Origin of the sequence: Pseudomonas cerasi, assembly GCF_900074915.1 — a bacterium.
Classification (GTDB): Bacteria; Pseudomonadota; Gammaproteobacteria; order Pseudomonadales; family Pseudomonadaceae; genus Aquipseudomonas; species Aquipseudomonas cerasi.
On sequence record NZ_LT222319.1, the window covers coordinates 640,001 to 697,671 of the forward strand.

A 57,671-nucleotide genomic window follows, 5' to 3' on the forward strand; every position below is an offset into this window, starting at 1 on the left:
TGAAAGGCTAATCAAGCTCGGAGATAGCTGGTTCTCCTCGAAAGCTATTTAGGTAGCGCCTCATGTATCACTGTAGGGGGTAGAGCACTGTTTCGGCTAGGGGGTCATCCCGACTTACCAAACCGATGCAAACTCCGAATACCTACAAGTGCCGAGCATGGGAGACACACGGCGGGTGCTAACGTCCGTCGTGAAAAGGGAAACAACCCAGACCGTCAGCTAAGGTCCCAAAGTCATGGTTAAGTGGGAAACGATGTGGGAAGGCTTAGACAGCTAGGAGGTTGGCTTAGAAGCAGCCACCCTTTAAAGAAAGCGTAATAGCTCACTAGTCGAGTCGGCCTGCGCGGAAGATGTAACGGGGCTCAAACCATGCACCGAAGCTACGGGTATCATCTTTTGATGATGCGGTAGAGGAGCGTTCTGTAAGCCTGTGAAGGTGAGTTGAGAAGCTTGCTGGAGGTATCAGAAGTGCGAATGCTGACATGAGTAACGACAATGGGTGTGAAAAACACCCACGCCGAAAGACCAAGGTTTCCTGCGCAACGTTAATCGACGCAGGGTTAGTCGGTGCCTAAGGCGAGGCTGAAAAGCGTAGTCGATGGAAAACAGGTTAATATTCCTGTACTTCTGGTTATTGCGATGGAGGGACGGAGAAGGCTAGGCCAGCCTGGCGTTGGTTGTCCAGGTTTAAGGTGGTAGGCTGAGATCTTAGGTAAATCCGGGATCTTAAGGCCGAGAGCTGATGACGAGTGTTCTTTGAACACGAAGTGGTTGATGCCATGCTTCCAAGAAAAGCTTCTAAGCTTCAGGTAACCAGGAACCGTACCCCAAACCGACACAGGTGGTTGGGTAGAGAATACCAAGGCGCTTGAGAGAACTCGGGTGAAGGAACTAGGCAAAATGGCACCGTAACTTCGGGAGAAGGTGCGCCGGTGAGGGTGAAGCATTTACTGCGTAAGCTCATGCCGGTCGAAGATACCAGGCCGCTGCGACTGTTTATTAAAAACACAGCACTCTGCAAACACGAAAGTGGACGTATAGGGTGTGACGCCTGCCCGGTGCCGGAAGGTTAATTGATGGGGTTAGCGCAAGCGAAGCTCTTGATCGAAGCCCCGGTAAACGGCGGCCGTAACTATAACGGTCCTAAGGTAGCGAAATTCCTTGTCGGGTAAGTTCCGACCTGCACGAATGGCGTAACGATGGCGGCGCTGTCTCCACCCGAGACTCAGTGAAATTGAAATCGCTGTGAAGATGCAGTGTATCCGCGGCTAGACGGAAAGACCCCGTGAACCTTTACTATAGCTTTGCACTGGACTTTGAATTTGCTTGTGTAGGATAGGTGGGAGGCTTTGAAGCGTGGACGCCAGTTCGCGTGGAGCCAACCTTGAAATACCACCCTGGCAACTTTGAGGTTCTAACTCAGGTCCGTTATCCGGATCGAGGACAGTGTATGGTGGGTAGTTTGACTGGGGCGGTCTCCTCCTAAAGAGTAACGGAGGAGTACGAAGGTGCGCTCAGACCGGTCGGAAATCGGTCGTAGAGTATAAAGGCAAAAGCGCGCTTGACTGCGAGACAGACACGTCGAGCAGGTACGAAAGTAGGTCTTAGTGATCCGGTGGTTCTGTATGGAAGGGCCATCGCTCAACGGATAAAAGGTACTCCGGGGATAACAGGCTGATACCGCCCAAGAGTTCATATCGACGGCGGTGTTTGGCACCTCGATGTCGGCTCATCACATCCTGGGGCTGAAGCCGGTCCCAAGGGTATGGCTGTTCGCCATTTAAAGTGGTACGCGAGCTGGGTTTAGAACGTCGTGAGACAGTTCGGTCCCTATCTGCCGTGGACGTTTGAGATTTGAGAGGGGCTGCTCCTAGTACGAGAGGACCGGAGTGGACGAACCTCTGGTGTTCCGGTTGTCACGCCAGTGGCATTGCCGGGTAGCTATGTTCGGAAAAGATAACCGCTGAAAGCATCTAAGCGGGAAACTTGCCTCAAGATGAGATCTCACTGGAACCTTGAGTTCCCTGAAGGGCCGTCGAAGACTACGACGTTGATAGGTTGGGTGTGTAAGCGCTGTGAGGCGTTGAGCTAACCAATACTAATTGCCCGTGAGGCTTGACCATATGACACCCAAGCAATTTGCGTCGAATGACCAGATTGCGGTGACTGTGAAGACGACACGAACCGAAAGTTTGCGTCACGAACGACACCTGAATTGACTATCACATACCCGATTTGCTGAAGCGCGCCGTACGGCACGATTCGGTACCCGAATTTCTTGACGACCATAGAGCATTGGAACCACCTGATCCCATCCCGAACTCAGTAGTGAAACGATGTATCGCCGATGGTAGTGTGGGGTTTCCCCATGTGAGAGTAGGTCATCGTCAAGATTGAATTCCAGAAACCCTCTTCGCTTACGCGTTGAGGGTTTTTGTTTGTCTGGGGTTGCAGAAACCTCTGCATCCTCCTGAGCTCATAACTCTACCTCTCCGGCAGTCATCCAGACCCACGTGCTTATGGCAATCCGGCGCGCTTGCCCTTATGGTTCGGCATCAGGTTCCACGCACCCGTCAAGGAAGCAAGCATGTCCGTTACAACCTCTCTGAGTGCAGGCTTCATGGTGGTTCAAGGCAACCGCCCGGATGAACTGCGCAGTCTGGTTGTGTCCTGGATGCGGCGATATCCATTGGCGCCCCTGGAAAACGAGATTGCTCTGGTGCAGAGCAACGGCATTGCGCAATGGTTGAAGCTGGCCTTGGCCGAAGATGCCCAGGATGAAGACAACGGTGGCTGTGGTATCGCCGCCGCCATAGACGTCCAGTTGCCCGGCAGTTTCATGTGGACGCTGTATCGCATGGTGCTGGGTGCAGATGAGATCCCCCAGACGTCCTTGCTCGACAAGACCCCTTTGACCTGGCGCTTGATGCGCTTGCTGCCGTCGCTGATCAATCAGCCGCACTTCGAACCCCTGCAGCGCTTCCTGACCGACGACACTGATCTGCGCAAGCGCTATCAACTGTCCGAGCGCCTGTCCGATCTGTTCGACCAATACCAGGTTTACCGTGCGGACTGGCTGGAAGACTGGGCCGCTGGCCGTCATCAATTGCGCGACGTACGAGGTCAGTCCAGACCATTGTCAGCTGCCAATTGCTGGCAGGCCGAACTGTGGCGTGCGTTGCTGGACGACGTCGGGGCTGAAGGGATGTCGCAGAGCCGCGCGGGCGTGCATCAGCGTTTCATCGAGCGCATCGGCAACATGACCGAAGCGCCGCCGGGCTTGCCGGCACGGGTCATCGTTTTCGGCATTTCGTCACTGCCTGCACAAGCGCTCGAGGCGTTGGCAGGGCTGGCCAGGTTCAGTCAGGTTCTGCTCTGTGTCCACAACCCGTGTCGCCACCACTGGACCGATATCGTCGCCGACAAGGACCTGCTGCGTCACCAGTACAAACGTCAGGCGCGCAAGAGCGGAATGCCGATGGTCCTCGACCCGCAGGCGCTGCATCAGCATGCTCACCCGTTGCTCGCGGCCTGGGGCAAGCAGGGACGTGATTACATCAACCTGCTGGACAGCCATGACGATCCACGCAGCTACCGTTCCTCGTTCAAGGACGAGCGCATTGATCTGTTCAGTGAAGCGCAGGCCACCACACTGCTGAACCAGTTGCAGGACGATATTCTCGAGCTGCGTCCGCTGGATGAAACCCGTGAGCTCTGGCCGCCCGTCGATCCTCTCGAGGACCGCTCGATCCGCTTCCATGTGGCTCACAGTGCGCAGCGCGAAGTGGAAGTGCTGCATGACCAGCTACTGGCGAGATTCAGCAAAGACCCTGGCCTGCGTCCGCGTGACGTGATTGTCATGGTCCCGGATATCGACAGCTATGCCCCACACATACGAGCGGTATTCGGACAGATCGAACGCGAAGACCGTCGCTTCATCCCCTTTACGCTGGCTGATCAGGGCCAGCGCGGCCGCGAGCCGTTGCTGATTGCCGTCGAGCACCTGCTCAAACTCCCGGACAGCCGTTTCCCGGTCAGCGAGATTCTTGACCTGCTGGACGTTCCAGCCTTGCGAGCACGCTTCAGGATTCAAGAGCGCGACCTGCCAACACTGCATCGCTGGATAGAAGGCGCAGGCATTCGTTGGGGGCTTAATGCTCAGCAACGGGCCGGCCTCGGGCTGCCGGATGCCCTTGAGCAGAACAGCTGGCATTTCGGCCTGCGTCGCATGTTGCTGGGTTACGCAGTGGGTGCCGGTGCGGCTTACGACGGCATCGAACCTTACGATGAGATCGGCGGGCTTGATGCGGCGTTGATCGGTCCGCTGGTCGCGTTGATTGATGCTCTTCAGGTCGCCCACACAGAGTTGTCGACACCCACCACTCCGGAGGCATGGGGTGCCCGTCTGCAATCGCTGCTGCAGTTGTTCTTCCTCGCCGACAGCGAGCATGACGACTACCTGCTTGCCCAACTGGAAACACTGCGCGAGAACTGGCTGGAAACCTGTGCAACGGTAAGGCTGACTGAAGAGCTGCCGCTGACCGTGGTGCGTGAGGCCTGGCTGGCCGGGCTCGATCAAGGGCGCCTGTCCCAGCGTTTTCTGGCGGGCTCGGTCAACTTCTGCACGCTGATGCCCATGCGCGCCATCCCGTTCAAAGTGGTCTGCCTGTTGGGCATGAACGACGGCGATTATCCGCGCGCGCAACCGCCGCTGGATTTCGATTTGATGGGCAGCGATTGCCGCCCCGGCGACCGTTCCCGGCGTGAAGACGATCGTTACCTGTTGCTGGAAGCCTTGCTCTCAGCCAGGGACCAGTTGTATGTCAGTTGGGTTGGCCACAGCATTCGTGACAACAGTGAGCGTCCAGCTTCGGTGCTCATCGGTCAGCTTCGCGATCACCTCGCCAGCGGCTGGAAGCTGGCCGGCGAGACCGATCCGGACGTTAAACAGGATGATGAGCGCTTGCTGAAGGCCCTGACTGTGAATCACCCCTTGCAACCCTTCAGCGCCAATTACTTCCACGCCGGCACGGGGTACTTCAGCTTCGCCCGCGAGTGGCGTCTGCTGCATGAAACCGACCTTCAGGTGCCCAGGCCTCAAGCGCTGCCGCCTCACGAACAGGAAGAACCGCTGTCCATTGCGCAGCTACAGGATTTCCTGAGAAACCCGGTAAAACACTTTTTCAGCCAGCGCCTGAAGATCTATTTCGAAGTTGCTGAAGCGCCGCTCGCCGATGAAGAGCCGTTCGTGCTCGATGCCCTTGAGCGCTATGGCCTGAGTGAAAGCCTGCTTGGCGCAGGTATGTCCTCGCCCGACAATATGGATGCTGCTCTACAGACTCAGGCGCTGAAACTGCAAGCCAGTGGCCTGCTGCCGCTCGCAGGTTTCGGCATCTTGATGCAGAGCGAGCTGATCGAGCCGCTGCCTGACGTACTCAGGCGCTACCACGATCTGTTGACCCTCTGGCCCGAGACCCTGAGCAGCGCTTTACCGATCAGCTTCAGCCATGCGGGTGTCAGCATCGACGGCTGGCTGGGTGGGTTGCACCGTAACGCCCGTGCCGAGCTGTTGCTGGTTACCGCCATTCCCAACAGCATCGGCTCGAAAAAGACCCGCAAGTGGCACCGGTTGATTCGGCCGTGGGTCAACCATCTGGTGGCGTGCGCTTGCGACCTGCCGTTGAGCACGGCACTGGTCGCCAGTGATGAAACCCTGATGCTGGAGCCGCTGGACAAGGCGAGTGCCGTCACCACGCTCAACCACTTGCTGACGGCCTGGCTGCACGGCATGCAGGAACCTCTGCCTGTCGCGGTCAAAACCGCCTTCGCCTGGTTGGGCCAGCCTGCCGACAAAGCCGAAGCGGCTGCCCGAAAAGCCTACGAAGGTGACGGACAGACCACCGACGGCGAGCGCCGAGAAAGCACGGCATTGGCTCGGCAGTTTCCGGACTTTGACGCACTGATGGGCAGTGAAGAATTCGCAGGCTGGTGCGAGACGCTTTACAAACCGATTTACGATGCGCCGTGGCAGTCGTTGTCCGGCGGGGAGGGTGGCGCATGAGCGAGCAATCCCTTCCTCTCGCGCTGCGCTTTCCACTGCGCGGCAGCCAGTTGATCGAGGCCAGCGCTGGCACCGGCAAGACCTTCACCATCTCCGCCCTGTACTTGCGTCTGGTGCTCGGCCACGGCACCGAGCAGTCCGGCTTTGGTCGCGAACTGCTGCCGCCGCAGATTCTTGTGGTGACCTTTACCGATGCCGCAACCAAAGAATTGCGTGACAGAATCCGTACCCGGCTGGCGGAGGCCGCTCGCTTCTTCCGTGACGAGATCGCCGCCCCCGATGGCCTGATTGCCGATCTGCGTGAGCAGTTCGAAGCGTCGCTATGGCCAGCCTGCGCCAGCCGTCTGGACATTGCCGCACAGTGGATGGACGAGGCCGCGGTCTCGACCATCCACAGTTGGTGCCAGCGCATGTTGCGCGAACACGCATTCGACAGCGGCAGTCTGTTCACCCAGACGCTGGAAACCGACCACAGCGATTTGCTCGGCGAAGTCCTGCGCGATTACTGGCGCCGCTTCTGTTACCCCATGAGCGGCGACGCATTGCTCTGGGTGCGGGAAAACCTCAGCGGTCCGGCGGCGTTGCTGCCGCGTGTGCGAGGTCTGTTCGGCCGTGATCGCAGTCCACTCAGCCAGGAACCGGCCGAACTGATTGCGGCGTCATTGCAAGAGCGCCGGGCAGCGCTTACCGCGCTGAAAGCGCCGTGGGCCGTGTGGGCCGACGAGTTATATGCGCTCTGTCAGGACGCGGTCGCTCGCAAGGCAGTCGACGGCCGCAAGATGCAGGAACGCTACTTCAAACCCTGGTTCGAAAAACTTGCTGCCTGGGCCGCTGACGACACACAGGAAGCGCTGGATCTGGGCACCGGTTTCACTCGTCTGACCCCCGACGGCATTGCCGAAGCCTGGAAGAGCGAGCCACCTGTGCACCCGGCCTTCGACGCCATGGCACAGTTGAAGGCGGCGCTCGACGGTTTGCCCAAACCCGATGCTGCTGTGTTGCAGCATGCGGCGCAGTGGGTCAGCGCGCGCTTTGAAGAAGAGAAGCGTCGCCGCGCCGAGATGGGCTTTGATGACATGCTGCTCAGGCTCGACGCGGCCCTGCATGGCGCGGGCGGCGAGCGTCTGGCCACCCTGATTCGCGAGCAATTTCCGGTGGCGTTGATCGACGAATTCCAGGACACCGACCCTGTTCAGTACCGGATCTTCGACAGCATCTATCGTCTTGAGGCCAACGATGAGCAGACCGGGCTGTTCCTGATTGGCGACCCGAAACAGGCGATCTACGCGTTTCGCGGCGCCGATATCTACACCTACCTGCGTGCCCGCCAGGCGACCGATGGCCGTTGGCATACGCTGGACACCAACTACCGCTCCAGTCATGCGATGGTCGAGTCGGTCAACCACGTCTTCACGCGGGCAGAGCAACGAGAGCAAGGTCGCGGTGCGTTCCTGTTTCGTGATGAGCACGGCAATCAGGTGCCGTTCTCCGATGCGCTGGCCCAAGGCCGCAAAGAGGCGCTGCATGTCGACGGCGCACCCCTGACGGCGCTGACGGTCTGGCACTTGCCAAGCGACCAGCCGGTGTCCGGCGTGGTTTATCGTCAGCAGTTGGCAGCCAGTTGCGCGAGCGAGATCGTGCGTCTGCTCAATGCCGGTCAGCAGGGCCGTGCCGGTTTCGTTACGCCCGACAACACTCTGCGCGGGCTGCGTCCGGCCGACATTGCGATTCTGGTCCGCGACGGCAAGGAAGCGCAGGCGGTGCGTCAGCAACTGACCGCGCGTGGTGTGCGCAGCGTGTACCTGTCCGACAAGGATTCGGTGTTCGCCGCTCAGGAAGCCCACGACCTGCTGTCCTGGCTCAAGGCCTGCGCCGAGCCGGACTCCGAACGCACACTGCGTGCCGCGCTGGCGTGTATCACGCTGGACCTGCCGCTGGCCGAGCTGGAGCGTCTGAATCAGGACGAGCTGGCGTGGGAGCGGCGCGTCATGCAGTTTCGTGGCTATCGCGCCATATGGCGCAGCCAGGGCGTGCTGCCGATGCTGTGCCGTCTGTTGCACGACTTTGCCCTGCCACAGACCTTGATGACCCGCAACGATGGCGAACGAGTACTCACCAACCTGCTGCACCTGTCTGAACTGCTGCAGCAGGCCGCCGCCGAACTGGATGGCGAGCAGGCGCTGATCCGTCATCTGGGCGACCATCTGGCACTCTCCGGCCAGGCCGGGGAAGAGCAGATCCTGCGTCTGGAAAGCGATGAGCAACTGGTCAAGGTGGTCACCATCCACAAGTCCAAGGGCTTGCAGTACCCGCTGGTGTTCCTGCCGTTCATTTGCTCCTCGAAACCGGTGGACGGCAGTCGCTTGCCTCTTCAGTTTCATGACGCCGACGGCAAATCCCAGATCAGCCTGCAGCCTACCGAGGCGCTGATTCAGCAAGCCGATGATGAGCGTCTGGCCGAAGACCTGCGTCTGCTCTACGTCGCCCTCACGCGATCGGAACATGCCTGCTGGTTGGGCGTCGCCGACCTCAAGCGTGGCAATGCCAACACCTCCATGCTGCACCGTTCCGCACTGGGTTACCTGCTGGGCGGTGGCGCAGTGCTGGCCGAGTCGGCGGAGCTGAACGTCTGGCTGCGTGATCTTGCCCAGGGGTGTGACGCGATTGCCTTGCAACCTGTGCCGGAGCCCACCGACGAGCGCTTCAGTGCGCCGCGCAACGAAGCGGCGCTGGTCAAGCTGCTGGTGCCCAAACGCCGCGCTGCCGAGAACTGGTGGATCGCGTCCTACAGTGCCCTGCGTATCGGCGACACGGTAACGGCCGGTGCCGATGAATCGCCTGACAGCCCGCAGGCACAGAAACTGTTCGACGACGAGCGTCTGGACCCTGAAGCCCCGCGCGACATCCTGACCAGCGGCGGCGATATCCATCGTTTTCCGCGTGGCCCCAATCCCGGCACCTTTCTGCACGGGCTGCTCGAGTGGGCTGGCAACGAAGGGTTTGCGATGACCGCGCACGCGCCGGAGAAACTGCAGGACGCCGTCGCCCGGCGCTGCAATCGACGCGGTTGGGCAGGCTGGATCAATACCCTGAGCGATTGGCTGCAACACATGCTGAACATGCCGTTGCGCCTGTCGCCGGACGCCGCACCGGTGGCCCTGGGCGAACTGGATCAGCCCAATCAGTACCGTGTGGAGATGGAATTCTGGTTCGCCAGCAATAACGTCAACGTCGCGCAGATGGATGCCCTCGTGCGCCGCTTCACCCACGACAACGCACCGCGTGCTGCGACCGAGACGGTCTCGCTCAACGGCATGTTCAAGGGCTTTATCGACCTGACGTTCGAACATGAGGGCCGGTATTACGTGGCGGACTACAAGTCCAACTGGTTGGGCAGTGACGACAGTGCGTACACCCAGCTGGCGATGGAAACCGCCATTCTCGACAACCGCTATGACCTGCAATACGTCCTCTACCTGCTGGCCCTTCACCGTCAGCTCAAGGCGCGGATGGCCGACTACGATTACGACCAGCACATGGGCGGCGCGCTTTACCTGTTTCTGCGCGGCAGTCGCTCGGCCTCTCAGGGAGCGTATTTCACCCGTCCGCCACGTGAACTGATCGAGAGTCTGGACCTGCTGTTTCAGGGCAAACCGATAGCGCATGACCTGCCGGGAGCATTGGCATGAGCCGCTCGTTCGATGATCTGTTGCCTACCGCGCTGGACGACATCAGCCTCGCTGAGTTGAGCCCGCTGACGCGTGTCAGCGATCTGCTGATCCTGCTCGAACGTTGGGTCGAGCGCGGCTGGTTGCGTGCTCTGGACAAAGCGTTCGTCGCGTTCCTCAGTGACCTCGATCCGCACGCCGATCCGTTGGTGCTGGTGGCTGCGGCGCTTACCAGCCATCAGCTCGGCCACGGTCACGTCTGCCTTGACCTCTACGAGACCCTCAAAGAACCGGACTTCGCCCTGTCACTGCCACCCGAAGGCGATCAGCAGAGCGCGCCGATGCTGCTGCCCTCACAACTGCTGGCAGCACTGGATGGCGCCGCCTGGTGCCAGGCGCTGGCCGGCAGCATACTGGTTGCCGAGGTGGGCGATTCAAGTGCCGAAGCGCGACAAAAACCACTGGTGCTGGCCGAGCGGCGTCTATACCTGCGTCGCTACTGGACTTACGAACGGCGTATCGCAGCAGCCTTGCGTCAGCGCCTGGCACAGCGTGAAACGCCGCCGGAGGATCTGCCGCAGCAGCTCGACGCATTGTTCGGCCCGGCCAATTCTTCGCCACAAGCTGTCATCGACTGGCAGAAACTTGCCTGCGCGCTGGCGACCCGCAAGGGCTTCAGCATCATCACCGGCGGCCCCGGCACCGGCAAAACCACCACGGTGGTGCGCCTGCTGGCCTTGTTGCAGGCCCCGGCGGTACAGAATGGCCAACCGCTGCGTATCCGTCTCGCAGCACCTACCGGCAAGGCGGCGGCACGTCTGACCGAGTCCATCAGCCAACAGGTGCAGAGCCTGGATGTCAGCGACGACGTACGACAGAAAATCCCCAGCGAGGTGACCACCGTCCACCGCTTGCTGGGCAGTCGCCCCGGTACCCGGCACTTCCGCCACCATGCGGGCAATTTACTGCCGCTGGATGTGCTGGTGGTTGATGAAGCCTCCATGATCGACCTGGAAATGATGGCCAATCTGCTCGACGCACTGCCGCCGCATGCACGCATGGTTCTGCTGGGTGACAAGGACCAGCTGGCGTCCGTGGAGGCGGGGGCGGTACTCGGGGATTTGTGCCGTGACGCCGAAGAAGGTTTCTACAGCCCCGATACCCAAGCCTGGCTGGAAGCCGTCAGCGGCGAAGACCTCGGCAAGGGCGGTTTGCGCCAGGGCGATGCGCAGCAGCATCCGTTGGCTCAGCAAGTGTTGATGCTGCGCCACTCGCGTCGCTTCGGCCAAGGCAGCGGCATCGGCCAGTTGGCCCGGCTGGTCAACCAGCAACAGGACCAACAGGCCCGCACGCTGCTTGCGGCGGGCAGTCATGACGACCTGTTCGCCCTGGCCCTCAAGGGCGAACAGGACCTCAAGTTCGAACGCCTGGTCCTCGACGGTCTTGGCAGGGGCGAGCAAGGTCCGCAGGGTTACCGGCATTACCTGAACGTACTCGCCGCCGAGCGTCCCGCCGACTATTCGGCACTGGACGACGCGTGCTGGACCCGCTGGGCGCGCTCGGTACTCAGCGCCTTCGACGCCTTTCAACTGCTGTGTGCCGTGCGCAAAGGCCCGTGGGGTGTGGAGGGTTTGAACCAGCGCATCACTCGCGCGCTGTTCAACGCGAAGCTGATCGAAAGCGAACAGCAATGGTACGAAGGTCGCCCGGTGCTGATGACCCACAACGACTATGGCCTCGGCCTGATGAACGGCGACATCGGCATCACCTTGCGCCTGCCCGAGCGCGACGGCGAGGGCAAACAGGTACTGCGCGTCGCCTTCCCCCGCAACGACGGCAGCGAAGGCGTACGCTTCGTCCTGCCCAGCCGCCTCAACGAGGTCGAAACCGTGTACGCCATGACCGTACACAAATCCCAAGGCTCGGAATTCGCCCACACCGCCCTGATCCTGCCCGAAGCGCTCAACCCGGTACTGACCAAGGAGCTCATCTACACCGGCATTACCCGCGCCAAGCACTGGTTCAGCCTGATCGAACCGCGCCAGGGCATCTTCGAAGAAGCCCTGCGCCGCAAGGTCAAACGTCTGAGTGGTTTGATGTTGGGGCTTTGATCATGTCCGTGCTGTCTGGCGATTTGCAGGTACGAAGTCGAGCTTCATAATCCCTATGCTCTTCAACCGGGTTCAAGGGGCAATTGAAAAGGCCAGGGTGTAACTGCATGACGGCGGATAAAGCGTGTGCTGTGGTTCTGCGAGACCGGGGAGTGCTGGAGATTCTGGCATTTGAGCATCCGTTGGCGGGCCTGCAATTGGTGAAGGGCAGTGTGGAACCAGGCGAGTCAACTTGCGCGGCTGCTGTGCGGGAGTTAATGGAGGAGGCCGGGATTCAAGCGACAGCAAAGCGAAACCTGGGTGAGTGGCACTCCACAATAACGGGACATATCTGGGCATTTCATGAGTGTCATGTGGCTCAGGACCTTCCCGATAACTGGGTGCATTTTGCAGAGGATGATGGAGGACACGATTTCAGATTCTTCTGGCATCCGCTGATGAGTGAGCCGTCTGACAGATGGCACCAGATTTTCAAGGATGCCTTGAGCTTTCTCAGGGATAGCCTTGCTTGAATCTGGGTATGGGGCAGCTCTTCTTAAGGTACGAAAATCCGGAGGTGTCTTCTGTGTTTACTCATTGACTGTGCCGAGTTTGACGTGGCGCTGGTAGCACGCCTCAGGGCCGGAAGGGGTCAGACTCACCCGCGCATTGCTTCAACCGGGCAATAACTTTAGGAGATGTTCTGTCGATATCGACTCTACCAGCCCTATCAAGGTAGATGTCTATCGTTGCCCAAGGCTTAGGTGAGATGTCGATGCACTTTCGTAAACCTCTGTCGGTCCACCAAAAGAACAGCATGAAGAAGTTCTCATCAGGGAATGCGTGACCAAACTCCGATGTGGCTTCCCCCGGTAGCATTCGCTGCCTTGTAATCTGGTCGTGCGTGTTCCAAATTAAATGCAGTTCGTCCGTGGCTTCTTTAGGGTAGTGGACAATTACGCCAGGAGCAGCAAAGTACCAAGCCACCAGGGGAGCTATCAATAGGAAAAGGAACAAGTAACGGACCTTAATTTTCTTTGCATTTGTGCTCAATGACACCTACTCCCCATTCCTGTGGCGTAACTGCAAGAACCTCATCCATAACCATTTTCGCTGTTATCCTACCCATGGGGTGTTGGTTAAAGAGTTTAATTCCAATACTAATAGATATCCGATCTGGGGCGTAGCCCCAGGCACGGAGGCCGTCAACGTCTTCAGCACGGTGAGGTCCCCTGTGTTTGCGTCTTTCTAACGGTTTCGTTATATCGCTGACCTTTCCCCAAGAATCCGAAACTATTTGCTCGGCTCCTGCCCCGTCTGCAAGTACACTCTCGGAAAAGCCCGCAACGCGGCCCACATAGCCATAGTGGATGTTCGACCAAATATCATAAAAATAGTCGTACTTTCCTTGTTTATGCCAAATGCCGCCAAATGCTGCACGGATTTTCTGCTTGTGGTCCCACGGGCGATTCTGACCAACACGTTCTGCCCAGATAGCAAAAGCCTTTGCTTGCATACCGGCCGCCATGCTGTAGAAATCCGGGCCGGGACCAAGGCGCAAGTAAAATGGAAGCGCCTCATACTCCTTCATCTTTGCCGCCGCATCGAAGCTATTGAGGTCTCTCATCTGACGAACTTCTGGACTATTGATGTTGGCGTTCATCTCTCCAGCAATATAAGTCGCCAGCTCTTCCATCCTGTCAGGGTGTTTGCAAACAACAGGTTCCGCTTTTGACTCAGGCTCCGCATCTGACTTCTCACCAGCGGCCTCAGGGCCTACCAAAGCGTTCGCCGCTAAGGCTTTCTCCGTGAGCTTCGGGTCAGCCAGCAAGGTCGCCATCTTCTCGTCGTCCACGGAACCGTCTGGCCGGAAGGCCCCCAGCGCCATGAAGTTAAAAAGGGTCGCGCCACCAGCGTCGCCCATGACGAAGCCGCCACCAACATTGCCTGAGCCCGTGATGATTGTCCCGCCGTGACTGGTGGGGCTTCCTAGGTGGGCCATAGGACGGCCATTCACCAGAATGGAAGGAAAGCCTGTAGTGATAACCGCACCACACCCGCAGGTATCACCCACACGTGCCGCGCCCATTGCGTTGATGTTGACGTCATCGGATGCAGAAGCGATAGACGTTGTACCGTGACCCGGCAATGGGCAGGTGTGCTTGTCGCCCAATCGGGCTGAAGAAATCATTGCATCCCGTCCCTGCGTTTTTGATACGTAGACAACCAGCGTTTAGTTGACGCGTGGGAGGCTACCGGAAGCGCAAAAAGCGGTATGTAGGGGAAATCTTAGTTTTGCGAAGGACCTTGAGAATCTGATCGAAAAGTCGGGGTGACCTCAATGGGAGCGGACCAGCATCAGTGTGACAAACCGCCAACTCCGGTCTGCCCCGCTACTATAAGGCCATCTGATCCCTCGAAAATCTGTCATTGAAGGAAGCGAATAGCGCGGTTTTCCCCCAACAGAAACCCCTTATTCAACTCCGTCACCTCCCGAATGTAATCCCACAGCAACGTGATCCGCTTGAGCTTGCGCAGGTCCTCCCGGCAATACATCCAGAATTGACGAGTGATGTTCACTTCCTCCCTCAGCACCGGCAGCAGTCCTGGGTCTTGCGCGGCGAGGAAGCATGGCAGGATGGCCAGTGCGCGGCCCTGCAGGGCGGCGGTGTATTGGGCGATGACGCTGGTGCTGCGCAGTTGTGCCTGGGCGTTGGGCAGCAGGTTGCTCATGTACAGCAGCTCGGAGCTGAACGCCAGGTCGTCGACGTAGCTGATGAAGACGTGCTCGCTCAGGTCCGCTTTGTGTTCGATGGGCGAGTGGTTGTCGAGGTAGGCCTGGGTGGCGTACAGACCCAGGCTGTAATCGCAGAGTTTGCAACACACGTAAGGACCGTGTTCGGGCCGCTCCAGGGCGATGACGATATCCGCCTCGCGCTTAGACAGGCTGATGAAGTGCGGCAGCGGCAGGATGTCCAGCGAAATGCTCGGGTAGCTGTCGAGAAAGTGGCTCAGTTGCGGGGTGATGAAGAAGCTGCCGAAGCCTTCGGTGCAGCCCATGCGCACATGCCCGGATAGCGCGACGCTGGACCCGGAAACCTGTTCGCAAGCCATGTGCAGTGTGCTTTCGATGGACTCGGCATAACCCAGCAGGCGCTGACCTTCGGCGGTCATGATGAAGCCGTTGGTGCGCGATTTCTCGAAAAGCAGTGTGCCCAGTGAGGTTTCCAGCGAGTTGATGCGCCGCGACACCGTGGTGTAGTCAACGCCCAGACGCCGGGCCGCGCTGCTGACTTTTCGGGTGCGTGCCACCTCGAGGAAAAACTTCAGGTCATCCCAGTTCAAAAGCCCCAGGGAGGTGATGTTTTTTTGCATGTTGACCCTGCTTTTATCTGCGTTCTTGTTAGAAGTTTGCACATCTATACTCCAAAGCACGCCCCCTGACCAATTCAAAAACAAGACTGCCGGGAGGCCACGCTCATCCTTCTGCACAAGCTGTGGATGCGTGGTTTGCTGAAGGGAGAATCGCTGAAATGAATGCCTCACTGAACCACACGACGACCTCGATTGCTCGCGTGAAACTGCTGATCAACGGCGAATGGACCGACTCGCAAAGCAGCGAATGGCAAGACATCGTCAATCCCGCCACTCAGGAAATCCTCGCCCAGGTGCCATTCGCCACGGCCAGTGAAGTGGACGCCGCTGTCGCAGCTGCTCACGCGGCCTATCGGACTTGGCGTGAAACACCCATTGGTGTGCGTATGCGCATCATGCTCAAGTTGCAGGCGCTGATCCGCGAGCACTCCAAGCGTATCGCGGCGGTACTCAGTGCCGAGCAGGGCAAGACGCTGGCCGATGCCGAGGGCGATATCTTTCGGGGTCTGGAAGTGGTCGAGCACGCCTGTTCGATCGGCACGCTGCAAATGGGTGAGTTTGCCGAGAACGTCGCCAGTGGCGTTGACACCTATACCCTGCGCCAGCCGATCGGCGTGTGCGCCGGGATCACGCCGTTCAACTTCCCGGCGATGATTCCGCTGTGGATGTTTCCTATGGCGATCGCCTGCGGCAATACATTCGTGCTCAAGCCTTCCGAGCAGGATCCGCTGTCGACCCTGTTGCTGGTCGAGTTGGCGATCGAGGCGGGAGTGCCGCCCGGTGTGCTCAACGTGGTGCATGGTGGCAAGGAGGTGGTGGACGCGATCTGCACGCACAAGGACATCAAGGCTGTTTCCTTCGTCGGTTCAACGGCGGTCGGCACGCATGTCTACGATCTGGCCGGTCGGCATGGCAAGCGGGTGCAGGCAATGATGGGGGCGAAGAATCATGCCGTGGTGCTACCCGATGCCAACCGTGAGCAAACCCTGAACGCGCTGGTGGGCGCAGGTTTCGGTGCGGCGGGTCAGCGGTGCATGGCGACTTCTGTGGTGGTGCTGGTCGGCGCGTCTAGACAGTGGCTGCCCGACCTCAAGGCACGGGCGCAGACTCTCAAGGTCAATGCCGGCCAGGAACCGGGCACCGACATCGGGCCGGTGATTTCACGACGGGCCAAACAACGCATTCTGGATCTGATCGAGAGCGGCGTGCGTGAAGGCGCGACGCTGGAACTGGATGGTCGGGAGGTTTCGGTTCCGGGTTACGAGAGCGGCAACTTCGTGGGGCCGACCTTGTTCTCGGGCGTCACCACCGACATGCAGATCTACACCCAGGAAATTTTCGGGCCGGTGCTGGTGGTGCTGGAAGTCGATACCCTCGATGAGGCGATCGCGCTGGTCAACGCCAACCCGTTCGGCAACGGCACCGGGCTGTTCACCCAGAGCGGTGCGGCGGCACGCAAGTTTCAAAGCGAGATTGATGTCGGGCAGGTCGGGATCAATATTCCGATTCCCGTGCCGGTGCCGTTTTTCAGTTTCACTGGCTCGCGGGGTTCCAAGCTGGGCGATCTGGGCCCGTACGGCAAACAGGTGGTGCAGTTCTACACGCAGACCAAGACCGTCACCAGTCGCTGGTTCGATGACGATAGCGTCAACGATGGCGTGAACACCACGATCAATCTGCGCTGAGCGCTGGCGGTCAATTCGCTCGGGAGAACAATAATGAACATCGCATTTATCGGTCTGGGCAATATGGGCGCGCCCATGGCCCGCAACCTGATCAGAGCCGGTCACGCCTTGCAGGTGTTCGACCTCAACAAGAGCGTACTGGCTGAGTTCGCCGAGCTGGGCGCACAGGTCAGTGACTCACCCGCACAGGCGGCTCAGGGCAGTGAGCTGGTCATCACCATGCTGCCCGCAGCGGCACATGTGCGCAGCGTGTACCTGAGCGACGACGGCGTGCTGAAAGGCATCGCACGAGGCGTCCCGGCGGTTGATTGCAGCACCATCGACCCGCAGACCATCCGCGACATCGCCGCTGTCGCTGCGCAGCAAGGCGTGGTGTTGGGCGATGCGCCGGTGTCGGGCGGCACCGGTGGGGCGCAGGCTGGGACTCTGACCTTCATGGTCGGAGGCTCTGCCGAGCACTTTGCCGTGCTCAAACCGGTGCTGGAACAGATGGGCCGCAACATCGTGCATTGTGGTGACGTGGGCACCGGCCAGATTGCCAAGATCTGCAACAACATGCTGCTGGCGATTTCCATGATCGGCGTGGCCGAGTCCATGGCGCTGGGCAATGCACTGGGTATCGACACCGAAGTGCTGGCCGGCATCATCAATACCTCGACCGGTCGTTGCTGGAGTTCGGAGGCCTACAACCCGTGGCCCGGCATCGTCGAAACCGCTCCCGCGTCGCGCGGTTACAGCGGTGGCTTTGGCGCCGAGTTGATGCTCAAGGACCTGGGCCTGGCAACCGAGGCCGCGCGCGCTGCGCATCAACCGGTCATCCTCGGCGCAGTGGCGCAACAGCTGTACCAGGCCATGAGCCTGCGCGGTGATGGCGGCAAGGACTTCTCGGCGATCATTGAGGGGTATCGCCCGAAATCCTAGGCGTCACCCGTGTCGGGATCAGTGGGGCGTTGCTGTGTATCCGGTTTTTACATTAGGAAAACGCGGCAGAACCGGCTACTTTGGGCCTTGTCAGATCAGCGCAGGGATGCTCGGTACGCTTCGACGAGAAGCGCCGCATCCTCGCCCGGAGGCTGGCGCTTCACTCATCAAACGTCCCTGGCCCAGAAAAAGAAGAGATCGACCATGAAGTTCGAACCCCTCGCCAGATCGTTGATCGCGACGGCACTGATTGTCGCGTATTCCCCCACATTCGCCGCGTCACAAGCCCCGGTCGCTGCCGAAAACGGCATGGTCGTGACGGCTCAGCACCTGGCTACCCACGTGGGTGTCGATGTACTCAAGGCTGGCGGCAATGCGGTCGATGCGGCCGTAGCGGTCGGCTACGCGCTGGCGGTGGTCTATCCCGCTGCCGGCAACCTCGGCGGCGGTGGTTTCATGACCATTCAGCTGGCCGACGGGCGCAAGACCTTCCTCGACTTCCGTGAAAAGGCACCGCTGGCCGCGACTGCCAACATGTACCTGGATAAGGACGGCAAGGTCATCCCTGATCTGAGTGCCAAGGGCCATCTGGCCGTCGGCGTGCCTGGCACCGTCTCCGGTATGGAAATGGCCCTGAGCAAGTACGGTACCCGCAAGCGTGAGGAAGTCATCGCTCCGGCGATCAAGCTCGCCGAGGAAGGTTTTGTGCTGGGTCAGGGCGATGTCGACATGCTGTCGAGCGCCACGGATGTATTCAAGGCGGACATGGCCGATTCCGGTTCGATCTTCCTCGACAAGGGCGAACCGATGCAGGTCGGTCAGAAACTGGTGCAGAAAGACCTGGCCAAGACCCTCAAGGAAGTCTCCGAGAAGGGCAGCGACGGTTTCTACAAGGGCTGGGTTGCCAAGGCGCTGGTCGATTCCAGCCAGGCCGGCAAGGGCATCATCACCCAGGCGGACCTCGACCATTACAAGACCCGCGAGCTGGCACCGGTCGAATGTGATTACCGTGGCTACCATGTGGTCTCGGCACCGCCTCCGAGCTCCGGCGGTGTGGTCATCTGCCAGATTCTGAACATCCTCGAAGGCTGCCCGATGAAAGAGCTGGGCTTCCGCTCGGCGCAGGGCATGCATTATCAGATCGAGGCCATGCGTCACGCCTACGCAGACCGCAACAGCTACCTGGGCGACCCGGACTTCGTCAAGAATCCGGTCGAGCACCTGCTGGACGTCAAGTATGCCGCCAAGCTGCGCGCAGCAATCGATCCGCAAAAGGCCGGTGACTCGAACAAGATCAAACCCGGCGTCGCGCCCCATGAAGGCAGCAACACCACCCACTATTCGATTGTCGATAAATGGGGCAATGCGGTTTCGGTGACCTACACCCTGAACAACTGGTTCGGCGCGGGCGTCATGGCCAGCAAGACCGGCGTGATCCTCAACGATGAAATGGATGACTTCACCGTCAAGGTCGGCGTACCCAACATGTACGGACTGGTGCAGGGCGAAGCCAACGCCATCGCGCCGGGCAAGACGCCGCTGTCGTCGATGAGCCCGACCATTGTCACCAAGGACGGCAAGGCTGTGATGGTCGTCGGCACGCCGGGCGGCAGCCGCATCATTACCGCCACGCTGCTGACCATGCTCAACGTCATCGACTACGGCATGAACATTCAGGAAGCGGTGGATGCGCCGCGCTTCCACCAGCAATGGCAGCCTGAGGAAACCAACATCGATACCTTCGCGGTCAGCCCTGACACGCTGAAGATACTTCAGAGCTGGGGTCAAAAGTTCGCAGGTCCGCAGCCGCTCAATCATGTGGCGGCGATTCTGGTGGGCGCGCCTTCGCTGGGTGGCAAACCGGTCGGTAACAACCGCTTCTACGGTGCCAACGACCCGCGTCGCAACACCGGGTTGTCGCTCGGCTACTGAGTCACGCTGCTAATCGCGCCACGGCCCTGAGCTTCAGGGTCGTGGCGTTTTGCGTTCTAAGGTCTGCTCAGTTACGCACCCAACGCTGCCTGCTCCAACCGCTCAAAGCGTCGACGGCCAACACCAGTATCAGCATCGCCAGAATCACGGTACTGGCCTGCGCTTCCTGAAACAGGCTGAGGCTGACATACAGCATTTGCCCCAGACCGCCCGCGCCGACAAAGCCCAGCACGCTGGCCATGCGAATGTTGTTCTCCCAGCGATACAGCGTATACGCCAGCAGCTGTGGCCAGAGGTTGGGCAGGGTGCCGTAGCTGAACGCCTGCCAGGCGCTGCCGCCCTGCAGACGAATCGCTGCAGCGGGTTGCGGCGCGGTATTTTCCAGCGCCTCGGCAAACAGACGGCCCACAACGCCCGTGGTGTGAAGTGCCAGCGCCAGCGTGCCGGCATTGGGGCCGAGCCCGGCAGCCAGCACCATCAACACGGCCCACACCAGTTCCGGAATGGCGCGCAGCGCATTGAGCAGCAGACGGCTCAGGCTGCGCAGGAACCAGCCGAAGCGTCCGGCAGCGGGCAGTGCCAGGAGCAAACCTGCAATGGCGGCCAGCAATGTGCCGAGTGCAGACATGGCGAGGGTTTCCAGGGTGCCCTGGCCGATTGCCTGCAGATGAGGGGCGCTCAGGTCCGGGCTCATGAAGCGCAGCGCGTAACGGCCCATCTGCGTCAGGTTGTCGTGGCTGCCCAAGGTGAACAGGTCGAGGCCAAGGTACACAAACGATGCGATCACTGCCGCAATCATCGTCAGCACCAGCAGCAGATTGCCTGCGCGCTTCATGTGAACTGCCTGCGCAGCAAGCGGCTGAGCTGGTCGGCGAGCAGCACCAGCAGCAGGAAGGTCAGCAGCATGCTCGCCACTTCGTCACCGGCGAACATGCGCATCGACAGGTCGATCTGCTGACCCAGTCCGCCTGCGCCGACGAAACCCATGACCACCGAAGCGCGCACGGCGCACTCCCAGCGGTACACAGTGTAGGACGTCAATTCGGCTGCCGCGTTGGGCAGGATGCCGTAAGCCAGCGCGGCCAGGCGACCGCTGCCTGCCTGGAGCAGCGCGTGGGCCGGGCGTTGGTCCACCGATTCGAAAATCTCCGCGTACACCTTGCCGAGCATGCCCGCATAGGTGATGGCGATGGCCAGCACGCCGGCCGTCGGGCCCAGGCCGACCGCGCGCACGAACAGCAGCGCCCAGACGATTTCCGGCACGCTGCGCAGGAAGATCAATACTCCGCGTGTCGGCCAGCGCAGGCATTGGCTGAGCCAGCCGGGGCGGCCGCCGTGTGAGGCGGCCGACAACGACAGCGCTTTGCTGGCGAGCAGGCTTGCCGGAACGGCCAGCAGCAAGGCAAGGGCAATGCCGGCCGTCGCGATCGCCAGGGTTTGCAGCGTCGCATCCAGCAGCAGCCCCAGGAATTCCGCAGAGTGCGCCACCGGCCAGAACCCGGAGAGAAAGCTGCCCATCGTCCGCGCATTATCGGCTTGCAGCAGTACCAGCGGATTCAGTTCGGCCAGACGAACGCCCGGCCAGAGCAGGGCGACCGCCAGCAACGTCAGCAACAGGCGTGGCGTTGCCGCCGGGTCGCGCTGATCCCGACTCAGCATCGTGGCGTCCAGCGTGTTTCAGCCGCATCCGAAACCGCCTGAGGGCTGAGTTGTTCGTTGGCATACAGCGTGTCGAGATGCTCCCGGCCGACCTCGCTGGCGGCAAGGTCGAAGTGAATTCGCCCGTCGCGCACCCCGATGACCCGCGGAAAGTGTGCCAGCGCCAGTTCCACCGCATGCAGGCTGGCGACCAGCGTCACGTTGTGCTCGATGGCGTGCTGACACAGCAGCGCCAGGGTGTGATCGGCGAGGCGCGGGTCCATCGCCGAAACCGGCTCGTCGGCCAGCAGCAGTTCGGGTTGTTGATACAGGGCGCGGGCAATGCCGACACGTTGCAGCTGTCCGCCGGACAACTGCTGGCAACGCTCGAACAATTTGTCTGCCAGGTCCAGACGTGCCAATACCTCGCGGGTGCCGCTGATGTTGAGGGGATGCAGCAGGTTCAGCAGGCTTTTGCCCAGCCCCCACTGACCAAGCCTGCCCGCCGACACCGCAGTGACCACCCGTTGGCGCGCTGGCAACGGCGGTGCCTGATGAATCAGCGCAATGCGGCTGCGCAGGCGCTGGCGTCGTGTGCTGGAGAGCTGCCAGGGATCAGCCCCCAGCACCTGCAGTTGCCCGGCACTGGGCGGCAGAGCGCTGGCCAGCAGGTTGAGCAGCGTGGTCTTGCCCGCACCGGATGGCCCGATGATCGCCACCCGCTCGCCGCGATCAATGCTCAGGTCCAGGCCGCGCAACGCCAGTGTGCCGTCGCTATGGCGCAGCTCGATGCCGGACAGACGCAAGGTCATTTCAGCAGGTCGGCAGCGCGTGCGGCTTCTTCGATGCCTTTGTAGTTCTCGGGCTTGGTCTCGATGAAGCGGCTGGCGGCCTGAAGGTCGAGGATCGCCTTCTGCTCCGGGTTGGTCGGGTCGAGATCAAGGAAGGCCTGTTTGATTTTCGCTGCCAGTGCCGGGTCGAGGCTGCCGCGCACGGTCCAGTTGTAGTCGAAATAAGCCGGTGTGGTCTGGAAGACATGAACCTTGTTGGTGTCGACCTTGCCGCTGGCGACCAGTTTGTCCCAGACGCTGGCATTGAGCACGCCTGCATCGACCTTGCCCGCCTGAACCCACGCGGCAGTTGCGTCATGCGCACCGGAATAGGCGACGCGGCTGAAGAACGTTTCCGGTTTGATGTTTTCCTTGAGCATGAAATAACGCGGCATCAGGCTACCGGATGTCGATGACACCGAGCCGAAGGCAAACGTCTTGCCCTTGAGGTCCGCCAGGGTTTTCACGTCCGGATCGGAGGTGATGAATTTGCTGGTGAATTTGGCGTCCTGCTCACGCTGTACCAGTGGCACCGCATTACCGGTCTTGAGGTTGACCTGAACGAAGGTGAAGCCGCCCAGCCAGGCCATGTCGAGCCGGTCAGTGGCCAGCGCTTCGACCACTGCCGGGTAATCCGCGACTGGAACGAACTCGACTTTCATGCCCAGCCGTTGCTCCAGATAAGCACCCAGCGGCTTGAACTTGCGCAGCAGTTCGGTGGGCGCTTCGTCGGGAATGGCCGAGACGCGCAGGGTGTCGGCAGCGTGGCTGGTCAGGGCGGAGAAGGACAGGGCAAGGCCGGCGGCGAGCGCCAGGGTACGCTTGAGCATGGAGGTTCTCCGGTTCAATAGCGGAAAAAGGATAACGTGACGCCCGCCAGCACGAGCAGGCGGCGCTTCACAGGATTCGGTGGTGATGCGCGGGGATTATAAGAGGCATGGCGAGAAAGGCCAGTTCGGCAGATTCATCGCCCGAATGCACGATCGGCGCACGACGCGGTTTGCGCTGATAAGGGAACAGCCCCTAGACTCCACAGCCTGTTTCCCGGTAACCGAGAGTGTCGCAATGAATGAGCCAATCCGCCTGACCCAGTACAGTCATGGAGCAGGGTGTGGCTGCAAGATTTCCCCCAAGGTGCTGGACGTGATCCTCGCTGGCAGCGGCGCTCAGAACCTCGACCCCAGACTCTGGGTTGGCAATGCCTCGCGTGATGACGCAGCGGTCTATGCGCTGGATGACGAGCGCGGCGTGGTCTCGACCACGGACTTCTTCATGCCCATCGTCGATGACCCGTTCGACTTCGGCCGTATCGCCGCGACCAATGCCATTAGTGATATCTATGCGATGGGCGGCGATCCGCTGATGGCCATCGCCATCCTCGGCTGGCCGGTCAATATCCTCCCGCCAGAAGTGGCGCGTGAAGTTATTCGCGGTGGTCGTGCCGTCTGCGACGCTGCCGGTATTCCGCTGGCGGGCGGGCACTCCATCGACGCGCCGGAGCCGATCTTCGGTCTGGCGGTGACCGGCGTGGTGCAGAAAAAGCACATGAAACGCAACGACACTGCCCTGGCGGGGAGCACCTTGTACCTGACCAAGCCCCTGGGCATCGGCATCCTCACCACCGCCGAGAAGAAATCCAGGTTGCGCGATGAAGACATCGGTCTGGCGCGTGACTGGATGTGTACCCTGAACAAGCCGGGCAGCCGTTTCGGCAAACTCGAAGGGGTGCAGGCCATGACCGATGTCACCGGCTTCGGCCTGCTCGGGCATCTGGTTGAAATGGCGGACGGCGCAGGTCTGACCGCGCGTCTGGACTACGCTGCTGTACCGCGTCTGCCCGGCGTCGAGCATTACATTGCCGAGGGCTGTGTGCCGGGCGGCACATTGCGCAATTTTGAAAGTTACGGCGACAGGATCGGCACACTGACCGACGCCCAGCGTGACCTGTTGTGTGACCCGCAGACAAGCGGCGGTCTGCTGGTCGCGGTCAGCCCTGAAGGTGAAGCCGAGTTTCTGATCGTGGCCGCCGAACTGGGTCTGTTGCTCAACCCTATCGGCACCCTGCACGAGCGACAGACCCACGCCGTCGAGGTGTTCTGATGGCCGACAACAGCAGCGACTACCGCGCATTGTTTCTCAACGACGTGCCGATGATGGACGCTCGTGCTCCGGTGGAGTTTTCCAAGGGGGCTTTTCCTGGTGTGATCAACCTGCCGCTGATGAATGACATCGAGCGGCAGAAGGTCGGCACCTGCTACAAGCAACACGGCCAGGACGCCGCTATCCAGCTTGGGCATCAATTGGTCTGTGGTCAGGTCAAGGATGAACGCGTCAATGCGTGGGTCGAGTTCGCCAAGGCCAATCCGGATGGCTACCTGTTTGCTTTCGCGGCGGGCTGCGCTCGCAGACGGTACAGCGCTGGCTGAAGGATGCCGGGGTCGACTACCCACGGGTTCTTGGCGGCTACAAGGCGATGCGCACGTTCCTGCTGGATACCCTGCACGAGGCGGTGAGCGAATGCGAGATCGTCGTGCTCGGCGGAATGACCGGCACGGGCAAGACCGAAGTGTTGACGCAGCTGCGCAACAGCCTGGACCTGGAAGGCATCGCCAACCACCGCGGCTCCAGCTTCGGCAAGCGTGCCACCGGGCAACCGGCGCAGATCGACTTCGAGAACCGGCTGGCCATCGACCTGCTCAAGAAGCGCGCAGCCGGTATCGAACAATTCGTTGTGGAAGATGAAAGCCGTCTGGTCGGTAGTTGCAACGTGCCGCTGGAGCTGCACCAGGCGATGCAGGGCTGCGCGATGGTCTGGCTGGAAGACAGCTTCGAGAATCGCGTCGAGCGGATTCTCGATGATTACGTGATCAACCTCTGCGCAGAGTTCATCACCGTCAAGGGCGAAGAGCAAGGCTTTGGCCTGTTCGCCGAGCGTCTGTTGCAAAGCCTGAACAACATTCACAAACGCCTCGGTGGCGAGCGTCACCAGCGACTGTCGGGCCTTATGCAGGCGGCGCTGGAAGAACAGCAGCGCAGCGGGGCGGTTGATCTGCACCGTGGCTGGATCGAAGGGCTGCTCGGCGAGTACTACGACCCGATGTACGCTTACCAGCGCGAACACAAGGCGGCGCGTATCGAATTCGCAGGTGATCAAGCGCAAGTGCTGGCCTACCTGCGCGAGCGCTCAGTAAAAGGTTAAGCCTCGACCTCTATCCATCTGGCAAGGGACGCCATGCACTCGATTCTCGATTTCTATCAAACGCTGGGCTGGGGCCTTTCGGCTCTGGTGATCGGCACCTTTCTGCTGGCCGGAACGGTCAAGGGTGTCATCGGCCTGGGCTTGCCCACCGTGGCAATGGGATTGCTGGGGCTGGCCATGCTGCCGGCGCAGGCTGCGGCGCTACTGATCATCCCGTCGACGTTCACCAATGTCTGGCAACTGGCGACGGGTGGCAATCTGCGGCCTTTGCTGAAGCGGCTATGGCCGATGCTGAGCATGATTTTCATCGGCACTCTGGCCGGGGCGTTCTGGCTGGGCATGAGTGGCGGTCATTCAATGACCCGCGCGTTGGGTGGCGCGTTGTTTCTCTACGCACTGAGCGGGCTGTTTTTGCCGACCTTCAGGGTTGCTGCCGCTGCCGAGCGCTGGCTGGGCCCGCTGTGCGGTTTGATCACCGGGGTTATCGCTTCGGCCACCGGGGTATTCGTGATTCCCGTGGTGCCTTATCTGCAGGCGCTGGGGCTTGAGCGCGACCAGTTGGTCCAGGCGCTGGGGTTGTCGTTCACTGTCTCGACGCTGGCGCTGGCGGCGGGTTTGTCGTGGAACGGCGCACTGGGCGGCGCAGAGCTGGGCGCATCCACGCTGGCGCTGATTCCGGCCCTGTTGGGCATGCTGCTGGGGCAGTGGCTGCGTCAGCGAATCAGCGCGGTACTGTTCAAGCGTGTGTTCTTCATCGGCATGGGGCTGTTGGGGCTGCATCTGCTGATAAAGGGTTGAGCCTGATGGGGTAAACCCTTTAGCTGTTCACGCATTTCGGTCAATAGTCTTCCTGTCATTCGTGACTGTGAAGCAAGAGTATTTTGCCCTTTGCTGTCTTACTCATGGACGCACATCTCTTTACTCTCGGCTCATCCATTAATCACCTCCACCTCAGCCTCAAGACGGGCGGGGTCGGGTTGCGAGAGATCAGCCATGAAAAAAGTATTGTTCCTCAACGGCGGTAAACAGTTTGCGCACTCGGAAGGCCGCTATAACGCGACCCTGCACGAGGCGGGCGTAGCGTTCATGGACCGTGCCGGTTTCGATGTGAAGCAAACCTTCATTGACGGCGGCTACGACGTGGCCGAGGAAGTGCAGAAGTTTCTCTGGGCCGATGTCATCGTCTGGCAGATGCCTGGCTGGTGGATGGGGGCGCCCTGGACCGTCAAGAAATACATCGATGAAGTGTTCACCGAGGGCCACGGCAGCCTGTATGCCAATGACGGCCGTACGCGTTCGGATGCATCGCAGACATACGGCAGCGGCGGCTTGCTGCATGGCAAACAGTACATGATTTCGGCAACCTGGAATGCGCCACAGAAAGCCTTCGACGACCCGTCCGACTTCTTCGAAGCCAAAGGTGTCGATGCGGTCTACTTCCCGTTTCACAAGGCCAACGAGTTTTTGGGCATGACCGGCCTGCCGACGTTTCTGGCAGTGGACGTAATGAAAATGCCCAATGTCGAAGCAGACGTGCAGCGTTACCAGGCTCATCTGGCCAAGGTGTTTGCTGCGCAGTGAGCGCAACCTTTGCACTGAACAGCGTTAATATCCCCTGAGTGTTGAGCAGGGGACAACAATGAAAGCCCGATCCGATGAGTTACAGGTGTTTGTCTCGGTTATCGAAAGCGGTTCGATCTCCGCCGCAGCCGAGAAAATGGGCCAGACGCCCTCAGGCGTCAGCCGCACCCTGTCGCGTCTGGAAGCCAAGCTGGAAACCACGCTGATCAACCGCACTACGCGGCGCATGGACCTGACCGAGGAGGGCAAGTTCTTTCTGGAGCGTGCGCGTCACATCCTTGAGCAGATGGAAAGCCTCGAAGAACGGCTCTCCTCCTCCAGGCAGACGCCCGCCGGGCGCTTGCGTATCAACGCCGCGTCACCGTTCATGCTGCATTCCATCGTGCCGCACGTGGCAGAGTTTCGTCAGCGTTATCCGCATATCGAGCTGGAGCTCAACAGCGATGACTGGTTCATCGACCTGCTTGAGCAAAGCACGGATATCGCCATCCGCATCGGTGCGCTGTCCGACTCGACCCTGCATGCCCGCTCACTGGGCAGTTGCCTGCTGAATATCGTGGCCAGCCCGGCTTACCTGCAGCGCCACGGCAGTCCCAAAACTGCAGAGGAGCTGGCGCAGCACGTGCTGTTGGGGTTCACCCATGTAGAGGTCCTCAATCATTGGCCGTTGCGCCATGCCGGGGGCGATCGCCTGCCGATCAAGCCCTCCATCTCGGCATCAAGCGGCGACACCTTGCGCCACCTGGTGCTAGAGGGCGTGGGCATCGCCTGCCTGTCCGATTTCATGACTTGTGATGACCTGCGCGAGGAGCGGATGGTCTGTCTGTTGAAGGAGGCCAACAGCGGCTATCGTCAGCCGATCCATGCGGTGTATTACCGCAACTCTCGACTGGCACTGAGGATTCAGTGCTTTCTGGATTTCATGCAGGAGAAGCTTGAGGACTACGCGCGCTGAGGTCTTGAGTGCGTGTCCGGCTATTAATTGGCTTTCACCCGGGCAACAAAAAGCCCGTCACGCTGGACGGGCTTTTTACCGGGCGACTGTCAGTGCGTGCGGGCGACTGCAAACTCGCTCAGTTCGACCAGTGCGTCGCGGTACTCGCTGGGCGGCAGTGCGTCCAGGCAGGCAATGGCACGGGCCGCGTAGTCGCGGGCGAGCTGTGCGGTGTAATCGAGGGCACCGGCGCTTTCCACTGCGTTGCGGATGCTTTCCAGATCTTCCAGACCACCTTTCTGGATCGCCTGACGAACCAGTGCGGCCTGTTCCGGGCTGCCTTCACGCATGGTGTAGATCAGCGGCAGGGTCGGTTTGCCTTCGGCGAGGTCGTCACCGACGTTCTTGCCCAGTGTCTCGGCATCGCCACGGTAGTCCAGCAGGTCATCCACCAACTGGAAGGCCACACCCAGATGATCGCCGAACGTGCGCAGTGCTTCGCTCTGTTCCTGGGGGGCGTTGCACAGGGCCGCGGCGCTGTGGGTCGAGGCTTCGAACAGCATGGCCGTCTTGCCGCGAATCACTTCCATGTAGGTTTCTTCGGTGGTGCTGGCGTCACGAATCTTCGAGAGCTGCAACACTTCGCCTTCGGCGATGATGCGGGTTGCCTTGGACAGAATCTTCATGACCTCCATCGAGCCCAGTTCGACCATCATTTCGAACGAGCGCGAATAAAGGAAGTCGCCCACCAATACGCTGGGCGCATTGCCCCAGAGCGCGTTGGCGGTGGAACGACCGCGACGCATGCCGGACATGTCGACAACGTCGTCATGCAGCAGGGTAGCGGTGTGCAGGAATTCGATGGTGGCGGCGAGCAGGCGAACGTCATCGCCTTCGCGACCCAGTGCCTTGCCACACAGCAGCACCAGCAACGGGCGCAGGCGCTTGCCACCTGCCGACGTGATGTAATCACCGATTTTCGAGACCAGCGGTACGCGCGACGTCAGTTGCTTTTTGATGATAAGGTCAACGGCACTAAAGTCGTCCGCCACCGCGCGGTAGAAGGCTTGGGGTTGCATCAGCGACACGTGCTCCGGATAGGTTGCGCCGCATGCTAGGTCGCGGGGTAGAGCGTGTCAAGGTATGACGAGGCGCCTCTTGCAACACGCGAATGCCTTGCGTACAATCGCGCACCCTAACTTTCCTGGGCAGCACCTGCCTTACGCAATGCAAACGGGCCGTTCCAGCCCCATGCAGCCATGCCAGCCGATACTCTTCTTATAAAGAGCTGGGTGAGCAGGATTTTCGGAGAAATACCATGTACGCAGTAATTGTTACCGGTGGCAAGCAGTACAAAGTCGCCCCAGGTGAATACCTGAAAATTGAAAAACTGGAAATCGCTACTGGCGAATCCGTCACGTTTGACCGCGTTCTGCTGGTTGGCAATGGCGACGACGTCAATATCGGTGCTCCAGTTGTTGCTGGCGCTACCGTTGTGGCTGAAGTGGTTTCGCAAGGTCGTCACGATAAGGTTCGTATCATCAAGTTCCGTCGTCGTAAGCACCACATGAAGCGTATGGGCCACCGCCAGTGGTACACCGAGATCAAAATTACAGGTATTCAGGCTTAATTCAGCCTAATCCTCAACTGGAGAATTGACTCATGGCTCACAAAAAAGCTGGTGGTAGTACCCGTAACGGGCGCGACTCAGAAGCCAAACGCCTTGGCGTGAAGATGTATGGCGGCCAGGCTATCATCCCTGGCAACATCATCGTGCGTCAGCGCGGCACCCAATTCCACGCTGGCTACGGCGTTGGCATGGGTAAAGATCACACCCTGTTCGCGAAAGTGGAAGGCGTGATCAAGTTTCAAGTCAAGGGCGCCTTCGGTCGCCGCTACGTGAGCATCGTTCCGAAGACTGAAGTCTCCGCAGCGTAATCACGCAGTAGCTTAAGAGCCCTGTCTTGCGACGGGGCTTTTTTGTTTGTAGAGGTAGAGAGGCAGGTGAGTCTCTTGCAAAACTGTTTGTGCGGGCTGTTGTGATGTTGACCCGTGGGGTCGCTGGTTTCTGATCGGTATCGCAACGCTCATTTTTGCAAGAGTCTTATGTAATTTATGTGGTTCTGCTCGTCCCTGTGGCGGGAGGCGTGCGTTATGAAATTTGTAGATGAAGTTTCCATTCGAGTAAAAGCCGGTGACGGCGGCAACGGTTGCATGAGCTTCCGTCGCGAAAAATTCATTGAGAACGGTGGTCCCAACGGTGGTGATGGTGGTGATGGCGGCTCGATCTTCATGGTCGCCGATGTCAACCTGAACACGCTGGTCGACTACCGTTACACCCGTCACTTCGACGCCGAGCGCGGCTCCAACGGTGGCAGCGCCGACTGCACCGGTCGCAAGGGTGAAGAGCTGGTGCTGCGTGTGCCGGTCGGGACCACCATCATCGACGCTACTACTCAGGAAATCATCGGTGACCTGACCAAGGATGGTCAGCGCCTGATGGTTGCCCAGGGCGGCTGGCACGGTCTGGGTAACACCCGATTCAAGTCCAGTACCAACCGCGCTCCGCGCCAGACCACACCGGGCAAGCCGGGTGATCAGCGTGATCTCAAGCTCGAGCTGAAAGTGCTGGCCGACGTCGGTCTGCTGGGCCTGCCCAATGCGGGCAAGAGCACCTTCATCCGTTCGGTGTCTGCGGCCAAGCCAAAGGTTGCCGACTATCCGTTCACCACGCTGGTGCCGAACCTCGGCGTGGTCAGTGTCGATCGCTGGAAAAGCTTTGTGGTTGCTGACATTCCAGGTCTGATCGAGGGTGCATCCGACGGCGCAGGCCTGGGGATTCGCTTCCTCAAGCACCTGGCGCGTACTCGTCTGTTGCTGCACCTCGTCGATATGGCGCCGCTGGATGAAAGCAGTGCTCCGGATGCTGCAGAAGTGATCGTCAACGAACTGGAGAAGTTCAGCCCGTCGCTGGCCGAGCGTGATCGCTGGCTGGTGCTGAACAAGTGCGATCAGATTCTTGAAGAAGAGCAGGAGGCGCGCAAGCAGGAAATCGTCGATCGTCTGGAGTGGACCGGCCCTGTTTACGTGATCTCGGCAATTGCCAAAGAAGGCACCGAGCAGCTGACTCGCGACATCATGCGTTACCTCGAAGAGCGCAGCCAGCGTATCGCCGAAGAGCCTGGTTACGCTGAAGAGCTGGCCGAGCTCGATCAGCGCATCGAAGATGAAGCCCGTGCCCAGTTGCAGGCACTGGACGATCAGCGTGCCCTGCGTCGCAGTGGCGTGAAGAGCGTTCATGACATCGGTGACGATGACTGGGATGAGGAAGACGTGGACGATGAAGACGGTCCGGAAATCATTTACGTCCGTGACTGATCGCTTGAAGTAAACTTGAACGCCGCTACGATTGTTAGCGGCGTTTTTGTATCCCGAATTTGAAAATCTCTGGCTAGGGTTGGAAGAAGATGCGCAGCAAAGTGACGGGCGCCCAGCGCTGGGTTGTGAAGATTGGCAGTGCCTTGCTGACGGCTGATGGCAAGGGCCTGGATCGCAACGCCATGGGTGTTTGGGTGGAGCAGATGGTGGCGCTGCACGAGGCGGGTGTCGAGCTGGTACTGGTGTCTTCCGGGGCGGTGGCTGCCGGCATGAGCCGTCTTGGCTGGACGGCCCGACCCAGTGCCATGCATGAGCTTCAGGCTGCTGCGGCCATCGGTCAGATGGGCTTGGTGCAAGCGTGGGAGTCGAGCTTTGCCGAGCATGGCCGGCATACCGCGCAGATCCTTCTGACCCACGATGACCTGTCGGATCGCAAGCGCTACCTGAATGCCCGCAGCACCCTGCGCACGCTGGTCGAGCTTGGGGTTGTGCCGGTCATCAACGAAAACGACACGGTGGTTACCGACGAAATCCGTTTTGGCGATAACGACACGCTGGCTGCGCTGGTTGCCAATCTGGTCGAGGCTGATCTGTTGGTCATCCTGACCGACCGTGATGGCATGTTCGACGCCGATCCGCGCAACAACCCGGAGGCGCAGCTGATCTACGAAGCGCGTGCCGATGATCCGGCGCTGGATGCAGTGGCGGGTGGTACGGGCGGTGCGCTGGGTCGCGGCGGCATGCAGACCAAGCTGCGTGCAGCGCGTCTGGCGGCGCGCTCCGGTGCGCATACTGTCATCGTCGGTGGGCGCATCGAGCGCGTTCTGGCGCGACTCAAGGGTGGCGAGCGGTTGGGTACGCTGCTGTCCCCTGAGCGTGGCATGCTCGCAGCGCGCAAGCAGTGGCTGGCAGGGCATCTGCAGACCCGTGGTACGCTGGTGCTGGATGATGGCGCGGTTGCGGCGCTGGCCAAGGATCAGAAAAGCCTGCTGCCGGTGGGCGTCAAACTGGTCCAGGGCAGCTTCCGGCGTGGCGAGATGGTGGTATGCGTTGCCCCGGACGGTCGCGAGATCGCTCGCGGGCTGAGTAATTACAGTGCCATCGAAGCCCAGAAAATCATTGGTCACTCTTCCGAATCCATCGTGCGCGAGCTGGGCTATATGGCCGAGCCCGAGCTGATTCATCGGGATAACCTGATCCTCGTCTGACTCAAGGCTGCAAAAAAGGACTATTTGATGCGTTTCATTAAAGGTTTATTAGCGGCCGCGTTGCTGATGCCGGTGCTGGTTTCGGCCGAAGAGATCGGTCAGGTGTCGACCGTGTTCAAGATGGTCGGGCCCAACGATCGAATTGTGGTCGAGGCGTTTGATGATCCCAAGGTGGACGGGGTGACGTGCTACCTGTCACGCGCCAAGACGGGTGGCGTGAGGGGCGGTCTGGGATTGGCCGAGGACCGTGCCGAGGCGTCTATCGCCTGTCGTCAGGTCGGGCCGATCCGTTTCAAGGAAACCCTCAAGGACGGCGACGAGGTGTTCAAGGAGCGTACCTCGCTGGTCTTCAAGACCATGCAGGTGGTGCGTTTCTTCGACAAGAAGCGCAATGCGCTGGTGTACCTGGTCTATAGCGATCGGGTCATCGAAGGCAGCCCGCAGAATGCCGTGACCGCCATTCCTATCCTGCCATGGACAACCGCGCCCGCGCCTTGATGTGGCTCAGGGGTGGACGCAGGGCGTCCAGAATGGCATGCCGATGCGGAGCGTCGCACGATAGTTGAATTATCGTTCCTCACGCTCCAGTGTGGGAATGCCTGTCGTGACGCTCTGCATCACAAGTTTCCGTTGCGCCGGCTACTTTCCAGCAGGCAATAAAAAACCGACCCTGAGGTCGGTTTTTTAACAAGCGGGTCGCTTAGGCTGCAGCAGCAAGGCTCAGAGCCTTGATGTGACCGTTCAGACGACCTTTATGGCGAGCAGCCTTGTTCTTGTGGATGATGCCTTTATCGGCCATACGGTCGATAACAGGAACAGCCAGAACATAAGCGGCTTGCGCTTTTTCTGCGTCTTTTGCGTCGATGGCTTTAACTACATTCTTGATGTAGGTACGAACCATGGAACGCAGGCTGGCGTTGTGGCTGCGACGCTTCTCAGCCTGTTTTGCACGTTTTTTGGCGGAAGGTGTGTTGGCCACCGTCGAGCTCCTCGAAAGACTTTGTGAAATAGCAAACAAAATAGGCCGCGAATCATGCCGATGAGTTGAAGTCTTGTCAAGGGCAGTTAAGGTGTTCCGCTGAGTGGTTGCTACATTTGACTGGAGGATTTATTTCCGGCCTGTGACCTGTAAACTCGCGGCCTTTGCTTCGGGCATTTTTGCGGCGCGAAGTATTGCATAAATGGCTGGCTTTATCGCCCATCCTTTGCCGAGGCGCACAACTCTTTCAATGAATCTACTCAAGTCACTCGCCGCCGTCAGCTCTATCACCATGGTTTCCAGGGTTCTGGGCTTTGTTCGCGACACCATTATCGCGCGCACTTTCGGGGCCGGAATGGCCACGGATGCGTTCTTCATCGCCTTCAAACTGCCCAATCTGCTGCGCCGTATTTTCGCCGAGGGTGCCTTTTCCCAGGCATTCGTGCCGATCCTGGCCGAATACAAGAGCCAGCAGGGGGAGGAGGCGACGCGTACCTTCATTTCTTATGTCACCGGACTGCTGACTCTGGCGCTGGCCCTGGTGACGCTGCTCGGGGTGATCTTTGCGCCCTGGGTGATCTGGGCCACCGCGCCCGGCTTTGTCGACACCCCGGAGAAATTCGCGCTCACCTCGGACCTGCTGCGCGTGACCTTTCCTTATATATTGCTGATCTCCCTGTCCTCGATGGCCGGCGCGATCCTCAATACCTGGAACCGCTTCTCGGTGCCGGCGTTCGTGCCTACGCTGCTCAACGTCAGCATGATTTTCTTCGCGCTGTTCCTGACGCCGTATTTCGATCCGCCGGTCATGGCGCTGGGCTGGGCGGTTCTGGTCGGTGGCCTGCTGCAACTGCTTTACCAACTGCCGCACCTGAAAAAGATCGGCATGCTGGTGCTGCCGCGTCTGAATCTGCGCGACACCGGAGTATGGCGGGTAATGAAACAGATGCTGCCTGCCATCCTTGGCGTTTCTGTCAGTCAGATTTCTCTGATCATCAACACGATCTTTGCCTCGTTCCTCGTCGCCGGCTCGGTGTCATGGATGTACTACGCCGACCGCCTGATGGAGCTGCCTTCCGGCGTGCTGGGTGTGGCGCTGGGGACGATTCTGCTGCCGATACTGTCCAAAACCTACGCGCAGCGGGATTGCCAGGAATACTCGCGGATTCTCGACTGGGGCCTGCGACTGTGTTTCGTGCTGGTTCTGCCTTGCACGCTGGCGCTGGGGCTGCTTGCCGAACCGTTGACCGTTTCGCTGTTTCAGTATGGTAAATTCGACTCGCTCGACGCGGCCATGACTCAGCGTGCGCTGGTCGCCTACTCGGTCGGGTTGCTGGGGATCATCCTGATCAAGGTGCTGGCCCCCGGTTTTTATGCTCAACAAAATATCCGCACCCCGGTGAAAATCGCGATCTTCACCCTCATAGTGACTCAATTGCTCAACCTGGCCTTCATCGTGCCCTTGCAGCATGCCGGTCTGGCGCTGGCGATCAGTGTGGGGGCGTGCATCAATGCCGGGTTGCTGTTCTGGCAGTTGCGCAAGCAGGATCTGTTTCAGCCGCAGCCTGGCTGGACGAAGTTCCTGTTCAAGCTGGTAATTGCCGTCGCGATGATGTCGGCGGTGCTGTTGGGGCTCATGCATGTCATGCCTGCATGGGACGAAGGTCATATGCTGGAGCGTTTTCTGCGTCTGGGTGCGCTGGTTGCAGCCGGCGTCGTGACCTATTTCGCCATGCTTCTTTTATTAGGCTTCCGCCTCAGGGATTTCGCCCGCAAAGCCATTATGTAGGGCGCGTCGCAGCGGTTGACCTTCGGTTTTTGTCGCCACACGCCGAGAACCTTCATCCGGTCTTGGTGTGTTGCCTGTCGTCCACGGCCGTGTGTGGTTATAATCGGCCACTTTATGAGCAAGAAGTGCGTTATGCAGCTGGTTAGAGGCCTTCACAACCTGCGCCCCGAACATCGGGGCTGCGTCGCCACGATTGGCAATTTCGACGGCGTTCATCGCGGCCACCAGGCTATCCTGGCGCGTCTGCGCGAGCGTGCAGTCGAACTGGGTGTGCCCAGTTGTGTAGTGATCTTCGAGCCGCAGCCGCGTGAGTTTTTTGCGCCCGAAACGGCGCCGGCCCGTCTGGCCCGTCTGCGTGACAAGCTCGAGCTGCTGAGTGCCGAAGGCGTTGACCGGGTACTTTGCCTGTCCTTCAATCAGCGTCTGTGCAAGCTCAGCGCGGCCAGTTTCGTCGAAACCGTGCTGATCGACGGTCTGGGTGTTCAACACCTTGAAGTGGGCGACGATTTTCGTTTTGGCTTCGACCGGGTCGGTGACTTCGACTTCCTGCAACAGGCCGGCACGACGTATGGTTTTACCGTAGAGGCGGCGCAGACCGTTGAAATAGATGGCATCCGGGTCAGCAGTACCAAGGTGCGCAAGGCTTTGGCTGCGTCGGACTTTGCCCTGGCCGAGCGCATGCTCGGTCGTCCGTTTCAGATCGCCGGGCGGGTATTGCACGGCCAGAAGCTGGCACGTCAGCTGGGTACGCCCACCGCCAACGTGCAACTCAAGCGTCGTCGTGTGCCGCTGAGCGGGGTCTATCTGGTCAGCACGGAGATCGATGGCAAAGCCTGGCCGGGGGTCGCCAACATCGGCGTACGCCCGACGGTAACGGGTGATGGCAGTGCCCACCTTGAAGTGCATCTTCTGGATTTTGCCGGCGATCTTTATGACCGGCGTTTGACGGTGGCTTTCCACCACAAGCTGCGTGATGAGCAGCGTTTCGCCTCACTGGAGGCGCTCAAGACGGCGATCAATGCGGACGTCGCCGCCGCCCGTGCCCATTGGCATGGCTAACCGCTAAACAAGAGCCTGAAATGACTGACTATAAAGCCACGCTAAACCTTCCGGACACCGCCTTCCCTATGAAGGCCGGCCTGCCCCAGCGCGAGCCGCAAACTCTGCAGCGCTGGGACAGCATTGGCCTGTACCAGAAGCTGCGCGAGATTGGCAAGGATCGTCCCAAGTTCGTTCTGCACGACGGTCCTCCGTACGCCAACGGCAATATTCACATCGGTCATGCGGTCAACAAGATTCTCAAGGACATGATCCTGCGTTCCAAGACCTTGGCGGGCTTCGATGCCCCGTATGTGCCGGGCTGGGACTGCCATGGTCTGCCGATCGAGCACAAGGTCGAAGTGACCCACGGCAAGAACCTCTCCGCCGACCGTACGCGTGAGCTGTGCCGTGCCTATGCGTCCGAGCAGATCGAAGGCCAGAAGTCCGAATTCATCCGTCTGGGTGTGCTGGGCGACTGGAGCAATCCATACCTGACCATGAACTTCCCCAACGAAGCCGGGGAAATCCGCGCGCTGGCCGAGATGGTCAAGGGCGGTTTCGTCTTCAAGGGCCTCAAGCCGGTCAACTGGTGTTTCGATTGCGGCTCGGCACTGGCTGAAGCCGAAGTCGAGTATCAGGACAAGAAGTCCTCGACCATCGACGTCGCGTTCCCGATCGTCGATGAGGCAAAACTTGCGGCGGCGTTCGGCTTGCCCGCGCTGGGCAGCAAGCCTGCCTCCATCGTGATCTGGACCACCACACCGTGGACGATCCCGGCCAACCAGGCGCTGAACGTTCATCCCGAGTTCGAATACGCGCTGGTCGATGTCGGCGACAGACTGCTGGTACTGGCCGCCGAACTGGTCGAAAGCTGTCTGGCCCGTTACAAGCTGGAAGGCACGGTCATCGCGACCACCACCGGTCAGGCGCTGGAGCTGATCAACTTCCGCCACCCGTTCTACGACCGCCTGTCGCCAGTCTATCTGGCTGACTATGTCGAGCTGGGTGCCGGCACCGGTATCGTTCACTCCTCGCCTGCCTATGGCGTAGACGACTTCAATATCTGCAAGCAGTACGGCCTGAGCAACGACGACATCATCAGCCCGGTGCAGAGCAACGGCGTGTATGTCGAATCGCTGGAGTTCTTCGGTGGCCAGTTCATCTTCAAGGCCAACCAGAACATCATCGACAAGCTGGTCGAAGTCGGCAGCCTGATGGACACCGAAACCATCAGCCACAGCTACATGCACTGCTGGCGCCACAAATCGCCATTAATCTACCGCGCCACCGCGCAGTGGTTCGTGGGCATGGACAAACAGCCTGAGAGCGGCGAGACCCTGCGCAAGCGTGCGGTCAAGGCCATCGAAGACACTGAGTTCGTTCCGGCGTGGGGCCAGGCGCGTCTTCATTCAATGATCGCCAACCGTCCTGACTGGTGCATCTCGCGTCAGCGCAACTGGGGCGTGCCGATTCCGTTCTTCCTGCACAAGGAAAGCGGCGACCTGCACCCACGCACCGTCGAGCTGATGGAAGAAGTGGCGCAGCGTGTCGAGAAAGAGGGCATCGAAGCCTGGTTCAAGCTCGACGCCAGCGAGCTGCTGGGTGACGAGGCTGCCAAGTACGACAAGATCTCCGACACCCTGGACGTCTGGTTCGACTCGGGCACCACGCACTGGCATGTGCTGCGCGGCTCGCACCCGATGGGCCATGAAAGCGGTCCGCGTGCCGACCTGTACCTGGAAGGCTCGGACCAGCATCGCGGCTGGTTCCACTCCTCACTGCTGACCGGCTGCATGCTGGACGATCACGCACCGTATCGCGAGCTGCTGACCCACGGGTTCGTGGTCGACGAGAACGGCCGCAAGATGTCCAAATCGCTGAACAACGTGGTAGCGCCACAGAAGGTCAACGACTCTCTGGGTGCGGACATCATGCGCCTGTGGGTATCGGCGACTGACTATTCGGGCGAAATGGCGGTTTCCGACCAGATCCTGCAGCGCAGCGCCGACGCCTACCGTCGTATCCGCAACACTGCACGCTTCCTTCTCTCCAACCTGACGGGCTTCAACCCGGCGACCGATATCCTGCCTGCCGAGGAAATGCTCGCGCTGGACCGTTGGGCCGTGGATCGCACCCTGCTGCTGCAACGCGAGCTGCAAGAGCATTACGGCGAATACCGCTTCTGGAACGTGTACTCGAAGATCCACAACTTCTGCGTGCAGGAGCTGGGAGGTTTCTACCTCGACATCATCAAGGATCGTCAGTACACCACGGCGGCCAACAGCACCGCGCGTCGTTCATGCCAGACGGCACTGTTCCACATCTCCGAAGCGCTGGTGCGCTGGATCGCGCCGATCCTGGCGTTCACCGCCGACGAGCTGTGGCAGTTCCTGCCCGGCGAGCGCAATGAATCGGTGATGCTCAACACCTGGTACGAAGGCCTGACCGAAATGCCTGCCGACTTTGACATGGACCGCGCCTACTGGGAGCGGATCATGGCGGTGAAGACCTCGGTCAACAAGGAAATGGAAAACCTGCGCGCTGCCAAGGCGATTGGCGGCAACCTGCAGGCTGAAGTGACCCTGTATGCCGAGGAGTCGCTGGTGGCTGACCTGTCGAAACTGAGCAACGAGCTGCGCTTCGTGCTGATCACCTCGACAGCCAGTGTGGCGCCGCTCGCGTCCGCGCCAGCCGATGCCGTGGTCACCGAAGTTGCCGGCCTGAAACTGAAAGTGCTCAAGTCCAGTCATGCCAAATGCGCCCGTTGCTGGCACCACCGCGAGGATGTAGGGGTAAACCCCGAGCATCCGGAAATCTGCGGTCGTTGCGTAGACAACATCAGCGGTGCAGGCGAGGTTCGTCACTATGCCTAACGCCTCGTTTGGCCGTCTGGCCTGGCTGTGGTTGAGCGTGCTGGTTCTGGTCATTGACCAGGCCAGCAAGTATTACTTCGAGAACGCGTTGACCCTGCACCAGCAGATCATCGTGATTCCGGATCTGTTCAGCTGGACCCTGGCCTACAACACCGGTGCCGCCTTCAGTTTTCTGGCTGATGGTGCCGGCTGGCAGCGCTGGTTGTTCGCCCTGATCGCAGTGGTGGTCAGCGCTGTGCTGGTCGTCTGGCTCAAGCGTCTGGGGCGTGACGACACGTGGCTGGCCGTTGCACTGGCGCTGGTACTGGGCGGCGCACTGGGCAACCTCTACGACCGTATCGTGCTGGGCCACGTGATCGACTTCATTCTGGTTCACTGGCAGAACCGCTGGTACTTCCCGGCGTTCAACGTCGCGGACAGTGCGATCACCGTCGGGGCAATCATGCTGGCGCTGGACATGTTCAAGAGCAAGAAAACCGGAGAGACCGTCAATGACTGAGCAATCTTCGACTCAAGGCTCGTCCGACGAGCTGCGCATCGGTCAGAATACGCAGGTCACTCTGCACTTCGCCCTGCGTCTGGAAAACGGCGATACCGTCGACAGCACCTTCGAAAAGGCCCCGGCCACCTTCAAGGTCGGTGACGGCAATCTGCTGCCAGGCTTCGAAATGGCGATTTTCGGCTTCAAGGCGGGTGACCGAAAGACCGTCGAGATTCTGCCGGAAAACGCCTTTGGTCAGCCCAACCCACAAAACGTGCAGATCATGCCACGCTCGCAGTTCGTGGGCATGGAACTGTCCGAAGGGTTGCTGGTGATCTTCAATGACGCCGCCAATACCGAGTTGCCCGGCGTGGTGAAAGCATTCGATGATGATCAGGTCACCATTGACTTCAATCACCCGCTGGCAGGCAAGACTCTGAGCTTTGAAGTGGAAATCTTCGAAGTGAAGGCGATTCTGGCTTCCTGACCTTCGCCGTCAAGCCCGGCCCAGGCCGGGCTACCCCGTACCAACCATGAGGCACTGCATGCAAATCAAACTCGCCAACCCCCGCGGCTTTTGTGCCGGAGTGGACCGCGCGATCGAAATCGTCAATCGCGCTCTGGAAGTGTTTGGTCCGCCGATTTATGTGCGCCATGAAGTTGTTCACAACAAATTTGTCGTCGAAGACCTGCGCTCTCGCGGTGCGATCTTCGTCGAAGAGCTGGATCAGGTGCCGGACGACGTCATCGTTATCTTCAGCGCCCACGGTGTCTCCCAGGCTGTGCGTACCGAAGCTGCAGGCCGTGGTCTGAAAGTGTTCGATGCTACCTGTCCGCTGGTGACCAAGGTACATATCGAGGTCGCCCGTTACAGCCGTGACGGCCGCGAGTGCATCCTGATCGGCCACGCCGGTCACCCGGAAGTCGAAGGCACCATGGGCCAGTACGATGCCGCCAATGGTGGTGCGATCTATCTGGTCGAGGACGAAGAGGATGTTGCCAGCCTGCAGGTGCGCAACCCTGAAGCCCTGGCCTTCGTGACCCAGACTACCTTGTCCATGGATGACACCAGCCGGGTGATCGATGCCTTGCGCAAGCGCTTTCCGGCCATTGGCGGGCCGCGCAAGGACGACATCTGCTACGCCACGCAAAACCGTCAGGATGCGGTCAAGCAACTGGCCGATGAGTGCGATGTGGTGTTGGTGGTGGGCAGCCCGAACAGCTCCAACTCCAATCGCCTGCGCGAGCTGGCCGAGCGCATGGCGACTCCGGCCTACCTCATCGACGGCGCCGAAGACATGCAACAGGACTGGTTCGACGGTGTAGAGCGTATCGGCATCACTGCGGGCGCTTCGGCCCCCGAAGTGCTGGTGCGCGGCGTGATCCAGCAATTGCAGGCCTGGGGCGCGACCGGTGCGGATGAGCTTGCCGGCCGCGAGGAGAACATCACCTTCTCCATGCCCAAGGAATTGCGCGTCAAGTCGCTGCTCTGAGGCTATTCAGCCACACAGCGCTGCATCGATTTTCGTGTCCTCGACCCTCACGCGGCCGGCCGGTGCGACTATCACTCGATAGTTGCTCACCGGCTGGTCTGCAGCGCAAATGTGCAACGTCCTGGCGGTTCTGCGCCGTAACGTCCCCAAACCGTTGAAACTGATTTCCTCTACACGCTTGCGGTTATCGACCACTCGCGTTGTGCCGCCATTGGCGCGTTCGATCAGCACCGGATCGTTTTCGTCGGGACCTTTGCCATCTGCGTCGAGTATGATCCGCCAGCCGTTGCTCCAGTCGTTCTCGATGGCATGAAGCGTAACGATCTGGTTGCGTGTGATTGCGGCCGCTCTCGCCGAACGAATGCCGCTGGCCAGCTCCCGGGCGGTCGCAAGGCCTCGGCTGGAATCGATGAGTTCCTTGAAAGAGGGGGTTGCGACGTTGGCCAGGATGGCCACCAGTGCAACGACGATCAATAATTCGATCAGTGTGAATCCTGCATGCTTCATATGCTTTCCTCCCTGGAAACCGCCGTTTCAACACACTGCGGGCGTTCGTCGTCGCAAAACAACCGTACGTCCCGCTATGGATTTTCCAGCGGCGTTGCTGCCTTATAGTCGTAACGTCTAGGAGACACTCAATGCGTCATATAGCCAAGGGATTCAGCCTCATCGAATTGTTAGTCACTGTGTCCCTGGTGGGCATCCTGGCGGCTATCGCTATCCCGAATTTCACCAGCTCCATCCAGAGCAACAAGGCCGATACCGAACTCAGCGATTTGCAGCGGGCGCTCAACTATGCGCGACTCGAGGCGATAAACAGGGGAGTGGCGGTGCGTATAGCGCCCACCAGCGGGACGGCGTGGACTAACGAATTGCAGGTGTATCTGGTTTCCGATACTCAGACGACGCCCACTGCGCTGCGAAAAATAGCTGCCATGAGCAGCGGCGCCACGCTGGTGGCCGATAACAATGCCACAGCAATTGATTTCAACAACCTGGGCGCGCTCATTGCCCCGGCTGCGGCGGTGACCATGACTTACACCCGAGGCACCATTAGCAAAACCATAAAGGTCTGTCTGACCGGTCGGATCACCCTGGGTGGAGGCTGCTGATGGCTGGTGAAACCCGATATCGCCAGATCGGTATGACCTTGATCGAGGTGCTGGTTTCGGTACTGATCCTGGCGATTGGTCTGCTGGGCGCCGCGGCCATTCAGCTCAACGCGCTCAAGTACACCGACAGCGCGACCATGAGCAGTCAGGCGAGCTTCATTGCTTACGACATGATGGACCGCATCCGCGCCAATGTTGATGGTAATGCCAGTGCCAATGGGTCGACCAATGTACTGGCGACTTATGCCTTGGCGAATCTGAATGCGGCGCCAGCGGCCAATCCGAACGATGCCAGAGCGCAGGATCTCTCTGATTTCAGAGGCAACATCATCAACTTTGCAGGCTCGAGCGGTACCGGCAGCATTGATATCACCGGAGCTCCTGAAGTGACCATTAACATCGGCTGGAGCGACACAAGGGCTGCGGGATCGAGCAATCAGGCAACCGGGAACACGACCGGCAGCCCGAGCAACCGGAGTTTTACGCTGACCTCGCGGATCGGGGTCAACCCATGAGAAAGCTTTCCAGAGGCTTCGGTCTGGTCGAAATCATGGTGGCGCTGGTCCTGGGGCTGGTGGTCAGCCTGGGTATCGTGCAGATATTCACGGCTGCCAGAGGCACCTACCAGAGCCAGAATGCCGCAGCGCGGATGCAGGAGGATGCGCGTTTCCTGCTGAGCAAACTGATTCAGGAAATCAGAATGACCGGCATGTATGGCTGCCTGAGCTTCAAAAACAACACGCCTGTATCTCCTGCTATCCAGTGGCCGATCGCACTGGATACTCCAATTCTCTGGGATAATCCGAGCAGGACGCTGACGTTGGTGACTGCCGACGTGGGGACCACAGGCAGTACGCCCACCTGGACCATCGTTTCAGACTGTCAGTCCAAGACGCAGATTTACGCCAGTACTCGTGCGCCAGATGCGGGGCAGACGGCCTTTCCGTTGCGGCAGTTGGTCTACACGCTCAGCGGAACAGACTTGACCATAAAATATGGCACGGACGGCACTCCGCAGCCGCTGTTGCAGAACGTCGCGGACTTCAGTGTTTCTTTCGGCATGACGGGTAACCCGATGTCCTATACCACGGCTGTTACCAAGGCCAACGCCGACGCTGTGCGCAGTGTGCGTATCAGCCTGACGCTGCAGGATGGGCAGAACGGCATCGTCAAGCCTCAGCAGTACAACGTTGTCGCTTACTTGCGTAATCGCTTTTGAACGGGCCGGGCATGAACAGGATCGTGCGATTCAAATCGATACAGGCTTTCCCTGCACGGCAGGGCGGTATGGTGTTGCTGGTCAGTCTGGTGTTTCTGCTGCTGCTCACTCTGCTGGGTATCTCTTCCATGCAGAACGCCACGCTGCAGGAAAAGATGGCGGGAAGCGTCACCCTGCGCAATCAATCCTTCCAGAAGGCCGAAGCGGCATTAAGGCTGGGAGAGTCTTCGATTAAGATGACGGGCTTTACCATGGCCAAGTGTACAACTGCATCTTGTGCACCGCCTGTGGAATCCACTTCTTTGACGACGGCTGGGGTAGGAGCATCCGGGGTTAATTGGATCGCTGCGGCAGGCGGTTTCTACGGTATACAGAATCTGGGGACCACTGCGACACCTGTGAATCGGCCACCGATCTGTACTGGGACAGTAACGCTCTATCGCGTGACATCAGTCGCTATTCAAGGCACGTCGCGCACGGTGCTGGAGAGTATTTATGCCAATTGCTGAGAAACTCCGTCGCAGCCTGAAGTATCTCGGCGGTGCGCTTTTGGCTTTTTATGCCCTTACGCCCGTGTATGCGTTTACGCCAGCACAAGTACCCTTGCTCAGTGCGTCGGCCGTGCCGCCTAACCTGATGCTGCTGGTGGATAACTCCGGGAGTATGTACAACATCATCTGGGCCGCCGGCTTTGATCCGACGGTGACCAATCGTCCGTCGATTATCTATGCGCAGCCTGGGTCATGCGGTTTTTTTAACTGCAGAGGCGTCTCCATTCAGGGCGACGACACGCTCTCGCTGGACTCTGCCGGGCCTTACACGTGCAGAAGCGACTACACCTACGTTGCGCGTGACAACGTGGGTTACTGCCTGAAATTGCCCGATCCGGCCGGCAACGAGAGCACCACTCGCTACACTGCAGATTACCTCTCTTATCTGGTTGACCTGACGCGGGCCGCCAACACCACTACCAAAGACTTCACCGTCAATAACATCATTCCCAACGATTACCGTATCAATGTCGCGCGCAACGTTTCATTGAACCTCGTTGCCAACAACAAATCCCTGAGAATCGGTCTGGCCGGGTTCAACCCGCCGACCAACGCTGATCCCGGGCGTGGAGGGAAGATTTCCAGACCTGTTGCAGACCTGTCCCCTGTCGCCAGTAACCCTTACAACAACGGCGGTGTCAGCCAGGCTGATGCAAACGATAATGTCACTGCCCTCAATGCGGCCATCAATGCACTGCGAGGCGACTCCAATACGCCGTTGGCCGAAACGTATTATGAGATAACCCGCTACTTTCGGGGCATGACCCCGTATTACGGTTATAGCGGGGCACCGACGACCTACACCAGCCCTATACAGTACCGGTGCCAGAAAAACTTTGGCGTGGTGATCACTGACGGCTTGCCGACATACGATCGGACGTTCCCGACCAACGATCCTGAGGATGTACTCAATACCTCCCGCTCACTGCCCAATTGGGACTTGAATGCGGCCAATGACGGGGCCAATCTTAATGGTGATGGTGAGGGCGATACGCTTTATCTGGACGACCTCGCCAAGTTCGCCTATGACATCGACATGCGAAGAGCGAGCAGTACACCTGCCACTGACCTGACCAAGAAAAGTTGGGACACAGACGGCTTCTCTCAACAGAACATGACTACCTACACCATTGGTTTCACAGCCGCCAACCAGATGCTGATAGACGCCGCCGACAATAATCATGGGCACGGCAAGTATTTCCAGACCAATGACAGCGCCGGTTTGAACAACGCCTTGAACCTCGCATTGAGCGATATCTATGCCAAGGCCGGTTCGGGCGGCGGTGGCGTGGCAAACTCGTCCACCCTTCAGGCGGGCAGCCGCTTCTACCAGACGCTTTATGACCCGACGGACTGGCATGGCACGATCAAGGCTTACAATCTGGACGCTACGACAGGAGCGCTGAGCGCCCCTGTCTGGTCCACCGATACCACGATCACCAGCAGCACCAAGGCGCCTGTGTTCGAGTCATGGAGCACAGCGGCGACACCGACGAAAATCACCCTGGATTTTCTGAATTTCACGCAGGCGCAACGCGATGCCTTTACCGCTACGCTGCCGAGCGGAGTGACCGGCGCGGAGGTTATTGCCTGGGCCAAAGGCACGGCCAATGCCAAGCTTCGTACTCGTGCCACGCTCTTGGGCGATATCGTCAATTCATCATTGGGTGCCGGGCTGCCGACAGAGAAGACGGCGTCTGATTTGCTCGGCGACACCACTTACACGACGTACCTTTCTGCCAAGTCCAGCAACATGAGTTCCAGTTTGCTGGCCAACGCCAACGATGGCTTCTTCAATGTGATCGACGCCAGCTCCGGTGCGCGTAAATACGCGTATATGCCGTCCACGTCTCTGAGTTCATTGGCGACCATTTCATCCTCTTCCTACGGTTCCGGCGTTCACCGTTTCACGGTGGATGGTCAGATTGCAGTCTTCGATACGCAGGCATCCGCAGGGAGTGTATGGCGCACGGTGGCGTATTCCGGGCTGGGCGCTGGCGGCAAGGCTTTTTTTGCGATCAAGCTTTTCGAAGGTTCGGCAGACAGCATCGGGGCATTGTGGGAGGTCAAGGCTCCCGACACTTCAGACACCAACAACAAGTTCAACAACCTTGGATACACCTACTCCAAGCCGGATGTAGCACGTATGGCCGATGGCGCCGGGATCGTTGTTGTGGGCAACGGTTACGGCAGTTTTACCGGGAGGGCGTCTCTGTATGTACTCAACGCCAACACCGGACAGTTCATTGCCGAAATTCCGACTCCGGTCACTGGCAGCGAAACGGATAACGGGTTGTCTTCGGTGAAACTTCGGGTCAATTCGCAGAATGTCGTTCAAGCAGCCTATGCGGGCGATCTCAAGGGCCGCCTGTGGAAGTTCGACATGAGCGGGGCCGCAGCATCCAGCTGGAAAGTCGCTTTCAATGGCTCACCCCTGTTCACTGCACCTCAAGGCGCCAGTCAGTCGATTACCGTTCAGCCCTTGTTGCTGGACCATCCACTCAACGGCAAGATCGTGTATTTCGGTACCGGGAAATTCAGCGAAACTGCGGACAAGCAGACCAGCTCGTTGCAGGATTTCTATGCCATTTGGGATGGCGACAACGGTTCAGGCAACATCGTTGAGGCCAATCTGCAGCCCCAGGCCATTAACGGGACGGTAGTCGGAAGTGGCAATACGTATTACACCACGACTTCCAATGATGTGGATTGGGGCACCAAGAAAGGCTGGTACCTGCCGTTGGCAACCACGGCCCCCTATGTCGGCGAGCGGATTATCTATCCGGCACAAACCTCTCGCGGTCGTATCATCTTCACCACGGCAGCCGTCAACTCTACCGACCCTTGCGAAAGCACCGGGACCGGGCGCTTGTTCGAGCTGAACGCCGCGACTGGCAGCATGCTTAATTACCAGGTACTGGATACCAACAATGACGGCGATATCAACTCTTCGGATTTGATCATTGGCGGTCTCGGTATCGGTACCGGTATCCCGGTAGTGGCTTCTATCGTTGCCGGTACCAATGGGGCCAACGATAACAAGTACGTGATTGACTCCAGCGGCGGCACGCCCACCAAGATTACTGAGAAGGGCGGTAGCGCTAACGTCTTCCAGCGCATCATGTGGCGACAAATCCAATAGGGAAACTAGACATGCGAGTGACATCCAGGGGCTTTACGTTGATCGAACTCATGATCGTCGTGGCGATTGTCGGTATTCTGGCGGCCATCGCGTACCCCAGTTACACCGAATACGTGAAGCGCACCCAGCGGTCGGCGATTGCCAGCCTGCTGTCCGAGCAAAGCCAGGCGCTGGAGCGGTTTTATTCGCAGAAGGGAAATTACTCGGATTACAAAGGAGTATCTGGTGGCAATACGTACTACAAGATAACGCCGACCCTAACTGCCACCGACTTCACCCTGACAGCTGACCCTCTCCCAGGCACGCTGATGGCTGGCGACAAGTGTGGCAGTTTCGTGATCACTAACACCGGGGCGCGTACCAACACGGGCGCAACCAGCGGCGTCACTGCCAAAGATTGTTGGGGCCGCTAAACCGTTTCCTTGTCACGAGACCAAGATGTCCAAGCAGAAAGTAGTCATCGTAGGCGGTGGCGTCATAGGTCTGCTGACCGCCTTCAATCTCGCCTCCGAGCAGGTCAGCGTCGTGCTGCTGGATCGTTCGGGCGTTGGCCAGGAGTCTTCCTGGGCAGGCGGCGGGATTGTCTCGCCGCTTTACCCGTGGCGCTACAGCACTGCGGTCACCGCGCTGGCGCATTGGTCGCAGGACTTCTACCCGCACCTCGCCGAGCGTTTGCTCGCACAGACCGGTATTGACCCTGAAGTGCACAGGACTGGCCTGTACTGGCTCGATCTTGATGACGAGCAGTCTGCGCTTGAATGGGCTGCCCGCGAAAAACGTTCGTTGAACCGCGTGGATATCTCGGCGGTGAATGATGCCGTGCCGGTGCTGGGTGAGGGCTATTCGCGGGCGATCTACATGGCCGATGTGGCCAACGTACGTAATCCCCGTCTGGTCAAATCGCTCAAGGCCGCCTTGCTGGCATTGCCCAATGTCGAGATTCGCGAGCACTGTGAAGTCAGCGGCTTTACCCGTGAAGGCAGCAGGATTTCGGGTGTGCAGACATCTGCAGGGGATATCACCGGTGATCGGGTGATTCTGGCGGCGGGTGCGTGGAGCGGCGAGTTGCTCAAGACCCTGGGTCTGGAGCTGCCGGTCGAGCCGGTAAAAGGCCAGATGATTCTCTACAAGTGTGCATCGGACTTTCTGTCGAGCATGGTGCTGGCGAAAGGGCGCTACGCGATCCCGCGTCGTGATGGGCATATCCTGATCGGCAGCACCCTGGAGCATGAAGGGTTCGACAAAACCACCACGCAGGCCGCATTGGAAAGTTTGAAGGCGTCGGCCGTCGAATTGCTTCCGCCATTGGCCCACGCCGAGCCCGTCGCCCAATGGGCAGGCCTGCGCCCTGGCTCGCCTGAGGGCATCCCGTTCATTGGCCCGCTGGAAGGTTTTGACGGCCTGTGGCTCAACTGCGGGCATTACCGCAACGGCCTGGTGCTGGCTCCGGCGTCTTGCCAATTGATCACTGACCTGCTGCTGGACCGCGAGCCCATCATTGACCCTGCACCCTACGCGCCTGCGGGGCGCCTGGCAGGCTAGCCATCCTTTCGGTCATTCGGAGCGTGGGGCACGATGGTGTTCTCTCGCGCACCTATCGTTCCGCACGCTCCCGCGTGGGAACGCCTTTCGTGACGCTCTGCGTCACACGTTTTTCGCCGCGCAACGCATTCAATCCAGGCCCAGCTTCTTCAGGCGATAGCGCAGTGACCTGAACGACAAACTGAGCCTTTCTGCCGCCGCAGTGCGATTCCAGCGTGTTTCTTCCAGTGCCTGCAGGATGAGCTGGCGTTCGATGCTTTCCAGGTAGTCTTCAAGGTTGTCGATGTCGGCCAGGTTCGGGCCGTCGCTCTCCTGAGGGCTGGCGGACTCTGTCAGGCGCAGGTCGCTGGCGTGGATTTCATCGTTCTCGCACAGCGTGTAGGCGCGCTCCAGCATGTTTTCCAGTTCGCGCACGTTACCGGGGAAGCGGTAGCTCTTCAGCGTTTCCAGCGCCTGCGCGTTCAGGCGTGCGACGGGTTGTGCGCCGTTCCCGGCAAGGCGCTTGAGCACGCTGGCTGCCAGTTGGTCGATATCCTCACGGCGCTCGCGCAACGGGGGCACACGCACTTCGATCACGTTCAATCGGTAATAAAGATCCTGACGAAACCGACCGGCCGCGACCTCTGCATTCAGGTTCTTGTGGGTGGCACACAGAATACGTACGTCGACAATCTGCTCTTGCTGACCGCCGACGCTGCGGATGGATTTTTCCTGAATGGCGCGCAGCAGTTTGACCTGCATGGCCAGCGGCAGGTCGGCGACCTCATCGAGAAACAGCGTGCCGGTGTGCGCCGCCTGAAACAGACCGGGCTTGTCTTCGTGGGCACCGCTGAAGCTGCCTTTGCGATGACCGAAGAATTCGCTCTCCATCAGCTCGGAAGGAATGGCGCCGCAGTTCACCGGTATGAAAGGTTTGTCGATGCGCGGACCCTGCTCGTGGATCAGACGCGCTACAAGCTCCTTGCCGCTGCCCGACTCGCCGCTGATGTAGATCGGCGCCTGGCTGCGGGCCAGCTTGCCGATCTGATTGCGCAAGGTACGCATTGCCAGCGAGTCGCCCAGCAGGCGGTTGTCGATGCTTCGCGTGGGTGGTGCGCCGGGCAGGCTCAGCGCGCTGTTGACCAGCTCGCGCAACCTGCCGAGGTCGACCGGCTTGGTCACAAAGTCGAAAGCCCCGGCCTTCAGCGCGTTGATCGCCGTGTCCAGATTGCCGTGGGCAGTGATCATCGCCACCGGCACGTGGGGGTAGCCGTGCTGTATGTGTTGCACCAGCTCAAGGCCATTACCGTCAGGCAAACGCATGTCGGTCAGGCACATGTCGAACGGTTCGCGGGCCAGCCAGTCGTGCGCTTCGGCGACGTTACGGGCACTGCGGGTGTCGAGTTTCATGCGCCCCAGCGTGATCTCCAGGAGTTCGCGAATATCCGGCTCATCATCGACTATCAGGATTTTTTGCCGTTGGCTCATGCTCAGCTCGTCTTGAACGGGTGGGCGAAGGTAATGCGCAGGCAACTGCCACCCGTGGGGCGGGGCGCATATTCCAGGTGCGCCTGATTGCTTTCGCACAGTTCACGTGACAGATATAGACCAAGGCCGGTGCCTTTGCTCTCTGTGGTGAAAAACGGCTCAAAGATCTTGCTCAGGTGTTGCTCGCTGACCCCCGGCCCGTCGTCCAGCACTTCCAGCGTAGGCAGCTCGCTTCTGGAGTCATTGTGCAGTTTCAGCCAGACCTGTGCTGATGGATGATTTTTGCCGCTGTAGCGCAGGCCGTTCTGCAACAGGTTGGTCATGATTTGCGTCAGTTGTCCAGAATCCATGCGGGTTGTCAGCGTGCCGGGGCTTATGTCGACATGAATCGACTGATTGGGCGCAGCGGAACTGCGAAATTCAACGACAAAGTGTTCCAGCCAGGTTTTCAGGTCGAGCAGTTCGGGTTGCGCTTCGCGTCTGCGCGACAATTGCAGGACATTTTCGATGACCCGATCAATGCGTCCCGACTGCTCATGAATGATCTGCCCCAGGCGTCGATCCGCTGCACTGAGCTCTTCCGATTCATTAAGCAACTGCGCCGCATGACTGACGGCACCCAGCGGGTTGCGTATTTCGTGGGCAATCCCGGCGGTCAGGCGTCCCAGTGCGGCAAGCTTGAGCTGCTGCGCCTGATGGGCAATCTGCGACAGGTCTTCGAGAAAAACCAGCGTCTGACGCTGATCGCCACGGTTGAGTGTGGCGAAGCTCGGTTGCAGTACCAGCCCCACGGGGGCGGTGGTGATGCTGCGCGGCACCATGATCGGATTGACGAGCCACTGGCGCAGGCGTTCGACCAGTTGTGGCGAGCAGGTGTCGATGAGCTGGCCGACCAGTTGTTCCTGGCCCAGCAGGTGCAAGGCCCCCTGATTGGCCAGCAGCACCTGATGGTTGGCATCCAGCACCAGAATGCCGGTACGCATGCGTTGCAGAATGAGTGCGTTGAGTGCCTCCAGGCTGTCGACATCCGCCGCGCGCTGCTCGGCCAGTACCTCGCTGACCTGCATGCGCGCTGTCAGCGCCTGCACCAGCAGGGCGGCGGCGAAGCACAAGGCGCCCAGCGAGCCAGCCTGCACGTAGTCGTTGGAAACCGAGGGTGTGCCGAAGCTGATGTAGAACGTCAGGTAGATGATGCCGATGGCCGAAACCGCAGCGATCAACAAGCCGATACGGCCGCGCAGCAACACATTGCTGATCGCTACCGAGGCAATCAACAGGTTGCCGATACCGCTGGAGGGCCCGCCCGCGGCGTAGAACAGCGCGGAGAGCATGATCGCGTCGGTCATCGCCAGGCCGAAAAACTGTGCCTGACGGCTGGGGCGTTCCAGTAGCACGACGACCAGAATTTTGAACACCAGATACAACCAGCAACCCGAGCGGAACAGGTTCGGGTTGGCCAGTTGCAGCAGCTCGGTTTCCAGGCTGCTGGAAATCAACAGGACCAGTACGACGCCGATGGTCAGTCGATAGAGGTGGTACAGCCGCAGAATCCGCTGCGCCTGCGGGCTGACAAGGGACGGTGAGTCAGCGGTCACGTGCCGCGGGGCCCTGCAGCCGGTGTGCCTCGCTGCAATACCATTGCTGTGCCTGGCTCAGCGCACGATCCTGCGGCAGATGAACGCCACACTGCGCGCATCGCACCATGGGTGTCGAGGCCAGTTCAGGCGGCTCGGCGCGGGATTTCGGCTTGGGGGGATTGATCAGACGCTTGACGAACCAGACCAACGCCGCGATCAACGCGACCCACATAAGTAAGCGAACCATGACTACCAGCTTAGTGATTGACGATGGCGCAGTGTAGCCAAGCCGCGAGCGGGCGCACAGGGGCAAAATTGATGCACAAAAAAAGAGGCCCGAAGGCCTCTTTTTTTCATGCACTCAGGATCAGTCGAACAGACCCAGGGTCATGTAGCTGAACCACGAACGGCTCTTGGTGCCTTTCGCTTCGGCGTCTTTTTCCGCCTGTTCGTCCAGCTCGGCCTGATTCTCCGGCAGCAGTTCTTTCGGAATGGAATCCTTGGCGTCCTGGTACTGCTTCTTCATGTCCTGATCGGCGCGGGTCTGGCCCGGTGGCAGCGGAGCGCTGCCGTCGATCAGGCCAAGGGTCGCTTTCGACAGCCATGAGCGGTTATCGGCCTCGGCTTCACGCGGGGTGAACTTGCCGTCAGCCAGTTGCGGGTGGTTCGGGTAGTTGGTCTTCAGCACTTCCAGGCTGGTGGCAGCCAGGTCGTCAAGGTGCAGACGCTGATAGGACTCGACCATCACCGCCAGACCGTCGCCGACCGAAGGCGTCTCCTGGAAGTTTTCCACTACATAGCGGCCACGGTTGGCGGCGGCGACATAGGCCTGACGGGTCAGGTAGTAGTCGGCTACGTGGATTTCGTAGGACGCCAGCAGGTTGCGCAGGTAAATCATGCGCTGCTTGGCGTCAGGCGCATAGCGACTGTTCGGAAAGCGGCTGGTCAACTGGGCGAATTCGTTGAACGAGTCACGCGCAGCACCCGGGTCACGCTTGGTCTGGTCCAGCGGCAGGAAGCGCGCCAGGAGGCCCACGTCCTGGTCGAAGGAGGTCAGGCCCTTCATGTAATACGCATAGTCGACGTTCGGGTGCTGCGGATGCAGGCGGATGAAACGCTCGGCAGCGGATTTGGCTGCTTCGGGTTCACCATTCTTGTAGTTCGAGTAGATCAACTCGAGCTGAGCCTGATCGGCGTAGCGACCGAACGGATAGCGAGATTCCAGCGCCTTGAGCTTCTCAGTGGCACTGTTATAGCTGTTATTTCCCAGGTCGGCCTGCGCCTGCTGGTACAGCTCGACTTCGCTGAGGTTTTCGTCGATGACTTCCTTCGACGAACAGGCCGCAGTCAATGCGAGGATGGCGATCAGCAGCAGGTGTTTCACTTGCATGGCGGCTTGCGTCCCTATAACGGCCTGCTGTCTTGGGCGGGGCCGTCCTGTTATGATGAGCGCCCCGCGATACCGGCGGGACAAAAGACGCCGTATTTAACCACAAGCGCGCTGCCGAAACCAAAGGCTAGCCGCCACCTAGTCTGGTCATGTCCGAAAATATAGAACTTCGCGCAGAGGTGCCGTCCGAATTGGGCGGTCAACGCCTCGATCAAGTCGCCGCACAATTATTCGCTGAGCACTCGCGCTCGCGCCTTTCCGCCTGGATCAAGGACGGCCGCCTGACTGTGGACGGAGGCGTTCTGCGCCCTCGCGACATCGTGCACGGTGGCGCTGTTCTCGAGCTGATTGCCGAGCAGGAGGCCCAGGGTGAATGGGTCGCTCAGGACATCGAGCTCGACATCATCTATGAAGACGACCAGATCCTCGTCATCAACAAGCCCGCCGGGCTGGTGGTGCATCCGGCTGCCGGTCATGCCGACGGCACGTTGCTCAACGCCCTGCTGCACCATGTACCGGACATCATCAATGTTCCGCGTGCCGGCATCGTGCACCGTCTGGACAAGGACACCACCGGCCTGATGGTGGTCGCCAAGACCATTCAGGCGCAGACACAGCTGGTTACCCAGTTGCAGAGTCGCAGTGTCAGCCGTATCTACGAGTGCATTGTGATCGGCGTGGTGACCGCAGGCGGCAAGATCGACGCGCCCATCGGCCGTCACGGTCAGCAGCGCCAGCGCATGGCGGTGATGGAAGGCGGCAAGCAGGCGGTCAGTCATTACCGCGTGCTGGAGCGCTTCCGTTCGCACACCCATGTACGGGTCAAGCTGGAAACCGGGCGTACCCACCAGATTCGCGTGCACATGGCGCATATCAACTATCCGTTGGTCGGCGACCCGGCCTATGGCGGTCGTTTCCGTATTCCGCCAGCGGCCAGCCTGACCATGGTCGATTCGCTCAAGACCTTCCCGCGGCAGGCGTTGCATGCCCGCTTCCTGGAGCTGGATCATCCGACCACCGGTAAGCGCATGAGCTGGGAATCGCCATTGCCGGACGATTTCGTCTGGTTGCTGTCCCTGCTCAAGCAGGATCGCGAGGCGTTCATCGGGTGAATGACTGGCTGATACCTGACTGGCCTGCGCCAGCACAGATCAAGTCCTGCGTTACCACTCGCTCGGGTGGGGTCAGCCTGGCCCCGTTCGACAGCTTCAATCTGGGCGATCACGTCGATGACAGCCCGCAGGCCGTGGCGAGCAATCGCCAGCGCCTGACCGCCAGTCTCAAGGCTCAGCCCGCCTGGTTGAAGCAGGTGCATGGCGTAGACGTTGTACCTGCCGATCCATCCCGTGTCGTCGAGGCCGATGCCAGCTGGACGAGCACGCCTGGCGTGGCCTGCACCATCATGACCGCCGACTGCCTGCCCGCGCTGTTCTGTCGTCGTGACGGTACGCGTGTGGCTGCCGCGCATGCCGGCTGGCGTGGGCTGGCGGCCGGGGTGCTGGAAGCGACGGCCGACAGCCTGCAGAGTGCTGCCGAAGACATCATGGTCTGGCTGGGGCCGGCCATCGGCCAGCCGTCGTTCGAAGTCGGTCCCGAGGTGCGCGAGGCCTTTACCGCCAGCCACCCGCAGACAGCCGCTGCGTTTGTCGCCAGTTCGAATCCTGATCGTTTCATGGCCGACATCTATGCGCTCGCCCGGTTAAGACTGGCAGCCCAAGGTGTCTCTGCCGTGTATGGCGGCGGGCTGGATACCTTCACCGACCCGCGCTTCTTTTCCTACAGGCGTGCCGCGCGCAGTGGCCGCTTCGCTTCGCTGATCTGGATCGAACACGCCTGATTGCCGGGCTGTTTTGCACATTCCAGCTAGACTTGCCTGAACACTCGTCTGATCTGTATCAACCCCGGCCCGCTTGAAACGCGCAGAATCGTCCGCATCTAACTGGCTATTCAGCAGGTTTTCTTTATAGGTGTGTTCATTGCTCCGGCCTGCATTAAAGGAAGGTGACTAATGCGTATCGACAGATTGACCAGTAAATTACAGTTAGCGTTATCCGATTCCCAGTCGCTGGCCGTTGGCCTCGACCATCCCGCCATCGAACCTGCGCACTTGATGCAGGCGCTGCTTGAGCAGCAGGGCGGTTCCATCAAGCCTTTGCTGTTGCAGGTAGGCTTCGACATCAACAGCCTGCGCAAGGAACTGAGTGCAGAGCTGGACCGCCTGCCAAAAATCCAGAACCCGACCGGCGACGTCAACATGTCGCAGGATCTGGCGCGCCTGCTCAATCAGGCTGACCGTCTGACGCAGCAGAAAGGCGACCAGTTCATTTCCAGCGAGCTGGTGCTGCTCGCGGCAATGGACGAGAACAGCAAGCTCGGCAAATTGTTGCTGGGGCAGGGCGTCAGCAAGAAAGCTCTGGAAAACGCCATCAACAACCTGCGCGGCGAAGGTGCCGTGAATGACCCGAACGTCGAAGAGTCGCGTCAGGCGCTGGACAAGTACACCGTTGACCTGACCAAGCGTGCCGAAGAGGGCAAGCTCGACCCGGTGATCGGTCGTGATGACGAGATTCGTCGCACCATTCAGGTCCTGCAGCGCCGCACCAAGAACAACCCGGTGCTGATCGGCGAACCTGGCGTGGGCAAGACCGCCATTGCCGAGGGCCTGGCGCAGCGCATCATCAATGGTGAAGTGCCCGATGGCCTGCGCGGCAAGCGCTTGCTGTCGCTGGACATGGGCGCGCTGATCGCCGGTGCCAAGTACCGTGGCGAGTTTGAGGAGCGCCTCAAATCGCTGCTCAACGAACTGTCCAAGCAGGAAGGCCAGATCATCCTGTTCATCGACGAGCTGCACACCATGGTCGGCGCCGGCAAGGGCGAAGGCTCGATGGACGCTGGCAACATGCTCAAACCTGCACTGGCGCGCGGCGAGCTGCATTGTGTGGGCGCCACCACGCTCAACGAGTACCGCCAATATATAGAGAAGGATGCGGCGCTTGAGCGTCGATTCCAGAAAGTCCTGGTCGACGAGCCAAGCGAAGAAGACACCATTGCGATCCTGCGTGGCCTGAAAGAGCGCTACGAAGTGCACCACAAGGTCGCTATCACTGACGGCGCGATCATCGCAGCGGCCAAGCTGAGCCACCGCTATATCACTGACCGCCAGTTGCCGGACAAGGCCATCGACCTGATCGACGAAGCGGCCAGCCGCATTCGCATGGAGATCGACTCCAAGCCTGAAGTGCTCGACCGCCTTGAGCGTCGCCTGATCCAGCTGAAAGTAGAAGCTCAGGCCCTCAAGAAGGAAAAGGACGAAGCGGCGATCAAGCGGCTGGAAAAACTTCAGGGTGAAATCCAGCGTCTTGAGCTTGAGTACGCGGACCTTGAAGAAATCTGGACCTCGGAAAAAGCCGAGGTCACGGGTTCGGCACAGATCCAGCAGAAAATCGAACAGTCTCGCCAGGAGCTGGAAGCCGCGCGCCGCCGGGGCGATCTGAACCGCATGGCCGAGTTGCAGTACGGGATCATTCCCGACCTGGAGCGCAGCCTGCAAATGGTCGACCAGCACGGCAAGCCGGAAAACCAGTTGCTGCGCAGCAAGGTGACCGAGGAAGAAATTGCCGAGGTCGTGTCGAAGTGGACCGGTATCCCGGTGTCGAAGATGCTCGAAGGCGAGCGTGAGAAGCTGTTGCGCATGGAAACCCTGCTGCACAACCGGGTGATCGGCCAGGAAGAAGCGGTGGTTGCGGTCTCCAATGCCGTGCGTCGTTCGCGTGCCGGGCTTTCCGACCCTAACCGTCCGAGCGGATCCTTCATGTTCCTCGGCCCGACCGGCGTGGGCAAGACCGAACTGTGCAAGGCGCTGGCCGAATTCCTGTTCGACACCGAAGAGGCGATGGTGCGTATCGACATGTCCGAGTTCATGGAGAAACATTCCGTGGCTCGCCTGATCGGTGCGCCGCCAGGCTATGTCGGTTACGAAGAGGGCGGCTACCTGACCGAAGCCGTGCGTCGCAAACCGTATTCGCTGATTCTGCTCGATGAGGTCGAGAAGGCGCATTCCGATGTGTTCAACATCCTCTTGCAGGTACTTGAAGACGGACGCCTGACGGACAGCCACGGGCGCACGGTGGACTTCCGCAATACCGTGATCGTCATGACTTCCAACCTGGGCTCGGCGCAGATCCAGGAGCTGGTCGGTGACCGTGAGGCGCAGCGTGCTGCAGTGATGGACGCAGTCGGTACGCACTTCCGTCCGGAGTTCGTTAACCGGATCGACGAAGTGGTGATCTTCGAACCGCTGGCGCGTGACCAGATCGCCGGTATCACCGACATCCAGCTGGGCCGCCTGCGCAAGCGTCTGGCCGAGCGCGAGCTGTCGATGACCCTGAGCCCCGAGGCGCTGGACAAGCTGATCGCCGTTGGTTACGACCCAGTCTATGGCGCACGGCCGCTTAAGCGGGCGATTCAGCGCTGGATCGAGAACCCGCTGGCGCAGATGATCCTCTCTGGCAGCTT

General features: G+C 59.8%; 46 protein-coding genes, 2 rRNA genes and 1 pseudogene (2 of these 49 running past the window's edge). 35 read left to right on the forward strand and 14 right to left on the reverse strand.

Features of this window, described 5'->3' with window-relative positions:
* The 6 genes from PCPL58_RS05375 to PCPL58_RS05400 all read left to right on the forward strand — a co-directional run.
* Nucleotides 1-2,123, forward strand: a 23S ribosomal RNA gene (locus PCPL58_RS05375); it begins 769 nt to the left of the window's first position.
* Between the two features lie 154 nt (nt 2,124-2,277).
* Nucleotides 2,278-2,393, forward strand: a 5S ribosomal RNA gene (rrf, locus tag PCPL58_RS05380).
* Between the two features lie 194 nt (nt 2,394-2,587).
* Entirely contained in the window at nt 2,588-6,061 is a 3,474-nt protein-coding gene (recC, locus tag PCPL58_RS05385; RefSeq protein WP_065348964.1) for an exodeoxyribonuclease V subunit gamma, read from the forward strand.
* The gene (gene recB, locus PCPL58_RS05390) at nt 6,058-9,750 is read left to right on the forward strand and encodes an exodeoxyribonuclease V subunit beta (RefSeq protein ID WP_065348965.1); all 3,693 of its coding nucleotides are present in this window, start codon (nt 6,058-6,060) and stop codon (nt 9,748-9,750) included. The genes recC and recB overlap by 4 nt, the downstream gene beginning before the upstream one ends.
* Nucleotides 9,747-11,840: an exodeoxyribonuclease V subunit alpha gene (gene recD, locus PCPL58_RS05395; protein WP_065348966.1), complete on the forward strand. Its 2,094-nt coding sequence runs from the start codon at nt 9,747-9,749 to the stop codon at nt 11,838-11,840. Before recB ends, recD begins: the two co-directional genes overlap by 4 nt.
* A gap of 107 nt (nt 11,841-11,947) precedes the next feature.
* The gene (locus PCPL58_RS05400) at nt 11,948-12,352 is read left to right on the forward strand and encodes an NUDIX hydrolase (protein WP_044310840.1); all 405 of its coding nucleotides are present in this window, start codon (nt 11,948-11,950) and stop codon (nt 12,350-12,352) included.
* A gap of 103 nt (nt 12,353-12,455) precedes the next feature.
* Here PCPL58_RS05400 and PCPL58_RS32015 read toward each other — a convergent pair whose 3' ends face one another.
* From PCPL58_RS32015 to PCPL58_RS05415, 3 genes are all read right to left on the reverse strand, one after another.
* The gene (locus PCPL58_RS32015; protein WP_065348967.1) at nt 12,456-12,878 is read right to left on the reverse strand and encodes a hypothetical protein; all 423 of its coding nucleotides are present in this window, start codon (nt 12,876-12,878) and stop codon (nt 12,456-12,458) included.
* Nucleotides 12,847-14,010, reverse strand: coding sequence for a polymorphic toxin type 44 domain-containing protein (locus tag PCPL58_RS05410; protein ID WP_065348968.1), 1,164 nt, complete (start codon nt 14,008-14,010; stop codon nt 12,847-12,849). Before PCPL58_RS05410 ends, PCPL58_RS32015 begins: the two co-directional genes overlap by 32 nt.
* Nucleotides 14,011-14,246: 236 nt before the next feature.
* Nucleotides 14,247-15,194, reverse strand: a complete 948-nt coding sequence (locus PCPL58_RS05415) for a LysR family transcriptional regulator (protein ID WP_065348969.1) — start codon at nt 15,192-15,194, stop codon at nt 14,247-14,249.
* Nucleotides 15,195-15,352: 158 nt separating this feature from the next.
* On the opposite strand from PCPL58_RS05415, the gene PCPL58_RS05420 reads away from it, so the two are divergent.
* The 3 genes from PCPL58_RS05420 (at nt 15,353) to ggt (ending at nt 19,732) form a co-directional block, all read left to right on the forward strand.
* The gene (locus PCPL58_RS05420) at nt 15,353-16,879 is read left to right on the forward strand and encodes a CoA-acylating methylmalonate-semialdehyde dehydrogenase (protein WP_065348970.1); all 1,527 of its coding nucleotides are present in this window, start codon (nt 15,353-15,355) and stop codon (nt 16,877-16,879) included.
* A gap of 33 nt (nt 16,880-16,912) precedes the next feature.
* Nucleotides 16,913-17,800 carry a 3-hydroxyisobutyrate dehydrogenase gene (mmsB, locus tag PCPL58_RS05425; RefSeq protein ID WP_065348971.1) on the forward strand — a complete coding sequence of 296 codons (888 nt, stop codon included), beginning with the start codon at nt 16,913-16,915 and terminating at the stop codon, nt 17,798-17,800.
* 204 nt (nt 17,801-18,004) lie between these two features.
* The gene (gene ggt / locus PCPL58_RS05430) at nt 18,005-19,732 is read left to right on the forward strand and encodes a gamma-glutamyltransferase (protein WP_065348972.1); all 1,728 of its coding nucleotides are present in this window, start codon (nt 18,005-18,007) and stop codon (nt 19,730-19,732) included.
* A 67-nt stretch (nt 19,733-19,799) separates the two neighbouring features.
* Here the strand turns inward: ggt and phnE are convergent, their stop codons facing one another.
* Genes phnE through PCPL58_RS05450 form a run of 4 tightly spaced genes read right to left on the reverse strand, consistent with a single transcriptional unit; the run spans nt 19,800 to nt 23,030 of the window.
* Entirely contained in the window at nt 19,800-20,567 is a 768-nt protein-coding gene (phnE, locus tag PCPL58_RS05435; protein WP_065348973.1) for a phosphonate ABC transporter, permease protein PhnE, read from the reverse strand.
* A complete protein-coding gene (locus PCPL58_RS05440) occupies nt 20,564-21,391 on the reverse strand; it encodes a PhnE/PtxC family ABC transporter permease (protein ID WP_065348974.1) in 828 nt (275 codons plus the stop codon). Before PCPL58_RS05440 ends, phnE begins: the two co-directional genes overlap by 4 nt.
* Nucleotides 21,385-22,182 (reverse strand): phosphonate ABC transporter ATP-binding protein, encoded by a 798-nt coding sequence (locus PCPL58_RS05445; protein ID WP_065348975.1) that lies wholly within the window; start codon nt 22,180-22,182, stop codon nt 21,385-21,387. Before PCPL58_RS05445 ends, PCPL58_RS05440 begins: the two co-directional genes overlap by 7 nt.
* Complete coding sequence (locus PCPL58_RS05450) at nt 22,179-23,030, reverse strand: putative selenate ABC transporter substrate-binding protein (RefSeq protein WP_044310119.1); 852 nt, start codon at nt 23,028-23,030, stop codon at nt 22,179-22,181. The genes PCPL58_RS05445 and PCPL58_RS05450 overlap by 4 nt, the downstream gene beginning before the upstream one ends.
* Nucleotides 23,031-23,265: 235 nt before the next feature.
* Between PCPL58_RS05450 and selD the strand changes: the two genes are divergently transcribed.
* From selD to PCPL58_RS05475, 5 genes and pseudogenes are all read left to right on the forward strand, one after another.
* On the forward strand, nt 23,266-24,300 hold the full coding sequence (gene selD, locus PCPL58_RS05455; protein ID WP_065348976.1) for a selenide, water dikinase SelD: 1,035 nt from the start codon (nt 23,266-23,268) through the stop codon (nt 24,298-24,300).
* Nucleotides 24,300-25,399: pseudogene (mnmH, locus tag PCPL58_RS05460) on the forward strand (tRNA 2-selenouridine(34) synthase MnmH). Before selD ends, mnmH begins: the two are co-directional and overlap by 1 nt.
* Nucleotides 25,400-25,432: 33 nt before the next feature.
* The gene (locus PCPL58_RS05465) at nt 25,433-26,197 is read left to right on the forward strand and encodes a sulfite exporter TauE/SafE family protein (RefSeq protein WP_065348977.1); all 765 of its coding nucleotides are present in this window, start codon (nt 25,433-25,435) and stop codon (nt 26,195-26,197) included.
* A gap of 195 nt (nt 26,198-26,392) precedes the next feature.
* Nucleotides 26,393-26,980, forward strand: coding sequence for an NADPH:quinone oxidoreductase MdaB (gene mdaB, locus PCPL58_RS05470; RefSeq protein ID WP_003371089.1), 588 nt, complete (start codon nt 26,393-26,395; stop codon nt 26,978-26,980).
* A 58-nt stretch (nt 26,981-27,038) separates the two neighbouring features.
* Nucleotides 27,039-27,935 (forward strand): LysR family transcriptional regulator, encoded by an 897-nt coding sequence (locus PCPL58_RS05475; protein WP_065348978.1) that lies wholly within the window; start codon nt 27,039-27,041, stop codon nt 27,933-27,935.
* An 89-nt stretch (nt 27,936-28,024) separates the two neighbouring features.
* Here PCPL58_RS05475 and PCPL58_RS05480 read toward each other — a convergent pair whose 3' ends face one another.
* Nucleotides 28,025-28,993 carry a polyprenyl synthetase family protein gene (locus PCPL58_RS05480; RefSeq protein ID WP_003344609.1) on the reverse strand — a complete coding sequence of 323 codons (969 nt, stop codon included), beginning with the start codon at nt 28,991-28,993 and terminating at the stop codon, nt 28,025-28,027.
* 239 nt (nt 28,994-29,232) lie between these two features.
* On the opposite strand from PCPL58_RS05480, the gene rplU reads away from it, so the two are divergent.
* The 5 genes from rplU to PCPL58_RS05505 all read left to right on the forward strand — a co-directional run bounded on the left by rplU (nt 29,233) and on the right by PCPL58_RS05505 (nt 32,998).
* Nucleotides 29,233-29,544, forward strand: coding sequence for a 50S ribosomal protein L21 (gene rplU, locus PCPL58_RS05485; protein WP_002551971.1), 312 nt, complete (start codon nt 29,233-29,235; stop codon nt 29,542-29,544).
* Between the two features lie 32 nt (nt 29,545-29,576).
* Nucleotides 29,577-29,852: a 50S ribosomal protein L27 gene (rpmA, locus tag PCPL58_RS05490; protein ID WP_002551972.1), complete on the forward strand. Its 276-nt coding sequence runs from the start codon at nt 29,577-29,579 to the stop codon at nt 29,850-29,852.
* A 216-nt stretch (nt 29,853-30,068) separates the two neighbouring features.
* A complete protein-coding gene (gene cgtA, locus PCPL58_RS05495) occupies nt 30,069-31,292 on the forward strand; it encodes an Obg family GTPase CgtA (protein WP_002551973.1) in 1,224 nt (407 codons plus the stop codon).
* An 89-nt stretch (nt 31,293-31,381) separates the two neighbouring features.
* Entirely contained in the window at nt 31,382-32,500 is a 1,119-nt protein-coding gene (proB, locus tag PCPL58_RS05500; RefSeq protein ID WP_003318792.1) for a glutamate 5-kinase, read from the forward strand.
* A 27-nt stretch (nt 32,501-32,527) separates the two neighbouring features.
* Nucleotides 32,528-32,998 (forward strand): CreA family protein, encoded by a 471-nt coding sequence (locus tag PCPL58_RS05505; RefSeq protein WP_003435634.1) that lies wholly within the window; start codon nt 32,528-32,530, stop codon nt 32,996-32,998.
* A gap of 202 nt (nt 32,999-33,200) precedes the next feature.
* On the opposite strand, the gene rpsT is transcribed toward PCPL58_RS05505, so the two are convergent.
* Nucleotides 33,201-33,479, reverse strand: a complete 279-nt coding sequence (gene rpsT, locus PCPL58_RS05510; RefSeq protein ID WP_003344603.1) for a 30S ribosomal protein S20 — start codon at nt 33,477-33,479, stop codon at nt 33,201-33,203.
* A gap of 250 nt (nt 33,480-33,729) precedes the next feature.
* On the opposite strand from rpsT, the gene murJ reads away from it, so the two are divergent.
* The 6 genes from murJ to ispH all read left to right on the forward strand — a co-directional run bounded on the left by murJ (nt 33,730) and on the right by ispH (nt 41,156).
* A complete protein-coding gene (gene murJ, locus PCPL58_RS05515) occupies nt 33,730-35,268 on the forward strand; it encodes a murein biosynthesis integral membrane protein MurJ (RefSeq protein WP_065348979.1) in 1,539 nt (512 codons plus the stop codon).
* A 132-nt stretch (nt 35,269-35,400) separates the two neighbouring features.
* Nucleotides 35,401-36,327, forward strand: a complete 927-nt coding sequence (ribF, locus tag PCPL58_RS05520) for a bifunctional riboflavin kinase/FAD synthetase (protein ID WP_003371105.1) — start codon at nt 35,401-35,403, stop codon at nt 36,325-36,327.
* 20 nt (nt 36,328-36,347) lie between these two features.
* Nucleotides 36,348-39,182 (forward strand): isoleucine--tRNA ligase, encoded by a 2,835-nt coding sequence (ileS, locus tag PCPL58_RS05525; RefSeq protein ID WP_065348980.1) that lies wholly within the window; start codon nt 36,348-36,350, stop codon nt 39,180-39,182.
* Nucleotides 39,175-39,681 (forward strand): signal peptidase II, encoded by a 507-nt coding sequence (gene lspA, locus PCPL58_RS05530; RefSeq protein ID WP_065348981.1) that lies wholly within the window; start codon nt 39,175-39,177, stop codon nt 39,679-39,681. Before ileS ends, lspA begins: the two co-directional genes overlap by 8 nt.
* Nucleotides 39,674-40,150 carry an FKBP-type peptidyl-prolyl cis-trans isomerase gene (locus PCPL58_RS05535; RefSeq protein WP_044310113.1) on the forward strand — a complete coding sequence of 159 codons (477 nt, stop codon included), beginning with the start codon at nt 39,674-39,676 and terminating at the stop codon, nt 40,148-40,150. Before lspA ends, PCPL58_RS05535 begins: the two co-directional genes overlap by 8 nt.
* Nucleotides 40,151-40,208: 58 nt before the next feature.
* Nucleotides 40,209-41,156, forward strand: a complete 948-nt coding sequence (ispH, locus tag PCPL58_RS05540) for a 4-hydroxy-3-methylbut-2-enyl diphosphate reductase (RefSeq protein ID WP_003371115.1) — start codon at nt 40,209-40,211, stop codon at nt 41,154-41,156.
* 6 nt (nt 41,157-41,162) lie between these two features.
* On the opposite strand, the gene PCPL58_RS05545 is transcribed toward ispH, so the two are convergent.
* Nucleotides 41,163-41,663: a GspH/FimT family pseudopilin gene (locus PCPL58_RS05545; protein ID WP_065348982.1), complete on the reverse strand. Its 501-nt coding sequence runs from the start codon at nt 41,661-41,663 to the stop codon at nt 41,163-41,165.
* Nucleotides 41,664-41,794: 131 nt separating this feature from the next.
* On the opposite strand from PCPL58_RS05545, the gene PCPL58_RS05550 reads away from it, so the two are divergent.
* The 7 genes from PCPL58_RS05550 to thiO are packed head-to-tail and all read left to right on the forward strand — an operon-like array spanning nt 41,795 to nt 48,722.
* A complete protein-coding gene (locus PCPL58_RS05550; protein WP_002551984.1) occupies nt 41,795-42,268 on the forward strand; it encodes a GspH/FimT family pseudopilin in 474 nt (157 codons plus the stop codon).
* Nucleotides 42,268-42,783 carry a type IV pilus modification protein PilV gene (gene pilV, locus PCPL58_RS05555; protein ID WP_065348983.1) on the forward strand — a complete coding sequence of 172 codons (516 nt, stop codon included), beginning with the start codon at nt 42,268-42,270 and terminating at the stop codon, nt 42,781-42,783. The genes PCPL58_RS05550 and pilV overlap by 1 nt, the downstream gene beginning before the upstream one ends.
* Complete coding sequence (locus PCPL58_RS05560) at nt 42,780-43,487, forward strand: PilW family protein (RefSeq protein ID WP_065348984.1); 708 nt, start codon at nt 42,780-42,782, stop codon at nt 43,485-43,487. The genes pilV and PCPL58_RS05560 overlap by 4 nt, the downstream gene beginning before the upstream one ends.
* 11 nt (nt 43,488-43,498) lie before the next feature.
* Nucleotides 43,499-43,996, forward strand: coding sequence for a pilus assembly PilX family protein (locus PCPL58_RS05565; RefSeq protein WP_054082204.1), 498 nt, complete (start codon nt 43,499-43,501; stop codon nt 43,994-43,996).
* Nucleotides 43,983-47,180 (forward strand): pilus assembly protein, encoded by a 3,198-nt coding sequence (locus PCPL58_RS05570; RefSeq protein WP_065348985.1) that lies wholly within the window; start codon nt 43,983-43,985, stop codon nt 47,178-47,180. The genes PCPL58_RS05565 and PCPL58_RS05570 overlap by 14 nt, the downstream gene beginning before the upstream one ends.
* A gap of 11 nt (nt 47,181-47,191) precedes the next feature.
* The gene (locus tag PCPL58_RS05575) at nt 47,192-47,593 is read left to right on the forward strand and encodes a type IV pilin protein (RefSeq protein ID WP_065348986.1); all 402 of its coding nucleotides are present in this window, start codon (nt 47,192-47,194) and stop codon (nt 47,591-47,593) included.
* 25 nt (nt 47,594-47,618) lie between these two features.
* Nucleotides 47,619-48,722, forward strand: coding sequence for a glycine oxidase ThiO (gene thiO / locus PCPL58_RS05580; protein WP_065348987.1), 1,104 nt, complete (start codon nt 47,619-47,621; stop codon nt 48,720-48,722).
* 129 nt (nt 48,723-48,851) lie between these two features.
* Here thiO and PCPL58_RS05585 read toward each other — a convergent pair whose 3' ends face one another.
* From PCPL58_RS05585 to PCPL58_RS05600, 4 genes are all read right to left on the reverse strand, one after another.
* Nucleotides 48,852-50,189: a sigma-54-dependent transcriptional regulator gene (locus PCPL58_RS05585; RefSeq protein WP_065348988.1), complete on the reverse strand. Its 1,338-nt coding sequence runs from the start codon at nt 50,187-50,189 to the stop codon at nt 48,852-48,854.
* Nucleotides 50,190-50,191: 2 nt separating this feature from the next.
* Entirely contained in the window at nt 50,192-51,784 is a 1,593-nt protein-coding gene (locus PCPL58_RS05590; RefSeq protein WP_065348989.1) for a sensor histidine kinase, read from the reverse strand.
* The gene (locus PCPL58_RS05595) at nt 51,774-52,013 is read right to left on the reverse strand and encodes a PP0621 family protein (protein WP_032609810.1); all 240 of its coding nucleotides are present in this window, start codon (nt 52,011-52,013) and stop codon (nt 51,774-51,776) included. Before PCPL58_RS05595 ends, PCPL58_RS05590 begins: the two co-directional genes overlap by 11 nt.
* A gap of 120 nt (nt 52,014-52,133) precedes the next feature.
* Entirely contained in the window at nt 52,134-53,156 is a 1,023-nt protein-coding gene (locus tag PCPL58_RS05600; protein WP_003371138.1) for an outer membrane protein assembly factor BamD, read from the reverse strand.
* A gap of 149 nt (nt 53,157-53,305) precedes the next feature.
* Here PCPL58_RS05600 and rluD point away from each other — a divergent pair, with 149 nt between their 5' ends.
* The 3 genes from rluD to clpB all read left to right on the forward strand — a co-directional run.
* Nucleotides 53,306-54,268, forward strand: a complete 963-nt coding sequence (gene rluD, locus PCPL58_RS05605; RefSeq protein ID WP_002551999.1) for a 23S rRNA pseudouridine(1911/1915/1917) synthase RluD — start codon at nt 53,306-53,308, stop codon at nt 54,266-54,268.
* Nucleotides 54,265-54,993: a peptidoglycan editing factor PgeF gene (gene pgeF / locus PCPL58_RS05610; protein ID WP_065348990.1), complete on the forward strand. Its 729-nt coding sequence runs from the start codon at nt 54,265-54,267 to the stop codon at nt 54,991-54,993. The genes rluD and pgeF overlap by 4 nt, the downstream gene beginning before the upstream one ends.
* 171 nt (nt 54,994-55,164) lie before the next feature.
* A protein-coding gene (clpB, locus tag PCPL58_RS05615; RefSeq protein WP_065348991.1) for an ATP-dependent chaperone ClpB crosses the window boundary here: on the forward strand, nt 55,165-57,671 show its 5' portion. 58 nt of this gene lie beyond the right edge of the window; only the first 2,507 of its 2,565 coding nucleotides appear in the window; its start codon is at nt 55,165-55,167; its stop codon lies beyond the right edge, outside the window.

Excerpts from the sequence above, each read along its gene's own strand:
- recC (WP_065348964.1), top strand. The coding sequence starts at position 2,588 with ATGTCCGTTACAACCTCTCTGAGTGCAGGCTTCATGGTGGTTCAAGGC.
- recB (WP_065348965.1), top strand. The coding sequence starts at position 6,058 with ATGAGCGAGCAATCCCTTCCTCTCGCGCTGCGCTTTCCACTGCGCGGC.
- recD (WP_065348966.1), top strand. The coding sequence starts at position 9,747 with ATGAGCCGCTCGTTCGATGATCTGTTGCCTACCGCGCTGGACGACATC.
- PCPL58_RS05400 (WP_044310840.1), top strand. The coding sequence starts at position 11,948 with ATGACGGCGGATAAAGCGTGTGCTGTGGTTCTGCGAGACCGGGGAGTG.
- PCPL58_RS05410 (WP_065348968.1), bottom strand. The coding sequence starts at position 14,010 with ATGATTTCTTCAGCCCGATTGGGCGACAAGCACACCTGCCCATTGCCG.
- PCPL58_RS05415 (WP_065348969.1), bottom strand. The coding sequence starts at position 15,194 with ATGCAAAAAAACATCACCTCCCTGGGGCTTTTGAACTGGGATGACCTG.
- PCPL58_RS05420 (WP_065348970.1), top strand. The coding sequence starts at position 15,353 with ATGAATGCCTCACTGAACCACACGACGACCTCGATTGCTCGCGTGAAA.
- mmsB (WP_065348971.1), top strand. The coding sequence starts at position 16,913 with ATGAACATCGCATTTATCGGTCTGGGCAATATGGGCGCGCCCATGGCC.
- ggt (WP_065348972.1), top strand. The coding sequence starts at position 18,005 with ATGAAGTTCGAACCCCTCGCCAGATCGTTGATCGCGACGGCACTGATT.
- phnE (WP_065348973.1), bottom strand. The coding sequence starts at position 20,567 with ATGAAGCGCGCAGGCAATCTGCTGCTGGTGCTGACGATGATTGCGGCA.
- PCPL58_RS05440 (WP_065348974.1), bottom strand. The coding sequence starts at position 21,391 with ATGCTGAGTCGGGATCAGCGCGACCCGGCGGCAACGCCACGCCTGTTG.
- PCPL58_RS05445 (WP_065348975.1), bottom strand. The coding sequence starts at position 22,182 with ATGACCTTGCGTCTGTCCGGCATCGAGCTGCGCCATAGCGACGGCACA.
- PCPL58_RS05450 (WP_044310119.1), bottom strand. The coding sequence starts at position 23,030 with ATGCTCAAGCGTACCCTGGCGCTCGCCGCCGGCCTTGCCCTGTCCTTC.
- selD (WP_065348976.1), top strand. The coding sequence starts at position 23,266 with ATGAATGAGCCAATCCGCCTGACCCAGTACAGTCATGGAGCAGGGTGT.
- PCPL58_RS05465 (WP_065348977.1), top strand. The coding sequence starts at position 25,433 with ATGCACTCGATTCTCGATTTCTATCAAACGCTGGGCTGGGGCCTTTCG.
- mdaB (WP_003371089.1), top strand. The coding sequence starts at position 26,393 with ATGAAAAAAGTATTGTTCCTCAACGGCGGTAAACAGTTTGCGCACTCG.
- PCPL58_RS05475 (WP_065348978.1), top strand. The coding sequence starts at position 27,039 with ATGAAAGCCCGATCCGATGAGTTACAGGTGTTTGTCTCGGTTATCGAA.
- PCPL58_RS05480 (WP_003344609.1), bottom strand. The coding sequence starts at position 28,993 with ATGCAACCCCAAGCCTTCTACCGCGCGGTGGCGGACGACTTTAGTGCC.
- rplU (WP_002551971.1), top strand. The coding sequence starts at position 29,233 with ATGTACGCAGTAATTGTTACCGGTGGCAAGCAGTACAAAGTCGCCCCA.
- rpmA (WP_002551972.1), top strand. The coding sequence starts at position 29,577 with ATGGCTCACAAAAAAGCTGGTGGTAGTACCCGTAACGGGCGCGACTCA.
- cgtA (WP_002551973.1), top strand. The coding sequence starts at position 30,069 with ATGAAATTTGTAGATGAAGTTTCCATTCGAGTAAAAGCCGGTGACGGC.
- proB (WP_003318792.1), top strand. The coding sequence starts at position 31,382 with ATGCGCAGCAAAGTGACGGGCGCCCAGCGCTGGGTTGTGAAGATTGGC.
- PCPL58_RS05505 (WP_003435634.1), top strand. The coding sequence starts at position 32,528 with ATGCGTTTCATTAAAGGTTTATTAGCGGCCGCGTTGCTGATGCCGGTG.
- murJ (WP_065348979.1), top strand. The coding sequence starts at position 33,730 with ATGAATCTACTCAAGTCACTCGCCGCCGTCAGCTCTATCACCATGGTT.
- ribF (WP_003371105.1), top strand. The coding sequence starts at position 35,401 with ATGCAGCTGGTTAGAGGCCTTCACAACCTGCGCCCCGAACATCGGGGC.
- ileS (WP_065348980.1), top strand. The coding sequence starts at position 36,348 with ATGACTGACTATAAAGCCACGCTAAACCTTCCGGACACCGCCTTCCCT.
- lspA (WP_065348981.1), top strand. The coding sequence starts at position 39,175 with ATGCCTAACGCCTCGTTTGGCCGTCTGGCCTGGCTGTGGTTGAGCGTG.
- PCPL58_RS05535 (WP_044310113.1), top strand. The coding sequence starts at position 39,674 with ATGACTGAGCAATCTTCGACTCAAGGCTCGTCCGACGAGCTGCGCATC.
- ispH (WP_003371115.1), top strand. The coding sequence starts at position 40,209 with ATGCAAATCAAACTCGCCAACCCCCGCGGCTTTTGTGCCGGAGTGGAC.
- PCPL58_RS05545 (WP_065348982.1), bottom strand. The coding sequence starts at position 41,663 with ATGAAGCATGCAGGATTCACACTGATCGAATTATTGATCGTCGTTGCA.
- PCPL58_RS05550 (WP_002551984.1), top strand. The coding sequence starts at position 41,795 with ATGCGTCATATAGCCAAGGGATTCAGCCTCATCGAATTGTTAGTCACT.
- pilV (WP_065348983.1), top strand. The coding sequence starts at position 42,268 with ATGGCTGGTGAAACCCGATATCGCCAGATCGGTATGACCTTGATCGAG.
- PCPL58_RS05560 (WP_065348984.1), top strand. The coding sequence starts at position 42,780 with ATGAGAAAGCTTTCCAGAGGCTTCGGTCTGGTCGAAATCATGGTGGCG.
- PCPL58_RS05565 (WP_054082204.1), top strand. The coding sequence starts at position 43,499 with ATGAACAGGATCGTGCGATTCAAATCGATACAGGCTTTCCCTGCACGG.
- PCPL58_RS05570 (WP_065348985.1), top strand. The coding sequence starts at position 43,983 with ATGCCAATTGCTGAGAAACTCCGTCGCAGCCTGAAGTATCTCGGCGGT.
- PCPL58_RS05575 (WP_065348986.1), top strand. The coding sequence starts at position 47,192 with ATGCGAGTGACATCCAGGGGCTTTACGTTGATCGAACTCATGATCGTC.
- thiO (WP_065348987.1), top strand. The coding sequence starts at position 47,619 with ATGTCCAAGCAGAAAGTAGTCATCGTAGGCGGTGGCGTCATAGGTCTG.
- PCPL58_RS05585 (WP_065348988.1), bottom strand. The coding sequence starts at position 50,189 with ATGAGCCAACGGCAAAAAATCCTGATAGTCGATGATGAGCCGGATATT.
- PCPL58_RS05595 (WP_032609810.1), bottom strand. The coding sequence starts at position 52,013 with ATGGTTCGCTTACTTATGTGGGTCGCGTTGATCGCGGCGTTGGTCTGG.
- PCPL58_RS05600 (WP_003371138.1), bottom strand. The coding sequence starts at position 53,156 with ATGCAAGTGAAACACCTGCTGCTGATCGCCATCCTCGCATTGACTGCG.
- rluD (WP_002551999.1), top strand. The coding sequence starts at position 53,306 with ATGTCCGAAAATATAGAACTTCGCGCAGAGGTGCCGTCCGAATTGGGC.